This window comes from Sphingobacterium sp. BS-2, from assembly GCF_046161205.1.
In the GTDB taxonomy this organism is placed as follows: domain Bacteria; phylum Bacteroidota; class Bacteroidia; order Sphingobacteriales; family Sphingobacteriaceae; genus Sphingobacterium; species Sphingobacterium mizutaii.
The window spans coordinates 115,343-173,013 of sequence record NZ_JBIXGO010000021.1 but is presented as its reverse complement, the minus strand read 5'-3'; the positions used below and the strand labels follow the sequence as shown (position 1 = coordinate 173,013).

The 57,671-nt window shown below is 40.3% G+C and carries 55 protein-coding genes and 1 tRNA gene (2 of these 56 running past the window's edge); 32 read left to right on the top strand and 24 right to left on the bottom strand.

Features of this window, described 5'->3' with window-relative positions:
• The 3 genes in view from ACK2WI_RS16920 to ACK2WI_RS16910 are tightly spaced (at most 28 nt apart) and all read left to right on the top strand, a layout consistent with a single transcriptional unit that may run on beyond the window.
• Nucleotides 1-422 carry the final stretch of a DUF1501 domain-containing protein gene (locus tag ACK2WI_RS16920; RefSeq protein ID WP_409151676.1) on the top strand. It extends 1,057 nt beyond the left edge of the window, so only the last 422 of its 1,479 coding nucleotides appear in the window; its start codon lies beyond the left edge, outside the window; it ends in the stop codon at nucleotides 420-422.
• Between the two features lie 13 nt (nucleotides 423-435).
• Entirely contained in the window at nucleotides 436-2,586 is a 2,151-nt protein-coding gene (locus ACK2WI_RS16915) for a c-type cytochrome domain-containing protein (RefSeq protein ID WP_409151675.1), read from the top strand.
• Between the two features lie 28 nt (nucleotides 2,587-2,614).
• Nucleotides 2,615-3,640 (top strand): hypothetical protein, encoded by a 1,026-nt coding sequence (locus ACK2WI_RS16910; protein ID WP_409151674.1) that lies wholly within the window; start codon nucleotides 2,615-2,617, stop codon nucleotides 3,638-3,640.
• Between the two features lie 2 nt (nucleotides 3,641-3,642).
• On the opposite strand, the gene ACK2WI_RS16905 is transcribed toward ACK2WI_RS16910, so the two are convergent.
• From ACK2WI_RS16905 to ACK2WI_RS16895, 3 genes are all read right to left on the bottom strand, one after another.
• The gene (locus ACK2WI_RS16905; RefSeq protein WP_409151673.1) at nucleotides 3,643-3,945 is read right to left on the bottom strand and encodes a hypothetical protein; all 303 of its coding nucleotides are present in this window, start codon (nucleotides 3,943-3,945) and stop codon (nucleotides 3,643-3,645) included.
• Nucleotides 3,946-4,197: 252 nt separating this feature from the next.
• Nucleotides 4,198-5,466, bottom strand: coding sequence for a hypothetical protein (locus ACK2WI_RS16900; RefSeq protein ID WP_409151672.1), 1,269 nt, complete (start codon nucleotides 5,464-5,466; stop codon nucleotides 4,198-4,200).
• Nucleotides 5,467-5,484: 18 nt separating this feature from the next.
• Nucleotides 5,485-6,108 carry a Crp/Fnr family transcriptional regulator gene (locus ACK2WI_RS16895; RefSeq protein ID WP_409151671.1) on the bottom strand — a complete coding sequence of 208 codons (624 nt, stop codon included), beginning with the start codon at nucleotides 6,106-6,108 and terminating at the stop codon, nucleotides 5,485-5,487.
• Between the two features lie 269 nt (nucleotides 6,109-6,377).
• Between ACK2WI_RS16895 and ACK2WI_RS16890 the strand changes: the two genes are divergently transcribed.
• The 15 genes from ACK2WI_RS16890 (at nucleotide 6,378) to ACK2WI_RS16820 (ending at nucleotide 21,127) form a co-directional block, all read left to right on the top strand.
• The gene (locus ACK2WI_RS16890) at nucleotides 6,378-6,866 is read left to right on the top strand and encodes a c-type cytochrome (protein WP_409151670.1); all 489 of its coding nucleotides are present in this window, start codon (nucleotides 6,378-6,380) and stop codon (nucleotides 6,864-6,866) included.
• A 36-nt stretch (nucleotides 6,867-6,902) separates the two neighbouring features.
• Entirely contained in the window at nucleotides 6,903-8,891 is a 1,989-nt protein-coding gene (gene nosZ / locus ACK2WI_RS16885; protein WP_409151669.1) for a Sec-dependent nitrous-oxide reductase, read from the top strand.
• Between the two features lie 12 nt (nucleotides 8,892-8,903).
• Nucleotides 8,904-9,515, top strand: coding sequence for a hypothetical protein (locus tag ACK2WI_RS16880; protein ID WP_409151668.1), 612 nt, complete (start codon nucleotides 8,904-8,906; stop codon nucleotides 9,513-9,515).
• Nucleotides 9,502-9,951, top strand: a complete 450-nt coding sequence (locus ACK2WI_RS16875) for a nitrous oxide reductase accessory protein NosL (protein ID WP_409151667.1) — start codon at nucleotides 9,502-9,504, stop codon at nucleotides 9,949-9,951. Before ACK2WI_RS16880 ends, ACK2WI_RS16875 begins: the two co-directional genes overlap by 14 nt.
• 10 nt (nucleotides 9,952-9,961) lie before the next feature.
• On the top strand, nucleotides 9,962-11,206 hold the full coding sequence (locus tag ACK2WI_RS16870) for a nitrous oxide reductase family maturation protein NosD (protein ID WP_313367774.1): 1,245 nt from the start codon (nucleotides 9,962-9,964) through the stop codon (nucleotides 11,204-11,206).
• A gap of 2 nt (nucleotides 11,207-11,208) precedes the next feature.
• Nucleotides 11,209-11,928, top strand: coding sequence for an ABC transporter ATP-binding protein (locus tag ACK2WI_RS16865; RefSeq protein WP_409151666.1), 720 nt, complete (start codon nucleotides 11,209-11,211; stop codon nucleotides 11,926-11,928).
• Between the two features lie 7 nt (nucleotides 11,929-11,935).
• Nucleotides 11,936-12,703, top strand: coding sequence for an ABC transporter permease subunit (locus tag ACK2WI_RS16860; protein WP_313367775.1), 768 nt, complete (start codon nucleotides 11,936-11,938; stop codon nucleotides 12,701-12,703).
• 86 nt (nucleotides 12,704-12,789) lie between these two features.
• Complete coding sequence (locus ACK2WI_RS16855) at nucleotides 12,790-13,605, top strand: DUF2249 domain-containing protein (RefSeq protein WP_409151665.1); 816 nt, start codon at nucleotides 12,790-12,792, stop codon at nucleotides 13,603-13,605.
• 10 nt (nucleotides 13,606-13,615) lie between these two features.
• Entirely contained in the window at nucleotides 13,616-14,887 is a 1,272-nt protein-coding gene (locus tag ACK2WI_RS16850) for a hypothetical protein (protein WP_409151664.1), read from the top strand.
• Between the two features lie 58 nt (nucleotides 14,888-14,945).
• Nucleotides 14,946-15,206 carry a metal-sulfur cluster assembly factor gene (locus ACK2WI_RS16845; protein ID WP_409151663.1) on the top strand — a complete coding sequence of 87 codons (261 nt, stop codon included), beginning with the start codon at nucleotides 14,946-14,948 and terminating at the stop codon, nucleotides 15,204-15,206.
• 18 nt (nucleotides 15,207-15,224) lie between these two features.
• Nucleotides 15,225-16,010 carry a FixH family protein gene (locus ACK2WI_RS16840; RefSeq protein WP_409151662.1) on the top strand — a complete coding sequence of 262 codons (786 nt, stop codon included), beginning with the start codon at nucleotides 15,225-15,227 and terminating at the stop codon, nucleotides 16,008-16,010.
• A 48-nt stretch (nucleotides 16,011-16,058) separates the two neighbouring features.
• Complete coding sequence (locus tag ACK2WI_RS16835; protein WP_409151661.1) at nucleotides 16,059-18,077, top strand: TonB-dependent receptor; 2,019 nt, start codon at nucleotides 16,059-16,061, stop codon at nucleotides 18,075-18,077.
• A gap of 108 nt (nucleotides 18,078-18,185) precedes the next feature.
• A complete protein-coding gene (locus ACK2WI_RS16830; RefSeq protein ID WP_409151660.1) occupies nucleotides 18,186-20,303 on the top strand; it encodes a ribonucleoside triphosphate reductase in 2,118 nt (705 codons plus the stop codon).
• Entirely contained in the window at nucleotides 20,284-20,469 is a 186-nt protein-coding gene (gene nrdD / locus ACK2WI_RS16825; protein WP_095067913.1) for an anaerobic ribonucleoside-triphosphate reductase, read from the top strand. Before ACK2WI_RS16830 ends, nrdD begins: the two co-directional genes overlap by 20 nt.
• The gene (locus tag ACK2WI_RS16820; protein WP_409151659.1) at nucleotides 20,450-21,127 is read left to right on the top strand and encodes an anaerobic ribonucleoside-triphosphate reductase activating protein; all 678 of its coding nucleotides are present in this window, start codon (nucleotides 20,450-20,452) and stop codon (nucleotides 21,125-21,127) included. The genes nrdD and ACK2WI_RS16820 overlap by 20 nt, the downstream gene beginning before the upstream one ends.
• Nucleotides 21,128-21,189: 62 nt before the next feature.
• Here ACK2WI_RS16820 and ACK2WI_RS16815 read toward each other — a convergent pair whose 3' ends face one another.
• The 8 genes from ACK2WI_RS16815 to ACK2WI_RS16780 all read right to left on the bottom strand — a co-directional run bounded on the left by ACK2WI_RS16815 (nucleotide 21,190) and on the right by ACK2WI_RS16780 (nucleotide 28,893).
• Nucleotides 21,190-21,951: a DUF4374 domain-containing protein gene (locus ACK2WI_RS16815; RefSeq protein WP_409151658.1), complete on the bottom strand. Its 762-nt coding sequence runs from the start codon at nucleotides 21,949-21,951 to the stop codon at nucleotides 21,190-21,192.
• Entirely contained in the window at nucleotides 21,941-22,846 is a 906-nt protein-coding gene (locus ACK2WI_RS16810) for a hypothetical protein (protein WP_409151657.1), read from the bottom strand. The genes ACK2WI_RS16815 and ACK2WI_RS16810 overlap by 11 nt, the downstream gene beginning before the upstream one ends.
• 19 nt (nucleotides 22,847-22,865) lie before the next feature.
• Entirely contained in the window at nucleotides 22,866-23,561 is a 696-nt protein-coding gene (locus ACK2WI_RS16805) for a hypothetical protein (protein WP_409151656.1), read from the bottom strand.
• 91 nt (nucleotides 23,562-23,652) lie between these two features.
• Complete coding sequence (locus tag ACK2WI_RS16800; protein ID WP_409151655.1) at nucleotides 23,653-24,762, bottom strand: helix-turn-helix domain-containing protein; 1,110 nt, start codon at nucleotides 24,760-24,762, stop codon at nucleotides 23,653-23,655.
• Nucleotides 24,763-24,818: 56 nt separating this feature from the next.
• Complete coding sequence (locus ACK2WI_RS16795) at nucleotides 24,819-26,705, bottom strand: serine hydrolase domain-containing protein (protein ID WP_409151654.1); 1,887 nt, start codon at nucleotides 26,703-26,705, stop codon at nucleotides 24,819-24,821.
• A gap of 126 nt (nucleotides 26,706-26,831) precedes the next feature.
• Nucleotides 26,832-27,167, bottom strand: coding sequence for a hypothetical protein (locus ACK2WI_RS16790; RefSeq protein ID WP_409151653.1), 336 nt, complete (start codon nucleotides 27,165-27,167; stop codon nucleotides 26,832-26,834).
• Between the two features lie 185 nt (nucleotides 27,168-27,352).
• Nucleotides 27,353-28,573 (bottom strand): site-specific integrase, encoded by a 1,221-nt coding sequence (locus ACK2WI_RS16785; RefSeq protein WP_409151652.1) that lies wholly within the window; start codon nucleotides 28,571-28,573, stop codon nucleotides 27,353-27,355.
• A 245-nt stretch (nucleotides 28,574-28,818) separates the two neighbouring features.
• Nucleotides 28,819-28,893 (bottom strand) — tRNA-Glu (locus tag ACK2WI_RS16780).
• A 114-nt stretch (nucleotides 28,894-29,007) separates the two neighbouring features.
• Between ACK2WI_RS16780 and ACK2WI_RS16775 the strand changes: the two genes are divergently transcribed.
• Entirely contained in the window at nucleotides 29,008-31,494 is a 2,487-nt protein-coding gene (locus ACK2WI_RS16775) for a family 20 glycosylhydrolase (protein WP_409151651.1), read from the top strand.
• A gap of 117 nt (nucleotides 31,495-31,611) precedes the next feature.
• On the opposite strand, the gene ACK2WI_RS16770 is transcribed toward ACK2WI_RS16775, so the two are convergent.
• Nucleotides 31,612-32,337, bottom strand: coding sequence for a class I SAM-dependent methyltransferase (locus tag ACK2WI_RS16770; protein ID WP_409151650.1), 726 nt, complete (start codon nucleotides 32,335-32,337; stop codon nucleotides 31,612-31,614).
• Between the two features lie 88 nt (nucleotides 32,338-32,425).
• Here ACK2WI_RS16770 and ACK2WI_RS16765 point away from each other — a divergent pair, with 88 nt between their 5' ends.
• Nucleotides 32,426-33,298 carry a LysR family transcriptional regulator gene (locus tag ACK2WI_RS16765; RefSeq protein ID WP_409151649.1) on the top strand — a complete coding sequence of 291 codons (873 nt, stop codon included), beginning with the start codon at nucleotides 32,426-32,428 and terminating at the stop codon, nucleotides 33,296-33,298.
• A 50-nt stretch (nucleotides 33,299-33,348) separates the two neighbouring features.
• On the opposite strand, the gene ACK2WI_RS16760 is transcribed toward ACK2WI_RS16765, so the two are convergent.
• The 4 genes from ACK2WI_RS16760 to ACK2WI_RS16745 all read right to left on the bottom strand — a co-directional run bounded on the left by ACK2WI_RS16760 (nucleotide 33,349) and on the right by ACK2WI_RS16745 (nucleotide 37,541).
• Nucleotides 33,349-34,068, bottom strand: coding sequence for a hypothetical protein (locus ACK2WI_RS16760; RefSeq protein WP_312695885.1), 720 nt, complete (start codon nucleotides 34,066-34,068; stop codon nucleotides 33,349-33,351).
• A 143-nt stretch (nucleotides 34,069-34,211) separates the two neighbouring features.
• The gene (ribH, locus tag ACK2WI_RS16755; protein WP_409151648.1) at nucleotides 34,212-34,700 is read right to left on the bottom strand and encodes a 6,7-dimethyl-8-ribityllumazine synthase; all 489 of its coding nucleotides are present in this window, start codon (nucleotides 34,698-34,700) and stop codon (nucleotides 34,212-34,214) included.
• Nucleotides 34,701-34,855: 155 nt separating this feature from the next.
• Complete coding sequence (locus ACK2WI_RS16750; RefSeq protein ID WP_093101109.1) at nucleotides 34,856-35,533, bottom strand: tetratricopeptide repeat protein; 678 nt, start codon at nucleotides 35,531-35,533, stop codon at nucleotides 34,856-34,858.
• Nucleotides 35,534-35,615: 82 nt separating this feature from the next.
• Complete coding sequence (locus ACK2WI_RS16745; RefSeq protein ID WP_409151647.1) at nucleotides 35,616-37,541, bottom strand: polysaccharide biosynthesis protein; 1,926 nt, start codon at nucleotides 37,539-37,541, stop codon at nucleotides 35,616-35,618.
• A gap of 129 nt (nucleotides 37,542-37,670) precedes the next feature.
• Here ACK2WI_RS16745 and ACK2WI_RS16740 point away from each other — a divergent pair, with 129 nt between their 5' ends.
• Together ACK2WI_RS16740 and ACK2WI_RS16735 are read left to right on the top strand one after the other, a co-directional pair.
• Nucleotides 37,671-38,882, top strand: a complete 1,212-nt coding sequence (locus tag ACK2WI_RS16740; RefSeq protein WP_313367506.1) for an alanine dehydrogenase — start codon at nucleotides 37,671-37,673, stop codon at nucleotides 38,880-38,882.
• Between the two features lie 3 nt (nucleotides 38,883-38,885).
• Entirely contained in the window at nucleotides 38,886-39,752 is an 867-nt protein-coding gene (locus ACK2WI_RS16735) for an alpha/beta hydrolase (RefSeq protein WP_409151646.1), read from the top strand.
• 9 nt (nucleotides 39,753-39,761) lie between these two features.
• Here ACK2WI_RS16735 and ACK2WI_RS16730 read toward each other — a convergent pair whose 3' ends face one another.
• From ACK2WI_RS16730 to ACK2WI_RS16705, 6 genes are all read right to left on the bottom strand, one after another.
• Complete coding sequence (locus tag ACK2WI_RS16730) at nucleotides 39,762-40,808, bottom strand: ABC transporter ATP-binding protein (RefSeq protein WP_409151645.1); 1,047 nt, start codon at nucleotides 40,806-40,808, stop codon at nucleotides 39,762-39,764.
• Between the two features lie 60 nt (nucleotides 40,809-40,868).
• Complete coding sequence (locus ACK2WI_RS16725; RefSeq protein WP_409151644.1) at nucleotides 40,869-41,678, bottom strand: outer membrane beta-barrel protein; 810 nt, start codon at nucleotides 41,676-41,678, stop codon at nucleotides 40,869-40,871.
• Between the two features lies 1 nt (nucleotide 41,679).
• Nucleotides 41,680-42,441: a hypothetical protein gene (locus ACK2WI_RS16720; protein WP_409151643.1), complete on the bottom strand. Its 762-nt coding sequence runs from the start codon at nucleotides 42,439-42,441 to the stop codon at nucleotides 41,680-41,682.
• Nucleotides 42,438-42,986 carry an RNA polymerase sigma factor gene (locus tag ACK2WI_RS16715; RefSeq protein ID WP_409151642.1) on the bottom strand — a complete coding sequence of 183 codons (549 nt, stop codon included), beginning with the start codon at nucleotides 42,984-42,986 and terminating at the stop codon, nucleotides 42,438-42,440. Before ACK2WI_RS16715 ends, ACK2WI_RS16720 begins: the two co-directional genes overlap by 4 nt.
• Before the next feature lie 63 nt (nucleotides 42,987-43,049).
• Nucleotides 43,050-43,460, bottom strand: a complete 411-nt coding sequence (tsaE, locus tag ACK2WI_RS16710; RefSeq protein WP_409151641.1) for a tRNA (adenosine(37)-N6)-threonylcarbamoyltransferase complex ATPase subunit type 1 TsaE — start codon at nucleotides 43,458-43,460, stop codon at nucleotides 43,050-43,052.
• Nucleotides 43,461-43,473: 13 nt separating this feature from the next.
• Nucleotides 43,474-45,027 carry a PglZ domain-containing protein gene (locus ACK2WI_RS16705; protein WP_409151640.1) on the bottom strand — a complete coding sequence of 518 codons (1,554 nt, stop codon included), beginning with the start codon at nucleotides 45,025-45,027 and terminating at the stop codon, nucleotides 43,474-43,476.
• Nucleotides 45,028-45,682: 655 nt separating this feature from the next.
• Here ACK2WI_RS16705 and ACK2WI_RS16700 point away from each other — a divergent pair.
• The 7 genes from ACK2WI_RS16700 to ACK2WI_RS16670 all read left to right on the top strand — a co-directional run bounded on the left by ACK2WI_RS16700 (nucleotide 45,683) and on the right by ACK2WI_RS16670 (nucleotide 52,154).
• Nucleotides 45,683-46,945 (top strand): HD domain-containing protein, encoded by a 1,263-nt coding sequence (locus ACK2WI_RS16700; protein ID WP_409151639.1) that lies wholly within the window; start codon nucleotides 45,683-45,685, stop codon nucleotides 46,943-46,945.
• A gap of 20 nt (nucleotides 46,946-46,965) precedes the next feature.
• Entirely contained in the window at nucleotides 46,966-48,003 is a 1,038-nt protein-coding gene (gene lpxD / locus ACK2WI_RS16695) for a UDP-3-O-(3-hydroxymyristoyl)glucosamine N-acyltransferase (RefSeq protein ID WP_093101090.1), read from the top strand.
• A 40-nt stretch (nucleotides 48,004-48,043) separates the two neighbouring features.
• Nucleotides 48,044-49,438 (top strand): bifunctional UDP-3-O-[3-hydroxymyristoyl] N-acetylglucosamine deacetylase/3-hydroxyacyl-ACP dehydratase, encoded by a 1,395-nt coding sequence (locus ACK2WI_RS16690; protein WP_175486360.1) that lies wholly within the window; start codon nucleotides 48,044-48,046, stop codon nucleotides 49,436-49,438.
• Nucleotides 49,439-49,448: 10 nt separating this feature from the next.
• Entirely contained in the window at nucleotides 49,449-50,243 is a 795-nt protein-coding gene (lpxA, locus tag ACK2WI_RS16685) for an acyl-ACP--UDP-N-acetylglucosamine O-acyltransferase (protein WP_093101087.1), read from the top strand.
• 19 nt (nucleotides 50,244-50,262) lie between these two features.
• Nucleotides 50,263-50,883 (top strand): ATP-binding cassette domain-containing protein, encoded by a 621-nt coding sequence (locus ACK2WI_RS16680; RefSeq protein WP_409151638.1) that lies wholly within the window; start codon nucleotides 50,263-50,265, stop codon nucleotides 50,881-50,883.
• Between the two features lie 69 nt (nucleotides 50,884-50,952).
• Nucleotides 50,953-51,513: an elongation factor P gene (efp, locus tag ACK2WI_RS16675; protein ID WP_093101084.1), complete on the top strand. Its 561-nt coding sequence runs from the start codon at nucleotides 50,953-50,955 to the stop codon at nucleotides 51,511-51,513.
• Nucleotides 51,514-51,584: 71 nt separating this feature from the next.
• On the top strand, nucleotides 51,585-52,154 hold the full coding sequence (locus ACK2WI_RS16670) for a 5-formyltetrahydrofolate cyclo-ligase (protein ID WP_313367497.1): 570 nt from the start codon (nucleotides 51,585-51,587) through the stop codon (nucleotides 52,152-52,154).
• A 300-nt stretch (nucleotides 52,155-52,454) separates the two neighbouring features.
• Here ACK2WI_RS16670 and ACK2WI_RS16665 read toward each other — a convergent pair whose 3' ends face one another.
• Together ACK2WI_RS16665 and ACK2WI_RS16660 are read right to left on the bottom strand one after the other, a co-directional pair.
• A complete protein-coding gene (locus ACK2WI_RS16665) occupies nucleotides 52,455-53,750 on the bottom strand; it encodes an HAD-IB family phosphatase (RefSeq protein ID WP_093101081.1) in 1,296 nt (431 codons plus the stop codon).
• 23 nt (nucleotides 53,751-53,773) lie between these two features.
• Nucleotides 53,774-54,739: an NAD-dependent epimerase/dehydratase family protein gene (locus ACK2WI_RS16660; protein ID WP_093101079.1), complete on the bottom strand. Its 966-nt coding sequence runs from the start codon at nucleotides 54,737-54,739 to the stop codon at nucleotides 53,774-53,776.
• A gap of 111 nt (nucleotides 54,740-54,850) precedes the next feature.
• On the opposite strand from ACK2WI_RS16660, the gene ACK2WI_RS16655 reads away from it, so the two are divergent.
• From ACK2WI_RS16655 to ACK2WI_RS16645, 3 genes are all read left to right on the top strand, one after another.
• On the top strand, nucleotides 54,851-56,038 hold the full coding sequence (locus tag ACK2WI_RS16655; RefSeq protein WP_093101078.1) for a formimidoylglutamase: 1,188 nt from the start codon (nucleotides 54,851-54,853) through the stop codon (nucleotides 56,036-56,038).
• 25 nt (nucleotides 56,039-56,063) lie between these two features.
• Nucleotides 56,064-57,386 carry a DNA recombination protein RmuC gene (rmuC, locus tag ACK2WI_RS16650; RefSeq protein WP_093101124.1) on the top strand — a complete coding sequence of 441 codons (1,323 nt, stop codon included), beginning with the start codon at nucleotides 56,064-56,066 and terminating at the stop codon, nucleotides 57,384-57,386.
• Between the two features lie 151 nt (nucleotides 57,387-57,537).
• A protein-coding gene (locus ACK2WI_RS16645; protein WP_409151637.1) for a cytochrome ubiquinol oxidase subunit I crosses the window boundary here: on the top strand, nucleotides 57,538-57,671 show its 5' portion. The gene runs 1,207 nt beyond the window's last position; the window shows 134 of its 1,341 coding nt (coding positions 1-134); the start codon lies at nucleotides 57,538-57,540; its stop codon lies off the right edge, out of view.

Genomic DNA, 57,671 nt, shown 5'->3' with positions numbered 1-57,671 from the left:
GAGGTCTTCCAAATGAAATGGCTATGCAAGCCAAGGATGTGGATCAAGCTTCTGCAGCATTGGTTTCCGACCTTAAGCAAAGGGGGCTCTTAGATGAAACCCTGGTGATATGGGGCGGAGAATTTGGCCGAACTAACTATTGCCAAGGTGGATTGACCGTGGATAATTATGGTCGTGACCATCACCCACGATGCTTCAGCATTTGGATGGCAGGCGGGGGTGTCAAGCCCGGGATGGTCTATGGTGAAACGGATGAACTGGGCTACAATATTGTAAAAAACCCAGTGCATGTGCATGATTTCCATGCTACCATTTTACATACACTTGGTCTGGATCATGAAAAACTAACCTTTAAGCATTTGGGAAGAAGATATCGGTTGACCGATGTAGCGGGTAATGTAGTCAAGGATATCTTAGCATAAACGGGGAAGCTAAATGACGATCAAAAATTTGCATTTCAATATATTGATAGGCCTCAACAGCTTTATCATTTTCTTTCTGCTGTTTGAAAACAGCATACAAGTTCCAGCCTATTTGCAGGTCGTGGGTAGAATGCATCCCTTGCTGCTGCATTTTCCTATCGTACTCTTAGTAATCTGCTGGATCTTGTACTTATTCCGCAGTCGCTTGGAAAAAGAGGTTCCGGCACTTCAATCTATCCTCCATTCTTTGTTGTTTATAAGTTCCTTGCTTACTGCCATCACTGTCATTATGGGATTGCTGCTTTCAAAAGAGGGTGGTTTCGAAGGGACGACTTATGAAATCCATAAATATACTGGCGTGGGGCTATCCTTATTGACCCTTGCCTTACTGGCTTTTATCCGCTTCAATCCCAGTGCCAGATATCAAAAAGTCTTTGCCGTTGGCATGAATGTTTCCATTGTCCTTTTGCTGATGGTCGGGCATTTTGGAGCCTCCCTTACTCATGGTGAGGATTTTATTATGTCACCGATCATGGAAAAGAAATCGAAGGAATTGGATGCTGAAACAGCCATCGTATTTGAAGATGCGGTTATGCCTATCCTTCAAGCCAAGTGCGTGGGTTGCCATAACTCTAGCAAACCTAAAGGCGGACTTGTTCTATCCGATAGCAGCTCTATCTTAAAAGGAGGGGAGAATGGTAAGGTCTTTATAGCAGGGAATGCTTTAACCAGTTTAATGATCGAACGCATCCTTTTGGATATTGAACATGAACATAAAATGCCACCAAAGGGCAAACCGCAATTGAGTATCGATGAAGTCTCCCTATTACGAGCTTGGATCCAAAGCGGTGGTAAATTTGATGTTCCGCTTTCTGCCTTTGCCGTACAAGACACCCTTTTTCAAGCGGTCAAATCTGTCTATGGCTTTGCAGGAGCAGAGACCTATGAATTTGCCGCTGCCGATGAGGCTGAAGTGAAGAAATTGAACAGCCCCTACAGGATCATCACTCCTTTGGATGCCGGCTCTCCGGCATTGGATGTAAACTTTTATGGAAAGGATTTCTTTACCGATAAATCCCTTTCTGAACTTTCGCCTATAGCGGACCAGGTGGTTTCCTTAAACCTAAGTTCCATGCCGATAAAAAAGGTGGACATCCAAACGCTCAATAAATTTAAAAACCTCCGGACGCTAAACCTCAATAATAGCAAGATCACAAATGAGGATCTAGCTTTGTTGAAGGACCATGAAAATCTGAAAAGTGTTAGTCTAATCGGTACTGGAGTGTCTGTTGATGGAATAAAATCTCTGGTCCAACTGCCAAATATAAGAAAGATATTCGTGTGGAATACTGCATTGAAACCTGCAGAACTGGAGGCTATCCGGAAAGATTTTCCAACAATCAAAATAGATGCTGGATTTAAAGCCGATGATTCGCAAAAGTTGGCCCTTACGCCACCAAGAATAAATCCTAACCGAAGCTTTTTCCAAAAAGAAATCAGCCTTTCTTTAAGCCACCCCATTGTAGGAGTGCAATTGCGATATACGCTGGACGGAACTAATCCTGATTCTTCAACAGCCAAAATTTACAAAGAGCCAATCCTATTGAAGAAAGACGCGATGTTGCGGGTTAAAGCCGTAAAAGATGGTTGGTTACCAAGCAATGAAATCAATCAAACTTTCTACGCAACATCCTTTAGTCCAAACACAATCGTTTTGGAAACTAAACCCAATCAACAATATAAAGCTAGAAAAGAGCAAAGCTTCTTTGATCTGGAAAGCGGTGGAAATAATAACGCGGATGGTAAATGGCTGGGTTTTCAAGGAAATGATCTATCGACCACAATGTCCTTTGATCAAGCTATTGCCTTGGATACCCTTGCTCTCAGCATTAAACAATCCTATAATGAACATATCTACCCGCCAGAATACGTTGAAATTTGGGGTGGAACGGATTCCCTGAACCTGAAACTCCTGAACAAGGTCAAACTTGATCTGGATAAGGTGGATAAGGTGCGCTATAAACGAATGATTGCCTGTGCTATCCCAAATCAGAAAATCAGCTTCATCCGGTTGAAAACAAAACACTATCCTAAAATCCCACAAGGCTTTCCCGGAGATGGTAATCCCCCTTGGTTATTTGTGGATGAAATCATATTGAAATAACATTGTTGAAAACCTTTAAATCTACATAATGAACAGAAAAGCATTTATCCAAAAATCCTCAGTCCTAACAGGGAGCTTGTTGATCATGAAAAACTTGTTTTCCAAACCGAAAAATATAGTCTACGGACATAACCGTATGAAATACAGTCTGGATACTGCTTGGGCAACTAAACATGGTCCGAAGTTAGGCGTCAATGATTGCCATGAAATGGTTCAGGATAAGAATGGAAGGATCATCCTATTGACCAATGAAGTGAAGAATAACATCATTGTATTCAACAAGGATGGGAAGGTTTTGGAATCCTGGGGAAATGACTTCCCCGGAGGACATGGACTGACCTTACATAATGAAAATGGAACCGATTACCTTTATATCACCGATACCGATAAACATCAAGTCTATAAAACCAGCCTTACTGGAAAAGTACTATTGACTATCGATGCGCCATTAGGCATTGGGCTTTACAATAAAAAGGAAGAGTTTGTGCCAACAGAAATCGCAATTGATGATAACGGCGATATCTTTATTGCCGATGGTTATGGTGCTCAGCATATCCTTCACTATGACAGCAAAGGAAAGTTGATCAATCATTTTGGTGGTAGAGGTGAAGGGGACCAATTCCTGGATAATGCCCATGGGATTGCCTTTGACAAAAGAAAAGGAAAAAAAGGCCTTTTGATAACCGATCGAACTAGAAACTGTTTCAAACGATTTGATACCGCTGGAAAATTGCAGGAGATTATTCAATTGCCGGGGGAATGTGTGTGCAGACCGGTTATCAAAGGAAACCATATCTATGCCGCAGTTTTGCGTTCTCCAAATATGGATGTCGCAGGTTCAGGTTTTGTGACTATTCTGGACAAAAACAATAAGGTGGTCAGCAATATCGGCGGAACAGAGCCGATCTATCAAAACGGAGCCTTAAAGACCATGCAGCAACAAGACAAGATATTTGTGCATCCTCATGATGTATGTGTGGATGATGATGATAATTTATATGTGGCGCAATGGGCTTCGGGAAAGGTTTTTCCGTATAAGTTGAATAGAGTGTAGTTTTAACTCTTCTTGTACATTTCCCTATACTTGATTTTTTCAGCTTCACGTTCGATTAATAGTCTGGCTAAGGTATTTCCGGGGGATCTGATTCCTGCTTCTTCTGCTAGTGCTCGTCTTGCTTTTTCTTCGGAGACATCGATTCGATAAAGGATACTGATCAGTTTATTGAAATTTGTGGAAACCAATTCATCTAAATGGTTGGCTAATTGTTCAAATTGTTCTTTCTCGGTCTTGTATTTCGAGACTTCTTCCAAGTGAAGCTTATCAGCAACCAAAAGCACAGGATAATTCTTGTTTTCCATATCTAACCTCCTTTACGAAGGTAAATTTAAATTAATTTTATCCATTTCCATTAGGTAAAATGACCATTTGTAGCTGTCAATTTTACCCTCAAACTCATTTAAATTTGATAAGGTGCTTCGGGTTTGGCTTTGCTCTTATTCGAGGCATATTCGGAAATTTCAAATTGTGTCTCGAATGAGGTCAAACTCTTATTGAGAAAAGCGACTTAATCGGAATAGCCAAAATATTATCCTTTATCGAGCTGCTTTTCTTTATTCAATTTTCTCCTGTGATTCTACTTTTGAGGAACAGAAGATCTGTTTATGGATAATCAGGCAGATGCTGATGACAATAATTATAGCAGCAATCCCGAGGATTTCGTGAGTCATTGGAAAACTATGTCGCATAAGCCCACCTATTCCTTGGATCATTAAAACAAATTCATTCAGGAATATCCCAAGCAATAAGCCATAGACAGCTTTTTCGATGCCTTTGTTCATTTTTAAAGCCTGGCTATTGAAGGCATAACCCAATAAAAATAAGGAAATGATGACCAATAAAACCAAGTGCAGATAAGCAATGACAATAGGCCTGAAACCATAGACTAATTGGCTAAGGGCTGGGATAATCGATATCGCTTGAAGGATCAATTTGATACAGACAGCCAATGCCACACAGGTCCACAGGATAAAAACTATTTTACTTAGCCGTAATGCCTCTGATTTCTTTTTAGCAGCAAAGAAATTGACAAGGAATTTAGCCCATAGAATGATCTGTACCAATACGGTGAGTAACAATAATCCATAGAGCCAGTTTGGGAATCCTTTCCACCATAATACCGAGAGAAAATAAGCTGGGACAACGGTTGAAATATATACCCAAGAGAACCTTGGGCAAATGATGCTCTGTCCATAGTTTTTGAAAATCCAATGGTTCAATAAGCCAAAACAACCAAAGAAGAACCAGCCATTGTACTGGAAATGCAGGTAGAAATAGACCGATGCCAATTGTTTCAATGGATCTAGTTGATGGGTAACTTTCAGGTAAACTAAGGCAAATGTTCCTATCGAAGAGAGCACATTATATATAACAGCGGCTTTGATCAGGATTGATATGGCTTTTGGTATAGCGGATTTATTCAAGTCTTTCCAGATGACCACTGCAAACCAATAGGATACCAATACCACACAGGTAGAGAAGCTGATGGATAGAAAAGCATAACCCGTTATGGTAAATGAAATCAGCATGCCTAAGGAAGCCAAAAAATTGGCGAACAGGATATTTCTATACGTTTTGGGAAGGCTCTTTTCTATGTTGTTTCCAGTAACGATCAGGATCAAGAAAATCATGATGGCCTGTGAGACCCAACCTGAAAAGGCAAAGTGTGAATGCGCATGCATCAGGTTTTTTTGATCCAGAAAGGGTAGAGGGAAAAGGAATTTAAGGCGCATCAATAGACCGTAAATACCCACGATCAGAAAACTGAACATGGTTAACAGAGTCCAATCCTTAGCAGAATTATATTTGAGAGTAGCTGTCATTCCTTTTTTCTAAGCTAATTAGCCTTCAACCTTTCCGGTGCAATAACTCGGGATGAAGACTTTTCCTTTGACAATGGTCAATTTATCTTCCTTTTCTAGGTTCTTCATCGCACGGATTATCGTCTCCACTCTTAATCCGGTCATATTCGCCAGTTGCTGTCGGGTCAACATTAAGCGATGGCATTCCCCACAGATCAATTTGTTTTCATCGTTTAATTTGTTGAGCAGATGGAAGAGGAGTTCCTCAGGCGAATAGCTGCAGATCATTTTGGTCATGAAGAGCTTGAACCGAAGTTCCCTTGCGATTCGCTGGGTCACCAAGAGCATGAAGCTATGGTAATTTTTTAAGATTTCCATAAATGCGCTCGAAGATAGCTTTAGCATGGTACATGGTTTATCTGCGATGGCAGAAGCTACATGGAAACCGTTATCAAGTATGGCAACCTCCCCAAATCCCTCGCCAGCACAAACGACCTTGTGCAGTACTTCTTTTCCATCGGGAAGGAAGTTGCATATCCTGACACGGCCACTGATCACTTGATAATAGAAATTCGAAGGACTATTCTCATGGAATATCACTTCAGCGCTTTCCACTTTTTTAACGGTTGCGCCTTTTTCAATAAGTAACTCGGATGGGATCATATCCTTGTTTTTTTATGTCTTTCTATTTATGACAAATCTATCTAGAAAGACGTTTTTCATAGTTGATGGTAGTCACTCAAAATAGTGATTAGAATCAAAATTAGACTTAATTCTCTAAGTGTCAAGGGGATGTGGTGCTAATTACCATGAGTCAATACTGTTAATCAATAATTTATGATTAGCCTCATAAAATTAGCCTCGAGCTTGCCGGTACCTTTGTAATAAACATAATACACAATCATTGATTGAATTCAAAAATCTAAGAAACTATGAAAAAATTAACCGTACTCGTTTTGATGGCCATGTTCATATACGCCTGTTCATCAAGCAATAGTGAGCAAAAATCAGAACGTTCTTTCCCAGAGGAAACTCCAGCTGGATCTACCGAAGCTGGAACTGATGTGAGCTCCTATGATCCTAACCGCGGAGAAGGAAAATTTACAACAGTTGACCTAGGTGCCAAGCTGGATGTAGCGATGGCAGAAGCAGGAAAGACCATTGTAGATCTAAAATGTGCATCATGCCACAAAATGACCGATGAGAAATTGGTAGGACCAGGATGGAAAGGCGTTTCAGAACGTAGAAAACCGGAATGGATCATGAACTTTATTACCAACCCAGATGCGATGTTGGATAAAGACCCTGAGTTGCAAGCGCAATTGGAATTATGTTTAGTGCGTATGCCTAACCAAAATTTAACTGATGACGACGCCCGCAAAATCTTGGAATTTATGCGTCAAAATGATGGTGTGAAATAATTCGAAAGCAAGTTATTATATCTAAATCATACTATAATGGAATTTAAAAAATATTTTCTATCAGGGATTGCTGTGGCCACGCTGCTCACTTCATTCCAGGCTTGTAAGCCCAAAGGGGCGGGCGAAGCGGTCAGTGGTAATGCCGCAGAAAAGACCTATGTCGCTCCAGGAAAATACGATGAGTTTTACAACTTCGTATCAGGAGGTTTCAGTGGACAGATGTCTGTATACGGACTTCCTTCAGGACGTCTGTTAAGGGTAATCCCAGTATTCTCCGTGGATCCTGAAAAAGGATGGGGATTCAGTGAAGAAACTAAACCTATGCTTGAAACTTCTCATGGTAATGTGCCTTGGGATGATTTGCACCACGTTCAATTATCAAAAACCGATGGTAACTATGATGGTCGTTGGGTATTTGCCAATGCTAACAATACACCACGTATTGCTCGTATTGACTTGACTACTTTTCGTACCGCAGAGATCCTTGAATTGCCGAACAGTGGTGGTAACCACTCTTCACCTTATATCACAGAAAATACAGAGTATGTGGTAGCAGGAACACGTTTTTCTGTTCCACTAGATGGTGAAGGTGGCGATGTGCCAATCAATACCTTCAAGCAGAATTTCCGTGGTTCATTGAGCTTTGTCAGTGTAGATAAAGAGAGTGGAAACATGGAATTATCCTTCCAAATTGAAACACCGGGTGTCAACTACGATTTAAGTCGTGCTGGTAAAGGTGTGTCGCATGGTTGGTTCTTCTTCTCCACCTACAATACTGAACAAGCTAATACCTTGTTAGAGGTAAATGCGTCTAAAAATGACAAAGACTTTGTGTTGGCGGTAAACTGGAAAAAAGCAGAGGAATATTTAAAAGCTGGTAAAGGTAAAAAAGTTACCGGTCTGAAATATGCACACAACAAGTATGATGAAAAATCACATACTTCATCTACTGAATTCAAAACCGAAACCATCGTTTTGAAAGCAGAGGAATTAGAAGGATTATGTTATTACATCCCTTGTCCTAAATCACCACACGGAGTAGACGTTGACCCAACAGGTGAATATATCGTAGGTTCAGGTAAACTTGCTGCATTAATCCCTGTATTCTCATTCGATAAAATCCAAAAAGCGATTGCTGGAAAACAATTCGAAGGTGAATTCGGTGGTATTCCAATCATTAAATATGAAGCAGCATTACATGGCGAGGTTGAAAAACCAGGTTTAGGTCCATTGCACACTGAATTTGATGAAAAAGGAAATGCGATCACTTCATTCTTCGTATCATCAGAATTGGTGAGATGGAATGTGAAAACTTTAAAAGTTATTGACCGTGTTCCTACATATTACTCAACAGGTCACTTGATGATCCCTGGTGGTGATACCAAAAATCCTTATGGAAAATATGTGGTTGCTTATAACAAGATTACAAAAGACCGTTTCCTTCCTACAGGACCTGAATTGTCACAAAGTGCGCAGATCTTTGATATTTCTGGAGATAAGATGCAGTTGATCTTAGACTTCCCTACCATCGGTGAGCCGCACTATGCGCAAGCGATCAAGGCAGATAAGGTAGTCGACAAAAGTGTGAAGATCTTTAAAATCGAGGAGAATACGCATCCACATGCTACTAAAGGAGAGAGTGAAGCTCGTGTAGAACGTAAGGGTAACCAGATCCATGTTTACCTAACATCTATCCGTTCCCACTTTGCACCTGACAATATCGAAGGGGTTCAATTAGGTGACGAGGTTTATTTCCACGTAACCAATATTGAGCAAGACTGGGATATGCCACATGGATTTGCGGTAAAAGGCGCTAAAAATGGTGAGCTTTTGGTAATGCCAGGAGAAACCCAAACCTTAAAATGGATACCAGACCGCGTTGGTGTGTTCCCATTCTATTGTACAGACTTCTGTAGTGCGTTGCACCAAGAAATGCAAGGGTATATCCGTATATCTAAAAAAGGAAATAATGTTCCTCTAACCTACAGTGTTGGCACAAACATACCTCCAGAGAGTACTAACTAAAACTACATAAAGATGAAAACTACAAACAACATGTCAGTATTGCACCGGATCTTATTGGTACTGTGTGGGCTGGCTTTAGTAGCAGTCATCTTCCTTCCGATTTGGCGCATTGAGCTGGATGCAGCTCAATACCCAGAAGGGTTGGAACTGCAGATATTCAGCCATAAATTGTCTGGACAAGTGGATATCATCAACGGGTTGAACCACTATATCGGCATGAAAACCCTACATAAGGAGGATTTCAAGGAATTCACAGTCCTACCTTATATCATTGGATTCTTTGCCTTGGCATTTACCGTTGTCGGTCTGGCCAACAAGAGAAAGTGGGTCTATTACTTATTCGGAGCATTCTTGCTATTTGGCATTGTTGCCATGGTAGACTTCTATGTTTGGGAGTATAACTATGGGCATAACCTAGATCCGAATGCACCAATCAAAGTACCCGGTATGTCCTATACCCCTCCATTGATTGGCTATAAAAAGCTGTTGAATTTCGGAGCTTATTCCGTTCCCGATATAGGTGGTTGGATTTTTATCCTTTGCGGAATTATTTTGGCCTTTTGTGTCATTCAAGAATGGCGCAAAACGAAAACTTCTAAAAAACTTAAAAATGAACAGAACTAAGATATTTCTTATCTGCTTGAGCAGTATCCTACTGATCATGGTGGGATTGCAAGCATGTCAAGGCAATAGTGAACCTAAGCCAATAAAATACGGGTCTGATCAATGTGCTTATTGCAAGATGACCATTAGTGATGCTCGATTTGGCACACAGTTGCAGACTAAAAAAGGACGTGTTTACAATTTCGACGATGTGCAATGTATGATTTCCTTTGTGAAGGAAAGTAATGTCAAGGAACAAGAGGTTTCAGCCTATTATTTACCTGATTATGTAAGCAATAAGTTGTTGCCTGCTGAACAGATGTTGTATTTGAAAAGCGAAGAGCTGAAAAGCCCTATGCGCGGAAATATTGCAGCTTTTGAGAAGACGGAAGATTTAGAAAAGACAAAAGCTGAATTAGGAGGCACAACCCTTAGTTGGGATGACCTTTGGAAATAAAACCTGCATCATGGGAAAATCAGTTTGGAAGATATTTAGTGCGTTGATTTGTTTATTTATGGTAGTTGGCATGTCTCATGCCACTACCATTAAAGTAGGCAAAAATCAGGCGGTGAAATCCATTAAACAAGGAATTGCCCTGGCAAAAAACGCAGATACGGTCCTGGTGCTTCCAGGAACCTATAAGGAAGGGAATATTATCATCAATAAACCTATCAGCCTAATAGGTGAGGGCATGCCGATATTGGATGGTGAGAAAAAACATGAACCAATCTCCGTCAAATCCGCCCATGTTACTATCCAGGGGTTCAAGATAAAGGGCTCTGGACATTCCTCTATCAATGATGTGGCTGGAATAAAGATTTACAATACCCACCATGTCAAGGTGTTGGATAATGTCTTGGATGATAATTTCTTTGGTGTCTATTCCCAAAATTCCAAACATCTCGAAATTATAGGCAATCAGATCAAGGCTTATGGTACTGCCGAACAATTGATCGGAAACGGTATCCATGGTTGGAAATCGGATAGTCTACTCATTGAAAACAATGAGATCATTGGCCATCGGGATGGCGTTTACCTCGAGTTTGTAACCCATACCCATGTCAATAAAAACCACTCGGAAGGCAACCTGAGATATGGCCTGCATTTCATGTTCTCCCATGACAACAGTTATATAGAGAACATCTTTCGGGCAAATGGCGCCGGAGTGGCTGTAATGTACACCAAGAATGTGCATATGGAGAACAATAAATTTGAAGAAAACTGGGGAGATTCCGCTTACGGTCTGCTCTTAAAAGATATATCGGACAGTAAAATAATCAATAATACTTTTGATCGAAATACCACTGGAATTTTTATGGAAGGGTCCAATCGGATCCATATCGAGAACAACCTTTTTCAAGGAAATGGTTGGAGCGTAAAAATCCAAGCCAGTTGTATGGACAATGACTTCAAGAACAATAATTTCTTGCAGAACACATTTGACGTGGCGACTAATGGAACCTTGACCCTCAACAACTTTGAAAACAATTATTGGGATAAATATGAAGGCTATGACCTGGATAAAGACGGAATCGGGGATATCCCCTTCCGCCCAGTAAGTTTGTTTTCCATGTTGGTCGAGCGATATCCATCTGCCATGTTGCTTTTTAGAAGTTTTATGGTGACGCTGTTTGATCGTACAGAAAAACTGTTGCCTAGTTTGACCCCAGAAGGGTTGAAAGATGAAAAACCACGTATGAAATCAGTTTAATTATGATCGAAATCCAACATATTTTCAAAGACTTTGGCAAGTTTAAGGTACTGAAAGATATTAACCTTTCCTTGAATGGGGGAGAATGTGTCGCCTTGATAGGTCCAAACGGAAGTGGAAAGACCACGCTAATCAAAACTGTTTTGGGCATGGTAGTTCCCAGTTCAGGGATTATCAAATTTGACGGCGAAAATATTCAAAATAAATATTCTTACAGAAAAGAGATCGGCTATATGCCACAGATTGGCCAATATCCGGAGAATATGAGCATAGGACAGGTTTTAGATATGATGAAAGATATTCGGAAGATGCCCGAGGATCAGTTAGACCTGGATCTGTACCATGCATTCAACCTACCGGCCCTATTGGATAAGCGTATGGGGACCTTGTCTGGCGGAACTCGGCAAAAAGTTAGTGCCTGCTTGGCCTTTCTTTTTAATCCAAAGGCTTTGATCCTGGATGAACCAACGGCGGGCTTGGATCCCCTTTCTTCGGAAATATTGAAAAACAAGATCCAGAAGGTGATGAATGAAAATAAATTGATCATTATCAGTTCTCATGTACTCAGTGACTTAGATGATCTTGTTTCGCAAATCATTTATCTGCAAGAAGGAAAATTGATGTTCCATAAATCGCTTCAACAATTAAAGATAGATACCGGTACAGATAAACTGTCAAAGGCCATAGCCCAAGTCATGTCTGTTCCAAATCAAACTAAATAGGCTTTCCATGAATAAAATTATACGCTACGTTTTTGTTGATTTACTGAGAAATAAAACTATTATTTTCTATACACTTTTGCTATTTGCGTTATCGGTAAGTGTCTTCAGCATGGAAGATAATTATGAAAAAGGATTGGTGAGTTTGTTGAACATTGTACTTTTTGTAGTTCCTCTGGTAAGTATCGTATTTTCAAGCATATACCTCTATAATAGTGCTGAATTTATTTGTTTATTAGTGAGTCAGCCCCTTAAAAGGGGCAATATATGGCTAAGCATATTTGCAGGTCTGGCAGGGACCCTATGTCTCTCTTTTTTCATAGGCGTAGGCATCCCCACACTCTTATATGCATTTAGCAGTTCTGGGTTAATATTGGTTGGTTGCGGTTTATTGCTTTCTGTGATCTTTGTGTCAATAGCCTTATGGACCTCCGTATTAATCCGGGACAAATCTAAAGGCATCGGACTTGCAATCCTATTGTGGTTGTATTTCGGATTGCTGTTCGATGCCTTAGTTTTATTTATGTTGTTCCAGTTTTCCGATTATCCAATCGAGAACTTTATGGTCGGATTGTCCATGTTCAACCCCATCGATGTCTGTCGGATCTTGATCCTCTTGCAACTCGACCTTTCCGCCATGATGGGCTATACTGGAGCAATTTTTAGAGACTTCTTTGGAAATGCCCTCGGCATGAGCATTACAATTGCTGTCCTGTTTTTGTGGGCTATCATACCCCTATGGCTGTCGGTCAGGTATTTTAAGAAGAAGGATCTATAAGAAAACGTACGGCAATTGGTACTATGCCAAGTAAATGACAGGTCTGATTGACGATTTTATTCATTGTCATAAAATTCATTTTTGCCATGATAATTAATCAATTCACAAAAATCTCAGAGCTTATCAAAGCTAATGAGTTGTGCATTGATGCCATTGCATCAATAGCGAAACCCTTACGGAAAATCAAAATCCCATTATTGCGTAAGGTCCTGACTCCACGTGTCAATATCATGGAAGCTGCAAAAATTGCAAACTGTTCTGTAGATGACTTTAGACGTGTTCTTGAGCCATTAGGATTTACATGGGAAGAGGCCACCGAAACAAAGACTTCTCAAGAAAAGAAGGAACAAAATAAACCGGGTTGGTTGATTGAATGTGAACAGATTGTTCCATTGGATGTCAGGCCAATTCTAGATGCTGACCGGGATCCCTTAAAAGAAATCATGATAGCCTATAAAGCACTTCCTGAAAAAGCAGTGCTAGAAATCATCAATAGCTTTTTGCCATTTCCACTGATTAGCCGCTTGGAAGATAAAGGTGCTTTCAGTTATACCGATGAGATTTCTAAAACGGAATTCCATACTTATTTCTATAAGTCAATGGGAGAAAAGGCGGTAACCAAGATAGAGTCCATGATCTCTTTTGTATCCTTTGATGTGATCGAAAAGATATTGAATACCAAGAGTTTCGATATGGTAGAGTTGGATGTTAGGAGTTTGCCTATGCCACAACCTATGGAGCGAATCTTGGAGACCTTGGGACAATTAAAGGCCAATGAAGGCCTTTTTGTCCAACACAAGAAAGTGCCGCTTTATCTTTTGGAAGAATTGGGCAATTTACCATATCGGGTATTTGTCAGTGAGATTGCTGAGGGAGATGTAAGAATATTGATCCATCCATAAAAATAGCGACATGACTTTAAGTTCGACCGATAATGCCACCAAAGGATATGTAGTCGTGCCATTTTTTGCCACGGCAGCTGTCTTTTTCCTTGTATTTAGCATCTTGTTAGTATTGACGGGAAGCCAAATCCTGGGGCATTATTTTCAGCCTAGAGTTCTTGCTATAGTCCATACCCTGGCATTAGGATGGGGAACCATGATCATTTTTGGTGCAGCTTATCAACTGGTGCCAGTCATATTCGAACACAGCTTGTTCTCTCCAAAACTGGCCTTTTTCAGTTATTTCATATTGACCATTGGCAGTTGCCTATTGATTTATTGCTTTTGGAATTTCCGGACTGATTGGATGATGATTTTAGCAGGGTCTCTGGTCTGCATAGCTTCTTATATATATTTTCTGATCATTTGGATGACCAGCAAGAAGCACGAAAAATCATTTGAGTCCAATCTGTTTTTTATGTTTTCCGCTTTTTGGCTATGTTTTACCACTACGGTCGGTTTATTATTGGCCATCAACTTGGAACATCATTATATTTCAAAGAACCATTTGGATATCTTGAAACTGCATGCCCATGCCGGCTTAGCTGGATGGTTCCTGCAGCTGATTTTGGGTGCCGGCGCAAAGATGATCCCTATGTTCGTGATGGGGAAATCGGCCAAAAGAAAAGCGTTGTTTATTTCCGTTACCCTGATCAATACCGGTTTATTGATGTTTTTGATCCATGGTTACCGAAATCAGATTGACTACAAACTGCTGATATGTGCCACCTTGATTCTTGCTGGTGTCATTAGCTGGGGGGTATATATACAGGACTGTTTAAAGAATAGGTTGCGCAAGAAGATCGAGATTCCGATCAAACATAGCTTATTGTCGATAGGAAGCCTTTTTACGGCTTTTGCAACTCTGCCACTGGTGCTGAATCAGGAGTCTGGGAATTGGGTTACACTCTATATGGTTTGGATTTTCTTGGGTTGGATCACGGGAATAATCTTAGGGATGACCTTTAAGACCCTCCCATTTATTATCTGGAATATACAATATAAAAACTTGAACGGAAGGGCAAATGTGCCCATGCCGAAAGACCTTTATAGCCATAAATTATTAAAGGTTCAATACCTCTTATTTCTTGGGAGTTTGTCCATTACGGTGATTGCCGTAGTGTTCAAACTCAAATGGTTGATCAACCTAAGTACCGTCCTGTGGGTATTGCTTTCGGTTTCGTATTTATTGAATGTACTGAAGGTTTTGACACATAAGAGAAAGGAGGAATATGGAAGTTGATTTTACCGCTCCGTTTGCTTCGGAGCAACTCAAAGCAATACATTCGCTGATGCTGGTTATGGATCCAGAACTTGGTATTAATGTCATTGATATGGGCCTGGTCTATGTATTAGACTTTACTGAGAGCAATAAGCTCCAGGTTCAAATGACCTTGACGACTCCCTACTGTCCGATGGCGGGTTCCATAACGCAGGCTGTGCAAAAAAGTATGGAAAGTACCTTTCCTGATCGCGAAATCATATTGGAATTGGTCTGGCAACCTGAATGGTCGCCGGATCTGATGACCGAGTCGGGGCGGGAACAATTGAATAAACAATAAAACTAAATTAATACTACTATGAAAAATGTAATCTATGTGATCTGTTGGAGCTTATTTGCCCTGACAATGGCTTCTTGCCAAAAGGATGATAATCTGGAGAATCCTTTGGAAGATAAAAAGATCATTGCTGAAAAAACAATTAACGCCTCTACGCAAGTCCAGCTCTTGGCTGATAAGGATTTAGTGGTAGGCTATCAAAATGTATACGTCAGGGTTTTGAAAGATGGAAAAACAAATCCTTCGGATAAGATAGAATTTTCTCCTGTTATGGACATGGTGACCATGAAACACGGTGCACCTACTGGTAAATTTGCTTTCAACTCTAGCGTTGATGCCTTTCAAGGGTTTGTGGTTTTTACCATGCCTACGGCCAATGATGGTACTTGGGCAATTGACCTAAAAATAAATAATGAAACCCTAAACATTCCGGTAGTGATCAAACCTGCTGCCACTGGAAATGTTCCTGTAAAGTCCTTCACGGCTACAGATAATAAACGCTATATCATGGCATTGGTACAACCTTCTTCCCCAAAGATTGGAATCAATGATTTAGAGGTCATGGTTTTCTGGAGAGAAAATATGTTCTCTTTCCCTGTTGTGGATGGATTGACATTGGATTTTCATCCGGAAATGACTTCGATGAACCATGGTTCAAGCAATAATGTCAGCCCTCAAGGTTCGGGAGCTGGAATTTATAATGGAAAAGTGAATTTCAGTATGTCGGGAGATTGGAGACTTTTCTTCAATGTCAAAAAGGGTGAAACAGAACTTGCGAAGGATGTCTTTCTAGATGTACTGTTTTAGTGAATAAGAATCAATAATTTTTTAGGACTCGGTAAAATTTCAAGGCTTATGAAAAGGATTTCTTTTATTTTAAGTTTTTGCTTCCTTGTGGCTGGACAGTATGTCCAAGCGCAACATCATCACCATGATACATTGAAGAATGTTGCTATTGAGGAAGTGGTAGTAAGTACTCAGGTTTCTGTAAATAAGCAACTTGAAAATGAACAACGAGCTTCTAAACAAGCGAATATTGACCAGATCTTGGATAGGATTGCTGGCGTTCAGATGGTCCGTAGGGGCAATTATGCTTGGGAACCTACTATCCGCAGCCTAAATGCTGCGCAGATCAATCTGACGATAGATGGGATGGCTATTTTTGGAGCCTGTACAGATCGTATGGACCCGATTAGTTCCTATATTGAACCCAGTAATCTGCAGCAGATCAATGTGAATATTGGTCCTTCATTCAATAGTTATGCTGGAGGAATGGCTGGTGGAATGAACTTCAAGCTTGCCAATCCGGAACTTTCGAAAGTCCCTCAGTTGAATGGAATGCTGGGTACAGGTTATGAATCTAATTCACAGGCGGTTCAAACCTTAGCATCCCTGCAATATAGTACGGAAAAATTCGCATTCCTAGTGAATGGGATCTTTAGAAAAGCACAGAACTATAAAGCAGCGGAAAGGGCAATCGTTCCTAATTCCCAGTTCCAAAAATGGAATGGATCCATTGCTGCGACTTATAAATTAAATTCCAAGAATCAACTACTAGCCCAATATCTTGCCGATTATGGTCAGGATATTGGGTATCCTGCATTGACCATGGATGTTGCCTTTGCCAATGCAAATATTGTTTCCTTGACGCATGTCTATAAAGGCAGTAATGAGGGTATGAATGAAATCCGTTCGAAGGTTTATTTCAACCATATAGACCATGCGATGGATGATAGCAAAAGGCCGGCGGAGACTGTTCCTATGCACATGGATATGCCTGGCCTATCATGGACGGCTGGCTTTTATTCTGAAACAGGCTATCAGTTTGCTAAGCATCATTTGCAAGCAAGGTTGAATGGATACCTCAATAGGTTGACCGCTAATATGACCATGTATCCAAAAGACGGAAATCCTATGTTTATGTATACCCTGCCGGATGCGCAACGCGATCTGCTGAGTTTGGATATTTCGGACCGTTATTACCTGAGTGAAAAATGGATGATGGATTTTATGGGAACCTATAGTTTTGCCAATTCAAGTATCTATAGCCAGCAAGGTGAGGAACAGCTATCGAGCTTAACGGATGCCTCTCTTGGACGATCCAATCACCTTGGAAACATCAATCTGACCGGCCATTACCATCCTTCCGCCAATCTACATTGGATGGCAAAGTTAGGTTATGCCAATCGTAGCGCCAGTCTGCAGGAGTATTATGGTTTCTATCTTTTCAATAGGTTGGATAACTATGATTACCTGGGAAACGTGGATTTGAAAACCGAAAAATCATTACAAGCAAGTTTTGGTTTGAGCTATCAGTTACCTTGGCTCAGACTTGAGGCGAATCTCTATAATTATTATTTCAGGGATTATATTGCTGGAAGAATCAATCCTGATTTCCATGTGATGACCATTGGAGCAACTGGAGTGAAACAGAACCAAAATTTGGATCATGCTAATTTAATGGGCGCTGAAATGGCCATGAAGATCAAGTTCTTGAAGAATCTGGAATGGTTAAGTACCGTAGCTTATTCGGAAGGAAAGGATGATGGAGGCAATTACTTGCCATTGATTTCGCCATTTACCAATAATAATACTTTCCTGTTTAACCATCAGGGTTATGTGGCCCAGTTTGAAGTAAGTTATTTTGCCAAACAAAATAAGGTTAGTTCAGCAATCTATGGAGATAGCAGGACGCCAGCTGCCACTCTGTTCAATGTAGGGGTCAGGAAAGCATTCCAATTAAAACAACAAAAACTAACTGCCAATTTGAGAGTGGAAAATATCTTCGATAGATATTATTTTCGCCATCAAGATATCATGAAGATTGCCAGACCGGGACGAAATTTGATCGCCCAGATCAACCTTTCTTTCTAATTTTTTGCGCATAATTGGGCTTTATGTTCCACCTCATAAAATATTGAGGCTTTTGTTGTTAGCTTTAAATAATTCTTGAAATCTATCTCTTAATCTAAAACCATGCCTATGAAAAACGTGATCAAACGTGATGGTTCTCTTGAACCCTTTCATTCCTATAAAATAGAAGATGCCATAAAAAAAGCATTCGAAAGTGTGTCTGTTCCTTATGATGAGCAAATCATAGAAACCGTCTTGGAGGAACAAAAAAATGCAGACCTCTTTGATGTGGAAGACATTCAGGACGTCATTGAAAGAAAGCTCTATGTAGCTGGATATTTCCAGGTGATGCGCTCGTTTATGCTGTTCCGTCATACGCGGAAATTGCAGCGTGAGCATATCGATCGTTTTGTAGCTTCCAGTACTTATGTGGATAGCAGCCATGCTGTGGAAGAATACATTTACCAAAACGATTGGCGTATTCAGGCGAATGCCAATAATTCATTTTCCAATGCTGGTTTGGTTAACAATACGGCGGGAAAAATCATAGCGAATTATTGGTTGGATAAAGTTTACAATAGGATTGAAGGTCATGCACATCGTAATGCGGATATCCATATCCATGACTTGGACTGTTTAACCGGTTACTGTGCTGGTTGGAGTTTAAGGGTGTTATTGGATGAAGGCTTTAATGGTGTAAGAGGTCGCGTGGACAGTAATCCACCTTCGCATTTCAGGGAGTCCTTGGGTCAAATGGCCAATTTCTTGGGAATCCTGCAAAGTGAATGGGCCGGTGCTCAAGCCTTCAGCTCATTTGATACCTATCTCGCACCTTATGTTTTTAAGGATTGCTTAAGCCAGATTGAAGTCAAGAAAGCTATCCGTAGCTTCGTATATAACCTTAATGTTCCTGCTCGTTGGGGGCAGTCCCCATTTACCAATATTACCCTCGATTGGAATGTCCCGCAAGACTTGAGGTACCAAATCCCAACTAAGGCAGGAAAGCATCTGTTCAGAGGAGTTAATAATGAGGTCTTGAAAACCCTTGCCCAAGAGCGAGGGGTCGATAATTTGGAAGATTTGACCTATAAGCATTTCCAACCGGAAATGAATATGATCAATCGGGCTTATTATGAGGTCATGACTGAAGGTGATGCCAATGGACAGCCTTTTACTTTCCCGATCCCTACCGTGAACATCACGGAGGATTTTGATTGGAATGGTGAAAATGTGGATGTCCTATTCGAGAACACCGCCAAGATCGGTTCTTCCTACTTCCAGAACTTTATCGGAAGCCAATATTTTATTGATGAAAATGGTGATCGGCAGGAAAATCCTGATGCCTATAAGCCCAATGCGGTAAGGAGTATGTGCTGCCGTCTGCAGCTTGACCTGAGGGAATTGCTGAAGCGTGGAAACGGTCTTTTTGGTAGTGCCGAGATGACCGGCAGTATTGGGGTCGTGACCATTAATATGGCCCGTTTGGGTTATATATACCAAGGAAATCGGGAAGGTTTGTTTGCACGATTGGATGAGCTGATGGAAATCGGTCGTTCTACGCTGGAGAAGAAAAGAAAGTTCATTCAGGAGATGTACGACAATGGTTTGTACCCTTATACCAAAAGATACCTTTCCCATTTCAGGAATCACTTTTCGACCATTGGGGTCAATGGCATGAATGAAATGATCCGCAATTATACCGCAAATCAGGAAAATATTGTTTCGGACTGGGGGATTGAATTTGCCAGTGAGATCTTGGACTATATCCGCGAGCGATTGAAGAAATTCCAAGAAGATACGGGTAATCTGTATAATCTTGAAGCTACACCTGCAGAAGGAACTACCTATCGATTTGCCAAGGAGGACAAAAAACGCTTTCCAGATATTTTGCAAGCCGGCCAAGATCAGCAGATCTATTATACCAATAGTTCGCAGATTCCGGTTAACCATACGGATGATCCATTTGAGGCGCTATTGCTGCAGGATCAACTGCAATGTAAGTATACCGGTGGTACAGTACTGCACCTCTATATGCGGGAAAAGATCAGCACACCAGAGGCTTGTAAGCAATTTGTAAGGACTGTATTGAGCAATTTCAGGTTGCCTTATATCACGGTAACTCCTGTATTTAGTATCTGTCCGGTACATGGATATTTGAATGGGGAGCATGAATATTGCCCAAAATGTGATGATGAAATCGTGAATCAATATAATTTAAATAGTGAATATGGAAACCATGAAGAATGAGAGATTGCTATTGTTGCAGCAACATCAGCAAGAACGTAGTAAATGTTTGGTCTATACTCGAGTGATGGGGTATCATAGGCCAGTAGAAAGTTTCAATATCGGTAAACAAGGAGAGCATAAACAGCGGACCCTGTTCCAAGAAGGATATGGCAAATGCTCTATATGATATAACTCCTTTTACCTTATTGGATTACCCTAATAAAGCAGCCTGCATTCTTTGGTTTGTGGGCTGCAATATGCGTTGCCAATACTGTTATAATCCGGATATCGTATTCGGCAAGGGTAAGATCGGTATGGAACAAGCCGAGGCTTTTTTGAAGTCTCGGAAAGGCTTATTGCAAGCTGTCGTCTTTAGTGGTGGGGAATGTACCATGCATCCCGATATGATGCCCTTGGTCAAGATTGCCAAATCTTTGGGGTATCTCATTAAAGTCGATACCAATGGCGCTAGACCAAAAATAATCAAAACACTGATCGAAGAAAATCTTCTGGATTATGTAGCTCTTGATTTTAAGGGCTTGGGTCAGCGTTTTCAAGAAATATCGGTGACGGGTTCTTTTGAAGCTTTTGAAGAGACCCTGGATTTGTTGTTGAATGCTGAAATTCAATTTGAGGTCAGGACAACGGCCCATTCCCAATTGTTGTCTAAAGGGGATCTTGAGGAAATGCTGAGGTTCTTGGAAGCGAAGGGGTATGAGAACAATTACTATGTGCAAAAGGCATTAAATAATGTTAAGATGATTGCTGAGCTGGATGATTCGAATTATAGGGAGGAGGATTTGAGGTTTGGTTCAGGGAAGGTGGGAGTGGTTGTGAGGGGATAGAAAAAAAAATACCAGACCAGGAATTACTCCTGACCTGGTCTTCTGATTACCAAAAACAAATACTATTTCTTTTCTACGAAAGTTGCTGCTTCTATGCCATTAGCATCCTTAACAACTAATCCTTTTTTAGCATTACCTGTTTGAGGATCGACAGTATAGAATTGTGGGAATTTATCCAAGGCTGTAAGCCCAATAAAGGCTTTGCCTTCATATACATATGGCCAGCTAATGCCTTCAGGGATGTCATTTTTAGCTGGAATACCTTTTAACCAAGTGAATTTTTTCTGTTTCATGTGGACTACCGCATATTGTGAGGAAGCATCCATGCCTGGTTGTTTTCCGGCTTCATATTTCTTGTTGTAGAATTCGATCAAGAAGATATCGTCGACTAAAGGCCATACTTTACTGAATCTATAACCATCTGATGCGGCCTCTAGATCCCAGAAGTAACTTTTGTCAAAACTTGTTGCACCTTTTTTGATCATCAAAGCACCTGCTTTTTTAGTTCCGAAGTTATTTCCTGAGAATACACAGATATCGCCGTTGGAAGCAACTCCAATTTGCGAGTATCTGGCAGAACGGTAAAACCCACCCGAAATAGATAGGCGAGAATCGGTATAAACCGCTTCGGTTTTTAATGTTTTTGCATTGATTTTGGCAACTGCAACATCATCGATGCCAGTATCTTCGTGGAAGTGCAGGCTGGTATAGAATGAATCGTCTTTTCCGTCTGCCAAGCCTATTAATGCTGCGTTTTTGCCTTCGAAACCTTTAAATTGATTGACTTTGAAAGTTTGGAATTGACAAACAAGTTCATTGGTCAAGCCAATGAACGATATTGAGCAGAAACTGTGTATTTTGGTGAGCAGAAGGATGATTCATTCCTCTTTTTTCACTTTTGATGCCATGGAGTTGTGCCGAAAAAGGAGCACCATCCCCGAATATCACAATCCTCCCTTTCCCAAAGCGGAGATAAGCTCCGTTTGCAAACCCTTTGCCCGACAATCGGGGAATATTGTCTGGAATAGGCCTTTTAATCTGATCCGCATCATTAGGTAGATAAATTTCATATTCTTCGTTCAACAGAGAAATAATATATGCGGTCGTTGGGACTATAAATCCCGTTCCACCCCAGCACATGATACTGTCTATTTCCTTACCTGGTACCGTAGTTATTTCGTTGGATAACAGTGTTCCTCTATCCTTTGAAAATATTTCCGGACGTCCATTCTTAGGTAACGCAAAACCGTTCACGATATGAATGCCAAATGCCGCACCAAGAGTTTGCACTGACCCTCCACATGGCATGTGGTCTGTGACTAGAAATAGGCTTCCGCCATCAGATACCCATTGACGGAGAGTTTCTATCTCCTGATCGGTAAAGGCTGAATATGTGGGTAATTTCCAGTTTTCCGGATTATATAAGGCATTTATGCTGATATAGATTTTCACCTCCTTTAATTGATCGTAGGATATTTTTTCTTTAGCACTTAGGAGACGATATCCGTCAGCTTGCAGGAGATCTGAAAATGGGGCGTAAGCTCCTCTCAAAGTAACTGGATTGTTATGTGCCTCGTCAAATAGGAGTAGCGGTCCATCACCTATCCGGTGCCGCGGATCGGTGATGGGATAATGGAACTGTTCATCTGCTATCTGTTGTGCACTAAGCTGAGCTGTACCCACCAGCAGTAGGAACAAACTGGCAATAAATCTGTTCATATTATTTTTTTGAATAGGATTATTGGTCAGTTTTTATCCAAACATCATTTTCGAAACACTGCATCTGCTCTATCTTTCCATTGGCAACAGAAAATGTCAATGGAAAGGTACCATCATCATTGAGGAAGAAAAATTCCGAGCGTGGAGTAAATGAAATTGTTCTGTTATCCCACAATTGTGTAAGCGTTAAGCCTGTTGAGGAGGGATCTATTTGAATCTTAAAGTTGTTGTCATTTACCTTTAGGTAAGTTCCGGCAAGCTGTTTCAGTTGAGATGTGGTTAAACTCGCAATTTTATTGGGGTCAAATGGCACGCGCTCACAGATAATTCTACCCAGGATCTTGGTTTGGCTAAAATCTCCTGAGCTATTTTTTAAGAACTCGATAGTATATCCTTCATTTTTGGATTCAAAATGTGTATCATCTTTACGGACCAGCCGATATCTTTTTTTCTGATCCCACAGCTGTGTGGCATACAGGTTATTATCTTGCTCTTCAAAAGCAATGAAAGCCACTTTATTGGGTAGCTGGTAGTAGCCCTGAAATGATTTTAGCGGAACCAGCTGTTGTTGCTGGGGGGCATCTTTAGGGGCGGTCTGTGCGAATGTATCGATCGAAGAAAAAAGGCAACATGCTCCCACCAGAAGACCATATGTTGCTGTGCAAAATTGGCGGATCGCTTTCGAGCTCCCGCTTGGTTTGATGTATTGTATCATAATTCTTTTTGTTGATATAATGCAAGAGTAGGTCTTTTTGATCGGCTAACAGTCCGAATGGATGCAATCGAACAAACTTCATTGTGCACCGTTAATTTGATTGTTTCCTATAGACTTTCATATATTCTGTTGGCGTGATACCGGTTATTTTTTTAAAGCTGCTATAAAAAGTTGTTCTTGAATTAAAGCCTGCCCTTATTGCGATTCCAAACATATCAATTTGTTTGGCCTCTTCGGATAATAAAAGTTTTTTCGCTCTCTCCGTCCGAAGCTCGTTGATAAACTGGTAAAAATTTTTTTCCAATCCATTGTTTATGATATAGGAAAGATCATGCGGATTGATTCCGATATGGTCCGCAAGGGATGATAGTGTTAATCCAGGATCGAGATATAGCTTTTCAGCTGTTGTTTTCTGCAATAATTTTTCTTTTAATGTGTCTACCTGTTGTGCTGTCAGCCGCTCTTCGGCTTTGACCTTTTTATGCTCCGTTTCGTTGATTAGGTTTTCTGTAGACTCAATTGTGTAAATTGACCGTTGTGTTAGCGTTGCGTACCCAAGCGCCACTGAGCCTATAAAATATAGAATTTGAGCCACTGAGCTAAAAACTAAATTTACCATAGCCAGCAGACGGGCAACAATCATAAATAATAGTGCGATCAATAGATATTTCAGCCAGGCCATGTTTATCTTTTCTGTATAGGAAGATAGCTGGCGAATGTTTTTCTGGTGTATTTTGAAAAGGATATAGCAGGCGACCCAGTAAAAGATACATTGTGCGAAGAAGAAATATTTGATAGCCAAGATGATCCACTGCGGTAACGGTAGCGGATGGATGTACATATTGAAAAGTCCGGGTATTAAATAGATGATGGAGAAAAAAAGGAAAGCGAGGAACGGAACAAAATGTAGTCCCCAATACCGGATTGTTTCTGTTGGTTTGACCATGTAATGAACGGCCAAGTAGAAGCAGGGAAGGGTAGCCCATCGTGGGAGTTCCAGCATATGGATCAATCTCTCGCTCTCCACATGAAAACCTTCGAGAAAAAGCTGGGTAAATAAGCATGCCATCAAATAATACCATGTTCCTAACCACCGGTCTGCTTGGGAAGAAGTGTGGTTGACACCCAAAAAGATTAAGGTGCCGAGCAGCAGAAATGCACCAGCTGAAAAAGCATGAAAGGTAAAGAGTATATTAATCATGGACCGTAGCAAGTTATCTTTGTAATGTGAATTTAAACATAATTGATCAAATGGAGCTACATCATCCATATAGGTACTCCGATCCAACCATTTATGGTTAGAAGGGCGACGAGATAGCATAAAAAGAAATTATTGAAGGCTAAAAACAGACGAAGCCATAAAGAGCTCAGTCGAGACCAACGGAAATAAAGCAGCAAGCTGCTGAGGGCAATCAAAACAGCAAATAGGAGCATACCCAGAAAAATGGAGAAACTTGTTCCATTAAAAGAGGTAAATAATTCTTTATGGCTGGCATCTGTTTGTCCCATAAGTCGATAAGCGACTAGAAAAAAGCATGTTCCTGCTATTGGAAATAGAGGAATAGCGAGGTCTATCAGTTTCATTTTTCGAAAGAGCGTCAGGAATATGCCGATAAGACTATAAACCGTATAAATGAAAATAGCCATAAGTCCAAGATAGACAGGTAACTTTTGGATCAAAACAGAAGCCCGAGGTACCTTGCGATAGAAACTATTGCCATAACCTTGAAAGAAGGGCTGGCCTTTGGGATCTTTGGCTAATACAAAAGCGGGGAGAATATCATCTTTTAGCCGGAAGATGCCATTGCCCACATGGACAAGAGAATCGAGCTGTCCGTTTTCTTTTTTTACGACGAGTCTATCCTTGCTGACCGCGGTTAACTCAATACCGCCAAAGATACGTCTGTAAAATTCCCAGCGTTCATTTCTGGGATTCATAAATTGATAGTATCCGAGTAGTGGTTTAATTTTTTGTTCATCTATCGGTAGACTGACTGCTTTTGGAGCAGAAATGTCCTTTGTCAAAAATTCTTCAATAGCCTGTGAGATTGGCCAGAGATTGACAACACTATTCGCTGCTATTGCATAGGCTATACCAGCTTCACGATTAAAGAATAACCAGGAGACAAAGCCTTCCCCTTTACCATTGTGACCCCGTAAGCTGACCTTTTTATTATTCGGGAATAGATCATTGCCCAGGGCATATCCCGTTTGTAATCCAGCTTGGCTTGCTAAGGTACTGTGAATGGTCTCCATTTCCTTCAGGCCGGCATTATCCAATAACCTGCTGTCGGCACTACCATTGAGCAGGTAAAGCATGAATTTTGCCATGTCATCAGCATTGGATACCAACGCGCTTCCGGCCCCATTTCCGCTCGGACGATAGAATGGCATTGGCCTGTATTCTCCCTTTTGAAAGTCATAACCTGTGGCAAAGCTGGGTCTATGAGTTCCATCAAGATCAAATAAGCTGTTTTGCATGTTCAATGGTAAAAAAATCTGTTCTTTTAAATACCTATCCCAAGGCATGCCCGAAACTTTTTCAATTATATAGCCGAGTACATTATAGCCCGGATTTGAATAGGACATCATGGTTCCCGGCCGCCAGCGTACCTTGAGCGAATTGCTTACAGCTTTGATGGCCTCGATACCAGCAAGTGCATTTTTTTTTCTTGTATCTACCATGCTGTTGAGTTGAACATCGTCAAAGCCCGCGGTATGTTCGAGCAAGTGAACTACCCGTACCGGATCTGTAGCTTCCCAATGATTGTCAAAAGGTATTTCAGGCGCTATATCACGAATACGGTCATTGAGCTTTAGCTTCCCACTAGCAACTAATTGTTGTATACCCATTGCCACGAAAAATTTGGTGACGGAAGCAAAGTGAAATTGTGTCTGATTTTCTACTGGAAGACGTTGTTTCAGATGTGCATACCCCAGTCCACCAGAATATAGTATACTGTCTTTTTTTACAATAGCAACCAGTAGACCAGGAATATGTTCCTGCTGAATGACAGTGTCTAAACGGTTGTACAATTGATTGATATTGCTATTGGATATTGTGGCTGTGCTTACCTGTGCTGACGCGGTAAAATAACTTGCCACAATGAGCATTGCGAGATAGAAAGTTTTTGAGTTGATCATAAGTTCATTCTTTTATGCAAATTAGCAATGATCTCTACTTGGCCTGTCCGTGTCCATCCAAACGGATAAATCTGTTTCTTTTTGTGGGAATCCAGATTAACAAGTCTGCGAATCCTTTGGTCCCTATTATTTTTTTCTCAAGCTATTGATGAATTCACCTCTTTTTAATTCAATATCAGAACATATAGTTTTAATATAATCAAAGACGACCTTTTTATTATCCACCACATAGGCTCTAAGTTCAGCTGAACTTATGGAATTGAACAGTTTGTAATATTGCAGAGCTGTGCCTATTTTCAACCGCCCTCCTTCCAGTATTTTGCACAATATTTTGGCCCGCTGTTCGTAACCGAGCTTTTCATCCCAAATGGCATCGTTCAAAAAACCAAGCTTGTACAGGTAATACATCCTCAACTTGTTGTTTTTTATGGATTCGGTCGCACCTTCGTTGTCGCTGTCCACAAACTTTGAGAGTCGTTCCCAGAGATCACTTTTGTCTTTTTTGACTGATTGGAGCACTTCCCAATCTTCTTCTCTCTTCCTCTTTAGTTCGCTGACCTCCGCTCTGGAACCTGAATAAGGGTAGATAGTAAATAATCCCAGGATGATTTCTTCCTTGGGACTACTTTTAAAATGATATAATCTTCTTATTTTGATCCATATAATTTAATCTCTAAATTTTCCATATCCATTCTGATTCTATTGTCCAATAGTTTGGCATAATGCTGTGTAGTACGAATATCAAGATGACCGAGCATTTTTGAAACGGTTTCAATTGGTACTCCATTTGAAAGAGTAACCATAGTTGCAAATGTATGTCTAGCAATATGAAAGGTCAGTTCTTTCGTTATTCCACATAAATCTGCTATTTCCTTTAAATAGCTATTCATCTTTTGATTACTCAATATGGGTAACATTAGGCCAATTGATTGACAGGGCGGATAATCTCGGTAGGATTCAAGGATTTCAAGAGCCTTTGGAAGAATCGGGATAGAAGAAAGTGTGTTTGTTTTTTGTCTTCTGATCTTAATCCAAAATTTATTATCAATACCAACCTCAATATTATCTCTACTCAATTTTGTAACATCAGCATAGGAAAGTCCGGTATAGCAGCAGAACACAAAAATATCCCTGACTTGATGAAGTCTTGGAATATCAAGCTTTTTATTTTCGATTCTTGTCAGTTCCGCTTTATTTAGATAGGATTTTTCCTTAGGCTTTGCATTTGTCTTATAAAACTTGAAAGGATTGCCCGAGATCCATCCATGTGCTAGACATAAATTAATAATTTTTCTTAAATGCTTGATGTATTTTGCTGCTGAAATATCCGAACAGGCTTTTTCCGCCCGAAGATAGTGTTCATAGCCTACGATAAAAGAATGGTCAATTCTGCGGAGTTCAATATCTGCAATTGTATATTCCTTTGTTATATAATTTTCTAAATGCGAATAAGTCGTCCTATAACCCTTTAGTGTGTTTTCCCGAAATCCATTGCCCAGCAATGATTCCATTTTAAGGTTATGATCTTTTAGAACCGATAATAATGTCTTTTGATTTTCTGACTTACCTGTAAGTTTAGCCTTTAACAATTCAGTTGTTGGGGTTTTTCCCATTTTCAGGATTTCAAGATGGATGGCTGCAACTTTCAGATTCAACATCTCTAGATAGCTGTTTAAAGTCTTGACCTCCTCGGTATTTCCTTTTGATCGATTTGCTTTGGAATTCCATCGATTGGGGTCACAGTTCTTTCCTGTAGAGATTTCACAGACCGATCCATTGATCGTAATTCTCATGTAAATGGGCTTAGCTCCACTGACATAATTCTTTGGTTTCTTCAAGTAGAAGAGCAAGGAATAATTTGTACTCATTATTTAACATTTAAAAGTGTAACAAAATTAGCCTTGCAGCGAAAACATATCAAGATGTTTATTTATAAAACATGTTGTAAATCAGTGAATTGAATACGTTTCAGTGAGTACTTCGATCAAATTTAATGACTCACCGAATGACTCGCTAAAAGTTTGCGAATTTCTGAACATTTTGATCTGCCATAAAAACAAAAAAGCTTGCAAATGTTCAATTTGCAAGCTTTTGTATGTTTTGATCTTCGATCTGGTAGCCCGTAGGGGAATCGAACCCCTGTTTCAAGAATGAAAATCTTGCGTCCTAACCCCTAGACGAACGGGCCGTTTTGTTTTCCGGTGTGCAAATATAGAATTTACTTTTATTAACACAAAATATTTTTCATAAAAATTGCTGATTCCCTTTTAAGGTGCTATTTTTAAGCTGTAAACTACATCATATGAAACTAATTAAAACCCTAAGTCTCTGCGGAGTTCTTCTGTTGGCAGGTCAAGCACATGCCCAAAAGAATAATCTGGAAGTAAAATGGGATTTCAATGAAAATTATAACACCAAAGATAACCTTGCCCTGAAGATCATTGTGAAAAACAATGAAGCTCAGAATTTGGACCTTAAAGGATACAACCTTTGGTTCAATTCCATGTATCCCATTGAGGAGAAAAGTACGGATGGTTATTCAATACACAACCGCAATGGGAATTTATATTCCATCGATTTCACAGATCAGTCCCTTATCAAAGGGAAAGATTCCTTGGTGATAGATTATAAATCGCCCTATCCGATCACCCACACATCCTTGACTCCAAATGGATTCTACCTTCAAAACCGAAATAATCCAAAGGAAATCATCAATATCGGGCATCCGCAGGTAATTCCATTACATCTCAGTTCAGAAGAACAGAACAAATTTCTAAATGAACTCTTTGAAAAGAATGCATCTCGGATCTCTTCGGGTGAGCAATTAATACTTCCTACCCCTGCCCATATCAAAGTAGGGAAGGGGAATTATAAGTTCAATGCAGATATCAGCTACTATGTGCATGAGCATTTCAACTTTGCCCTAAAGCCTTTCCAAGAGCTAGCTCAGCAATTGAGCCAATTCAATTTTGTCAATGGCGATGAAGCCAATGCCAATATCAGGATACTCTATAAAAAAGGAATGGCTAATGAGGAGTACAACCTAAAGATCGACAACAAAGGCATTACCATTGAAGCAAGCGAAGCTGCTGGTGCATTCTATGCCTTGCAGTCCATCAAGTCCCTGCTTACAGCGGATCAACTGAAAGGGAAAGCAGATGTAAGCCTTCCGTATTTAGAAGTCAATGATAAGCCAAGGTTTGAATATCGCGGTTTCATGATGGATATAGCCCGTAATTTTAAAGGCGTCGAAACCATCAAAAAATATATCGATGTTTTGGCGCAATTAAAGGTAAACAAACTCCATCTGCACTTCATTGACGATGAGGGCTGGCGTTTAGAAATCCCTTCCTTACCAGAATTGACAGAAATTGGTTCTCAACGTTCTCCTTTCTATCAGGATGGAGCGAGCATTCAACCTGCCTATGGTTCAGGAACGAATGTGACTGAAGGGCATTTCTTGACCAAAGCTCAATTTCAAGACCTCTTGAAATATGCTTCGGCAAACTATATCAACATTATTCCTGAAATCGAAACCCCTGGCCATGCCCGTGCTGCCATTAAATCGATGGAAGCGAGGTATAACAGGTTGATGAAGGCCGGCAAAACCCAAGAAGCGGAGGAATTCTTACTTTATGAAGCCGAGGACAAATCAGAATACAGCTCAGCTCAATACTGGGATGATAATGTCATGAACCCGGCATTGCCTTCCGTTTACCGCTTTTTAGACGTTGTGTTGGATGATATCAAGAAGATGTATGACGAGGTAGGCTTAAAGTTAGATGTGGTTTCCTTGGGCGGAGACGAGGTCCCTGCAGGTTCTTGGGAGAAATCTCCGGCGATTCAAGCATTGATGCAAAAAGAAGGTTTCAAATCGGTTTATGAAGTTTGGCCTTATTATGTAAAGAAGATCAATGAAATCTGTGCCTCCAAGGGTTTGACCATGGCCGGATGGGAAGAATTCGGAATGGTCAATAAAGGGTCTGGAATGGTAGTCAACGATGAATTGGCGCATCTCAACATGCATCTCGATGTATGGAATAATGTAATCGGCGGAGGTCATGAAGACTTGGTCTATAAATTGGCCAATGCAGGATACAAGACCATCTTCATCAGTGCTGCAAACCTCTATCTGGATATGGTTTGGGATCGCGACTTCAGGGAACCCGGATTAAAATGGGCCGCTATTTCCGATCTTTATCATTCCTTCTCGCTATTACCCGAAAACTTTTTCTCCAATATGGCCATTACAGAGCCGGGCAAGAAATTGGAACCTAAATACCTGGCATCCAAAGCTCGTTTGACCGAAAAAGGAAAATCTAATCTATTAGGCATTAAAGCCGCTCTTTGGGCAGAAACCGTATTGACCCCAGAACGTATGGACTATATGTTGTTCCCAAGGTTATATGCCTTGTCTGAGCGTGCTTGGGCGCCTAAGAGAGCATGGGAGGAAGATTCAAAGTTTGATAAAAAAGCCTTTGCTCAAAGCTATTCCGAATTTGTCAATAAAGTAGGTAAAAAGGAACTTCCAAAACTTGAACTGATTGCCGATGGTTTCTATTACAGATTGCCGTCTGTAGGCGTTATCCAAAAAGGAAACAAACTACAAGCAAATATAGAATACCCTGGCTTTACTATCTTTTATACCACCGATGGTACAGAACCCAAAGTGGGATCGCAAAGATTCCCTAAAGAAGGTATTAACATCAAAAAAGGAGATAAAGTCAATTTAGCCGTGGTAGACGATAAAGGTAGGGTTGGAAGGGTATCAACCTACATAGCCCAATAAAACACCTCCCAATAAGCAGAACATCCAAGGCTATGATTCCCATAACCTTGGATGTTCCCTTTTCTTATAAAAAAAGCCTTTCCACTGTCTCACATCTCAAATCTCACATCTCACATCTCAATTCTCCTCCTCCTTAAACCCCAAAAAAGAAGCAAAGCATAAATGCTTATGCAATACATCCACTTTTTTGAAGCCTACTTTCTCCAATAAATGCAGTTGATAAAGCAAGGGTCTAGGCGAATCCTCTTTTTCTATATAACTAAATACATGTTCTTGATAGTCTTTGTCCTTCAATCCCACTAAAAACTCGCCATAGCGATCAGTAAACATGAACTTTTGGATTTCAGGACTATTTTGCTCCACCATATCAAAGATCCAGATGCTTCCACCTTCATTTAGCAATCCATATAGTTTCTTGAAGGCGTTTTCCCAATCCTGATCATCCCGTAAATGATGCAATACCATAGTGGCGATGATCACATCATATTTCCCTTCAGGTAAATCCACAGACCTAAAATCTCCCTTAAATACTTGAACATCGCCTTCCGTAAATTCTTGAACCCTTTGTCTTGCTCTATCCAACATCGGTTGACTTAAGTCTACTAAATCCACATTCACCTTGTTGTTGCTTTTCATTAAGGTCTTGATGGCGTAGTTGCCCGCACCACAGCCGATGTCCAATATATTTTTCAGATTCGGATAGATATCCCGGATCCCGTCAGTAATCAATTCCATGTTCAATACCGCATCGATGGTATTTGCCTGACTGGTTTCCAGATTGGCAAAGCGCTCCACGTCGGCATCAAAGCGCTGTTCTATTTCTTCTAATGTTGATTTTTCCATAATCTATTTTTTCTATATCCAAATTTATCGGATTCAGTTATACCTAAAAAATACTATTTTTATCATGGTATAATACTTATTAGGTATCATGGAACTACGACATCTACTCTATTTCAAGACCCTTGCAGAGGAACTCCATTTTGGCAATGCAGCCAAAAAGCTCTTTATTTCACAGCCACCGCTGAGCAGACAGATCAAGGAACTCGAGAATGAACTGCAGGTCGATCTCTTTCACAGGAACAATAAAAAGGTTGAACTTACCGAAGCAGGGCAATATTTCTATTCCCAAATCAATGAACTGATCGATCACTTGGAACAAGTTAAAAATACGACCCGATTGATCCATGAACAGGTCTCAGGCGAACTGCGTTTAGGCTATATCAGTTCGACACCAAAAGGACTTATTGCAAGAATCTTAGAAGACCTGAAACATAGTTTTCCAAATCTGCAGGTCAATCTTATAGAAGCATCCAGCCAATCTCAAATAAAAGCTTTGGAAAATGGAAGATTAGATCTTGCCATTATTCGAAGCAGCATCCCCAATCCAATTATTGTCAAGAAGCTGCTTTTCAAAGATGAATTATGTTTAGTAGGGCATAAGGATAGTTTCGGTCAACAATCCATGGATCAAATCAGTAAAATGGATTATATCTCTTTCAATCAAGACTATGCGCCAGAATATTCAAGGCTTAGCGAAGAGTTTTGCAATACAATAGGTTTTGAACCCAAAATAAAACATCAATGCAATAATATGAATGCTATCCTTGAACTGGTGAGATTGAAAGTAGGCTATGCCATTGCGCCATTAAGTATGGTGAAGGATATCTCAGATTTCTCAGTAATTAGTTCATCCAGTTTGAAGAAGAAGTTGGATAGTAACGTGTATTTAGCCTTTCATCAAGATAATTCCAGAACTGGTTTGATCCAGATCATGGAAAGGATCATGAAAATCCAAAAATAAAGGCCATTCAACATATTGAATGGCCTTTTTATTTCTTGAGAAATTTATCCTTAGAATGCTTTAAACTTCTCTGGTTCCATTTCGGTAAAGGAAGCTACCTTTTGATAGGTAATGCTATCCGAAGATCCCTTAAAGGTTGTCGGCAGGATCAGACCATTTCCGATATCCTTATAGCCATTTACCAAATAGCTCTTGTTATCAATATCCAAGCGTTTCACCAAACCAGACTCCTCGCTTACATAGAAACTACCCGAATTACCTAAGAAATTCGAAAAGTCCAACTTCTGTAGCTTCTCTGCATTGATAATCTTGCTACTGGTCTGCGAACTGATATTGGAAGCCATAATGGTGATCGGTAAGGAAAGCACCTTCAAGTCAATATTGTACTGCGCGATCAAATCAGGCAGCAATTCTTTATAGGTTTGCAGGGCCATTTCAGCTCCATTTTCATCATAAACATGATTTAATTTTTGGTTCTGAACATTTAACAGAGCCACTACGTTCTCATTGTTCAAGGTACCTTCAAAACGAACATTCCCTGTTTGTTTATCCAATAAGAATTTTCTGTTTCCGCTGATTGAAGGGTATTTGCTATTCCCAGATACGGTAAACATGATATATTTTGTGGTTTCCCATTTGTTTTTACCACCTACTGCATTCCAGATTTTATCTACAATGCCATTGGACTGCGCCAAGAGGATTGCTGGAGAAATAGTGATGGCAGCAAATATTAAATAGATATAGAAAACTATATTCTTCTTTTGTTTCATAATACTGAATTATTGTGATAATATGAGAGGAATTCACTACGTGCATAAAGCTGCAACCCCAGAATCAAATTGGGAATGATTGAGTTGCTTTGTCCGTATGTGTATTTTGTTTCATAACCTCCTAGATATCAAAAACAATACCATTAATGGTTTTTATGGATTAGGCCCATTTGGATTGCCGTTATGGCAGCTTCTTCACCTTTATTTCCGTGCTTGCCACCAGCTCTATCCAAAGCCTGTTCTTGGTTGTCTGTAGTTAATACGCCAAAAATTACCGGTTTATTATATTTGATCCCCACTTGTGCAATACCATTTGCTACGGCATCACAAATAAAGTCAAAATGTCTCGTTTCACCTTGGATAACACAACCTAGTGTAATTACCGCGTCCAATTCTTTATTTCGCAAAGCAATGTCACTTCCTGAAATCAATTCATAGCTTCCAGGTACCTCAATTAGCTCAATATTCTCTTCCTTCGCGCCATTCTCTAATAACCCTTTGTATGCGCCATTCAATAAAGCTCCAGTGATTTGAGCATTCCATTGAGATACAACAATTGCAAATTTTAGACGCTCAGCATTGCCCACCTGTAAATGGGAAAAATCAGATAGATTTTTTAAAGTACTCGACATAGATATAAATTAAAATAAAAAGGCTACCATAGGTAGCCCTCAAAGTTAATTAAAATATTTTTGGTATTCGGCCAATGCTTATTGACCTCCTAGTATTAATTCCTTTACTTAATAGTACTCCAGTCTAAATACTAAATACTTAGTACTTAATACTATTACTGTTGTTTTGCTTGAACGCGAGCGATAAAGCTATCTACTGTTGTAGATTCTGCGCTTTCAGGATACTCATCTCTGATTTTTTGATAAGAAGCCTCAGCGTTTTTGTAATCCTGTAGTTCCTCGTATACCAAACCTAATTTCTTTAAGAATATTGGAGTTGTATATGCATTTGCACTTTTTTCAGCTGCTTTTTTGTAATAGTTGGCAGCCTTGTCATAGATTTTCTCTTCTGAATAAGCATCACCTAAAAGACCGATCACCAATGGATCCAATACTTGACTACCAGTCTCCGTATATTGCTCTAGGTATTTGATCGCTTCTTTAAAGTTCTTCTGACGTAAGTATAGACCACCTAAGTATGCATTCGCTACGTTTGCAGATTTAGTGTTAGAATATTCGTCAGCAATTTCTTTGAAACCTGGGAATGAACCGTCGCCATCGATTGCCTTTTTCTGAAGCGAATCAATAGTAGCGTAATATTCCGCTTGGTACATTTGGTTAGCAGCTTTCTCTGCTCTTGGTGCTAAATATAATTTTTGGTATCCAAAATATAGAAGGATCAATACGACGATACCTGCTACAATAAAGATGATACTCTTTTCATTTTCTTGGAAAAATGATTTCTTCGGCCCTGATTTTACCGCTGAAGAACCGTTTTGTTTATTTTGTGACATTCTTAGTTTTAATAGATTACGGAACGCAAAAATACACTTTTAAAGAATACTTGCAATAATTTAGGAAAAATATTTAAAGGCATTATGGGTTCACATTGACCATTGTTTCCTTATCCAATTGTTCATAAATGGAATTCTGGCTTTTGAATTCGGGAACCATGACTTTCATTTGCCTTACAATATTTAGGTTGTTGTTGCTGTCCAGTTGTTTGGAAAGCATGTGTATTTCATTTTTTACTAACTCAAAGTCGTTCTCACGGACCTTTGCAATCATGATTTTTTCATGATGGGTAGGCATCGTGTTTTCAAGATCGTTCAATAGCTCCTCATAGAGCTTTTCACCTGGCCTTAACCCCGTGAATTTAATGTCTATATCCTTGAAAGGGGTTAAGCCGGATAAACGGATCATCTTTTTGGCCAAATCGACAATCTTTACCGATTTTCCCATGTCAAAAACAAAGATCTCACCGCCATTACCCATATTTCCTGCTTCAATTACCAATTGACAAGCCTCAGGAATGGTCATGAAATACCTGGTGATATCAGGATGGGTCACCGTTACTGGTCCACCTTTCTCTATTTGGTCCTTGAATCTTGGAATCACTGAACCGTTCGATCCCAGAACATTTCCAAAACGTGTCGTGATAAACCTAGTCCCTTTAATGCCATTCACCGTGGTCAGGAAGTTGTTCAGGGATTGGACATATTTTTCAGCAATCCTTTTGGTGGCACCCATCACATTCGTTGGGTTAACCGCCTTGTCTGTTGAAACAAAAACAAATTTCTGGACATCAAACTCTACTGCCAGATTGGACAATAAGTAGGTTCCAAAAACATTCGTTTTCACACCTTCACTGGGATGGTTTTCCATCATAGGAACATGTTTATAGGCCGCAGCATGATAAACGTAATGCGGTTTGAAAGTCTCGAAGAGCAAACGCATACGTTCTTCGCTTCGGATATCAGCAATATAGGTATGGTAAATTTGGTTCTTGAACTGATCTTGAAGGTCCAATTGCAGATTGTGCAAAGGAGATTCCGCCTGATCACAAAGAATGATCATCTGCGGTTCATACTTTCCCAACTGCTTTGAGATTTCACTTCCTATAGATCCCGCTGCACCAGTAACCAATACACGCTTACCACGTAATTGATCCATCAGCTTCTCGTTGGAAATCTGGATCGGAGCGCGCTCTAGCAGGTCCTCGATTTTGATCTGTTTGATCTGCGCCGGAGATAAATCACCATTGATAATCTTATTTACCGGAGGTAGGGTCAATACCGTAATATTATGCTCTAATGCTTGATCGATGATATTGTTCTTGATGTCAATATCAATATTGGAAGAAGCAATGATCAATTCATCCACACCGAATTTATCAACCGCCCTAGTAAAATCCTTCGATCCATAGATCTTCAGTCCATCAATGGACTTGCCAATTTTTTCATCATTATCGTCTATATAGGCTACAATGGTCTTTTCAGAACGAAAGTCATGTTCAAAGGTTCTCTTCACAGCTATCCCTAAATCACCGGCACCATATACGATGGCATTCTTTCGGCCATTCCTAGTGGATTTGGTGTATTGAAAGAAGATCTTGATACAGGTACGATAGGTTGTAAGGCCTGTAAATGCAAACAAAGCATAGATGATAATCAGGTTTGTGGGGATTTTGATATGTATTTGTAACGCAATGAAGATCAACTTCGCCAAAAACATGATGATCGACGTGAAGACAATCGTCGATAGAATTCGGATAGAATCTACCGCCGATGTATACCTTACGATACCACTATATAACTTAAATACCAAGAAGGAAATGGCAGTTAAAGTCATGCAAAATAAGAACTCAATTGAGAAATCAGTTTTTGAGAAAGAATCGACGTTGAAGTTGTTGTATAGGGTAAATGCAAGTAGAAAGGCACAAGCTGAAACGGCTATGTCAAACATAAAAATAATCCATCTCGGAACTATCTTGATGTGATTCAACGGCTTAATTATTTTCATCGTAACGGGTTAGTTTGTAAACTTAAGATTATTAAAGTTTATTATTTTAATTTTAACCAAATATAATCGTTTAAGCTTTATTTGTTGAAATATTATTGCGTATTTTTAACTTGCATTATATTTACGTAAATGATAAATGTATCTAAATTAGCTCAAGAAGGAGTACTACAACCTAAGGAAGCTTTGCTTTCGAAAGACAGAAAAAAAGGCAGTTTAACTATCGGTATCCCTAAAGAAAATACCTTCCAAGAAAATAGAATTGCACTGACGCCACTCTCTGTTGGGTTGTTGGTAGAAAATGGTCATGAAATCATTATTGAAACTGGAGCGGGTGATGCCTCCAATTTCCAAGACCATCATTATAGCGAGCAAGGAGCCCGTATCGTATACGATAAAAAAGAAGTCTATAAAGCAGACTTAATCATTAAGATTTCCAGTCCTACCTTGAAAGAGGTGGAACTGATGAAGAACAGGCAGGTTTTGTTCAGTTCCCAACAACCTTCCTTGATGAAGATTGAAGTCCTGAAAGCCTTAATGAAAAAACAGATCACCGCGCTTTCCTTCGAATATTTACAAGATGAGGGTGGACATCTATCTGTTGTCCGTGCCATGAGTGAAATCGTCGGAGCGACTTCCGTATTGATCGCCGCTGAATACCTTTCCAATGTTTTTGATGGCAAGGGCTTGATGTTAGGAGGGGTTACTGGTGTTCCGCCAACAGAAATGGTCATTATTGGAGCTGGTACCGTTGGGGAGTTTGCTGCAAGGACTGCCATTGCACTTGGTGCACAGGTCAAGGTCTTTGACAGCTCGGTATATAGGTTGAGACGTCTACAGAGCAATGTAGGCAGCCGCGTCTTCACTTCCGTAGTCCAACCGATTGTCCTCAATAAAGCTGTTCGAACCTGTGATGTGGTGATTGGAGCAGTAAGAGCAAAGAACGGTCGCACACCATGTTTGATTTCTGAGGACACCGTTTCCAAGATGAAACCTAATTCTGTTCTGATAGACGTAAGTATTGATCAAGGTGGGGTATTTGAAACCTCTGAAGTGACCAATCATGATAAACCTACCTTCAGGAAATATGATGTCATCCACTATTGTGTTCCCAATATTGCATCTAGAGTTGCTAGGACCGCCACTTATGCCCTGACCAATATCTTCACTCCGATCTTGATCGAGATTGGCGAGGCAGGAGGAATGAACAATATGATCTGGGCTAATCAAGGCATACGAAGTGCCATCTATTTATATCACGGAAATCTAACTAACAAAGACATGAGCGAGAAGTTCCAGTTGCCTTGCAAGGACCTGAACCTGATCGTCATGGCGAACTTATAAACGATGAGAAAATACCTAATCCTTTTTATTTTAAGCATGATTGCATGGCATACCAAAGCCCAAGATACTGGGCAAATGAGATATTTGTATGGAAACGAGGAAATTCCAAAGTCTAAATTAATAGTTGATTCCCTCGACGAATTGGATAAACCTAAATTATACGTCCATAAAGCCAATCAAGAAAAAGAGGATCTGGTATTCTTGGTAATTCCAGGTGGTGGATATGCCGGTGTGGCCATCAACCACGAAGGTCATGATGTAGCAAAAAGGCTAAACGACTTGGGCTACTCTGCCTATGTGCTTTTTTATAGGCTTCCAAAAGTGGAAACTATGGAAGACAAACGTTTTGGACCACTTCAAGACGCCCAATATGCCATGGCACAGATCAGAGCGGAAAACCCGAATAAAAAGGTAGTAGTCATTGGCTTCTCCGCAGGAGGACATTTAGCAGCTACACTTTCCAACCTTTATGACCGACCCCAAACGGAATTTCTTGAACAAGCAAACTTGAAACCTGATTTCTCGGTGCTGTGTTACCCCGTTATCTCCATGGATTCTACCATCACCCATCAAGGTTCCAAAAACAACCTGATAGGTCCTCATTTTATGGCTGAAGATGTTGAACTGTTCTCCCTGGAAAAACAAGTGGATAAAAACAACCAACCTACTTTCCTGATGAGTGCCAAGGATGATAAGGTCGTGCCTATTGAAAATAGTTACAGGTACCAAGATTCTTTAGGACTTTATAATATTCCAAATCCGATCTTTACCTACGAAGAAGGAGGGCATGGATTCGGATTGGTCAATAAAACCGATAATAGAGATTGGTTTGCAGCCATGATGGAATGGTTGCAGAACGTAAATCGATAAAAGATATTTCTATTGAAATTGATGATAGGAAGATACGAGGATATTGATTCTCGTATTTTTTTTGATTTCAACTTTTGGATATTGAACCATGTGCAAGGTTAATTCGTCATTTCCGAGAATAACCTCATTATAGAAGCCTCTGAATTTAATATCCTTGATCCAGAACTTTCCGTCCGCATTGATTTCATAGCTGACGTTTTCCTGCAGGATAGAAATTAAGGAGCGGGTTTCTATATCCAAGATTTTGGCAGCGACGGGGGTCAATACATTGCTCTTCGCCAATAATCTAGCTGTATAGGGTGTGTTTGGCGTAGCATATAAAACCGATGGATTCCCGTAATCGGCTATTTCTCCTGCTTTCATCACCAATAGAAAGTCTGCCATGGCCAATACTTCCGCTGGATCATGAGAAACCAAAATAACAGTCAAGCCTGTGTTTTTGACAATATTTTGGATATCCTGTTGCAATTCATCCCTAAAGGCAGCATCTACTTGGTTGAAGGGCTCATCCATTAATAATACCTCTGGATCATTGATCAATGCTCTGGAAATAGCGACACGTTGCTTTTCGCCTCCACTTAAATCGGCAACCCTTTTTTGTGCCAAATGATCGATGCGCAATTGTTCCAGGACTTCCTGTGTTCTCCTAGCTTTCAGCTCCAGGTTGGTGTTGGAGAGTTGGGAGGCCACATTATCCCATACCTTGGCATAAAGATTTAAATCATCAAAGCCTTGGGAGACTAATTTCATGGCATCATGTCCCGGGATCAATTTGTCTTTTCGGGTGGGAACCAGCCAACCTCTATATCTAATCTCTCCCGTATGGGGCTCCAATAGGCCGTAAATCAACTTCAGCAAGGTGCTTTTGCCACTTCCGGATTCGCCGATGATCGCCGTAATCTTGCCTTCCTCAATACCAAAATTTACCTGATTTACCGCAGTCACGATAAGGTTGCCTTCAAAAACTGCAGACACATTCTCCCCATGGATTAAGGGAAGGTTAGGTTTTTGAACATCAGAAAAAATATATTGACAAGAGTTAGATTGTTGCGCCATAAAAAATGTCGGATCTTTTGAACCCGACACAAAAATACAGTTTACGAATCGTTTTTACTATTAAAAACCTAGAGTCAATCCAAAAGCAATGTTTTTAACACCCTCTTGGGCTGGGCTCTTTTCAAAAAGATTATTCATATAATACTTGGCAAATAAGCCAAAATCGTCATAGCCAATGCGGATAAATGGACCATATTGAAATGTCTGCAAGTTATAGGTATCCTTGAACTTCTGCTTTCCATTGTCATCGCTCTTCAAGCGTTGTGTTCCTTTCAATAATATGCCTGTCATTGCTCCAAAAGCAAGTTTTACCCTTTTTCCATTGTTCAGTTGTCTACTTCTCAATTCAAATGAAAGCGGAAGGCGCAAGTAAGTGGAAGTAAAAACATTTTTCGAATAGTTTGCATCATCATCCAAAGGCTCATAGGTCAATGGCGTTACATTTTCCAACAGCAGGACATTTTGTTTCAGGCGCCAATAATTCCATTCAAAACCAGCAGAAAGGTAAACCTTAAAATTATCATTGAACCTTAAACCAAACTGTGCGATATCAAAGCCAAAATTAGAAGCCTTTTTATAGCTCAAGAATTGATTTTGCTCAGACAGTGTAAAACTACCGTCGTCTGAAAGTCTTGAAAATCCCCAATCTATCCTTGTAAAGGTTAAACCACCATACGCTCTAGGGTATTGGATTTCTTTGCTGTCCTTTTCCCCATTGTCCTTGTCTTCCTTGCCAAGGGTAAAAGAGAAATCATGGCTACTGCTATTGGTGCTGTCTTTCTTCTCTTTTTCGTTGTTTTCTTGAGCAGATGCAGAAAAGCTAATCAAGCCTAATGCAAGGATGAGTGTTGAAAAAAGTCTAATTTTCATATTATCTTCTGGTTTTTGCGATGCTGTTAAATAAATCTACCGTAATGGTTCCTTCCTCGTCCGAACTGAATTTTACAGCCTTATTCGAAGGGTTTAAGTTTTCGGATAGCGTGTTCAGGATATTCGTGAATATGGTTTGTTTTTTCTTAGGTTCTTTTTTTGCCTCGGCATACATGACCTCTTCATGTTCGATTATATTGACCAAGGGTTGGATAGGTGCTACTTCTACTGCAACTAAATCTGCCGGTTTCTCATCAATATCATCCATATCTATTGTGGTCACTACATTCAAAGCTGGAGTAGGCAATGTGATATTTTCTCGCTCTGGGTTTTCAACCTTTGCTAGGGCCAGGTTTTTCGCTGGCCTTCTTGGAGTTTGATCAAGAAGAACCTCATTATTCTGGCTTTCTGCTTTTGATGCTACTGGTGTAGGTGCTTCAGCTATCTCTTTTTCAACTGGAATTGGGGCCTGTGCAATTGGTTTAGCTATGACTTCTTCCATCGGATCCTCTTGTTGCGCTAGGGTTGGAGTGCTTTCAACCGATGTGTTCTCCTGGAACAGGAACATTTTGATAGAAAATCCTAATGCTAAGACCAGGCAGGCTGCAATCATCCAAACGTAAACAGTGCTTTTCTTTCTCAAAGGAACGATTTTTTCCTCATCAAGTTTGGCTTCAATGCCTTGCCAGATGGATGCTTCCGGTATTATTTCTTGATCCCGAAGACCATCTGAAAACAATTTGTCTATTTCTTGATCTTTCATATTCCTAATTCCTCCATTTTTTGAATGCGCTCTTTCAGCCAAACTCTTGCTCTTGAAAGTTGAGATTTCGAACTGCCTTCGCTGATGTCCAGCATATCCGCTATCTCCTTATGGTTGTAGCCTTCGATGGCATACAGGTTGAAAACCGTACGGTAGCCCATGGGTAGCTTTTTGATCAATGCCAATAAATCCTTGTAGTCCAAATGATTTAATGAAAAAGTACCAGCTTGTTCCAATTCCTTCCCGCTAAGTTCATCCGTTGAAAGAAAATGCACCTTGTTCTTGCGGTGACTTTCAATCGCTGTATTGACCATGACCCGGCGTATCCATCCTTCCAAAGAACCTTTGCCCTCATAGAGCTCACATTTATTGAAAACCTTAATGAAACCGTTCTGTAAAATATCAGCTGCTTCATCTTGATCCTTGGCGTACCTTAAACATAAAGCATACATTTTCGGTGAAAAGTATTGGTACAGTTCCGATTGAGCTTGTCTCTCTCTGGACTTGCACCTCTCCCATATATGTATAACTTTATTAGGCTCCAATGTGTGATCTGGTTTATTGTAAAGACGCCCTTCAGCCTAAAAGGGTTGCAACGGAAATAAAAATTATTTCAAAAAGATAGTTCTGCTCTGATCTTCAGCAACTTCTATTTTAACGATCGCAGCATCTTCCGGAATCAGATTCGGGATTTTCTCCGGCCATTCGATAAAACAATAGTCCCCGGAATAGAAATATTCCTCATAACCTAGATCATAAGCCTCTTGTTCGCTTTTCAATCGATAGAAATCAAAATGATAGATTGGACCATTCTCCGTGTGATACTCGTTGACAATAGAGAAGGTGGGACTTGATGTGCTGTCTGTTACATTTAAGTAAGCACAGATCGCTTTAATAAAAGTCGTTTTTCCGGCTCCCATAGGTGCTTGAAAAACAAATACTCTTTTTTCACCTGCGTTTTCAATGAGCCATGCTGCTGCAGCCGCTAGGCCTTCTGTGTTCGCAACTCTATATTCCATTTTTACTGCTTTATTATTTTGGACTGTAGGTGATGAATGGAATGATCATTTCTTCCAAGGATATCCCCCCATGCTGGAAGGTGCCATTGAAATAATGTACAAACTGATTATAATTGTTTGGATAGACAAAATAGGTGTCTTCCTTCGCAAAAACATAGGTGGAACTCATGTGAACACGTGGTAACTGAGCTTCCAGTGGGTTCTTGATCACAAAAACATCTTTGTCAATATAGTTTAGGTTCTTGCCCTGCTTATACCTTAAGTTCGTGTTAGTATTCCTATCTCCAATAATCTTGCTAGGTTTCTTGACACGGATAGTGCCATGGTCTGTTGTGATGATGACCCGAACATTCTTTTGGGCAAGCCATTTCAGAACATCCAATAATGGGGAGTGCTCAAACCAAGATAAGGTCAAGGAACGGTATGCCGCTTCATCATTAGCCAACTCCCTGATCATGGCCATATCCGTGCGGGCATGAGATAACATGTCCACAAAGTTATAGACCAGTACGTTCAGGTCATTATGCATATACTTGTTGATGTTTTCCAAGACATCCTTGCCTTGTTCCATCGTTATGACCTTGGTATAGCTGTGTCGGATATCTTTTCGATAGACCCTTTTAATTTGGTCCGCCAAGAATACATCCTCGTAGAGGTTCTTGCCGCCTTCATCATCATCGTTCTGCCATTCTTTTGGAAAGCGCTTTTCCATCTCCAAAGGGGTCAGACCACTAAAAATGGCATTCCTAGCATATTGAGTTGCGGTAGGTAAGATGCTGTAATAGCTATCCTCTTCCTCCACGCGGTAATAATCAGTCATCACCTCATTGATGACTTTCCATTGATCGTACCTTAAGTTGTCGATCAAAAAGAAAAAGGTAGGCTTTTCAGCTTCCATTTTTGGGAATACCTTCTTCTTAAAAAGTTGATGGGATAGGGTTGGTCCATTTTCTGGATTCTTTATCCAGCTGAGATATTCTTTTTCAATGAATTTGGAGAAGAGTAGATTGGCTTCAGATTTCTGCATGGTCAAGATCTCATGCATCCCTGCATCTTCCAACTTTTCTAAAGAGAGTTCCCAGTAAAGTAGTTTTTTATAAGCATCTACCCACTGCTGGAAATTGAGGTTATCGTTCATGCGCATCCCCAATTCGCGGAAATCTTGTTGGTAAGCCATGGAAGTCCGTTCAGAAACCAAGCGTTTGTTTTCTGTGAACTTCTTGATGGTCAATAAGATTTGTTTTGGGTTAACCGGTTTGATCAGGTAATCATCGATTTTGGCACCTATGGCATCTTCCATCAAATGCTCTTCCTCGTTCTTGGTTACCAATACGGTTGGTATCGAAGGATTGATGGCTTTCAGCTTGTCCAAGGTTTCCAGACCGGTTAATCCAGGCATATTTTCATCGAGGAAAACCAGGTCAAAGGGTTCGTTTTGAAAAGCCTCAACAGCATCAGAGCCGTTATTAACGGTTTTTACCTTATAATCTTTCTGTTCTAACAACAAGATATGTGGTTTCAAGAACTCAATCTCATCATCAGCCCAAAGTATATGTATTTTCTGCATGTATCAATCCTTAGAAAAGCTAATTTACAGCTTTTAAAGGGATTTGCTGTTGTCTTTTCGTTATTAATATTAGCGAATCGGTCTGTGAGGAAGGATGCATGCCGGGTTTTATCTGTATTTGAGAGGTTATCCTAAAGGCTTGATTTTTTGGATTATATTCTGACCTCATTCGAGACACATTCGGAATTTTCCGAATGTGTCTCGAATGAGGTCAAAGCCAGGTCCGAAGGATGTGGTCAGAAAAATCCCGAAATCCAACCAAGATTCAGGGAAATGAAGAGGATAAAGCAGGTAATTAAGGGTGAAAAAAATAGGTCTTGTGACAAAGCAAGCATTTGTAATGATAATTAATGAAAGTAGGGGTTTAATATCCTGAAATTAGGATGGTAAATCCCTTGTTAAGCTTTGATTATCTTGGAGTTGGAGGAGGAAATAGCAGGATATTTAGGGATTATTTAATCGAATTTATCCAGGAATATCCTTGTGAAATTAGGATCCTTGTAATGGAATCTAGGTATTTACTGAAAAATTGACCCTTTTTGGATTTTTTTTAACATTTATTAAGTACCATGTATGTATCTTTGCCCGTATCTTAGCCATAATATACTGTATAGTACAAGTGGGTGAGGCTAGATTTTAATCACTATTTAGGCATTTGAACAAGAAGAAAATAATAAATGATCCTGTTTACGGTTTTGTTACGATCCCGTCGGGGTTTATTTATGACCTGATTCAACATCCATACTTGCAGCGGCTGCGTTATATCAAACAAGTGAGCATGACTCATTTGGTTTATCCGGGAGCTTTGCATACTCGTTTTCAGCATGTTGTAGGCGCTATGCACTTGATGAGCTTGGCCATCGAGACCTTAAGAGGAAAGGATGTGTCGATTTCGGAAAAAGAAGAGGAAGCTGCTCTGGCTGCCATTCTTCTGCACGATGTTGGGCATGGACCTTTTTCACATTCGCTTGAGCATACCTTAGTTGAAGGTGTGTCACATGAGTTGATTTCAGCTCTATTGATGGACAAGTTGAATGAAGAGTTTTCAGGACGATTAGATTTAGCTATAACCATTTTCAACGATCAATACCACCGAAAATTCTTGCATCAATTAGTATCTAGCCAACTGGATACCGATAGAATGGACTACTTGAACCGAGATAGTTTCTTTACAGGAGTTTCTGAAGGCGTGATTTCTTTTGATAGGATTATCAAAATGCTGAACGTAAAGGATGATGAGTTGGTGGTGGAGGCGAAAGGGATCTATTCGGTAGAAAAGTTTTTGATAGCGAGGAGATTGATGTATTGGCAGGTATACTTGCACAAAACAGTCATCACTGCCGAACAGATGTTGATCAAAGCGCTGGGAAGAGCCAAAGAACTGAGCAATAAAGGAGTAAAATTGTTTGCTACTCCAGCATTGGATCATTTCCTGAACAACAAGATTGATAAAGAGACTTTTCTTTCAAACGAGTCGCATTTAGAATGGTTTACTCGTTTAGATGACACGGATATTTTATCAGCGATCAAGATTTGGGCAGACCATGACGATCAGATACTGAGTATGTTATGTTCTAAACTTCTCCGCAGAGAATTGTTCCGCACGGAATTAAGCAATACGCCGTTCTCTGAAGAATATGTGTCGGAATTGAAGGGAAGGTTGAAGGAAAGATTTGATGTGAATCAAGACGATTTAGATTATTTGTTGTATCAACAGGTTATTGGAAATAATGCTTATGATTCATCGGAGACCAAAATCTGTGTGATGATGAAAGATGGGCAATTATTGGATATAGCTGAAGCTTCAGATTTATCAAATATTGAGTCATTATCTAGAAGAGTGGAGAAATACGCAATAACCTATCCTAAGGAGATAGGCAGGGTTTCTTCCGATCAACAAATGATTATTAACAAATAAACAAATACAAGTATTACTTAATGCAATTTACCGCGGAACAAATAGCGACATTATTAAAAGGACAGGTAGAGGGTAATCCTGAGACCTTAGTAGATCAGTTGTCCAAAATTGAGGAGGCTGGTCCTAAGAGCTTGACTTTTTTGGCGAATCCGAAGTACGAACACTTTATATACGATACAGAGGCGGGGATTATAGTGATCAATGAGGATCTGACCTTGCAGAAAGCTGTGAAATCTACTCTTATCCGAGTGAAAAACGCATATACTGCTTTTACAGAATTGTTGAAGCTATATGATGAAATGAGGAATGATAGAAGTGGAATCGATGAACAAGTTTACATACATGAGTCTTCCAGCATTGGGCAGAATCCTTATATCGGGGCATTCAGCTATATTGGAAAGAATGTAGTGATCGGGAACCAAGTGAAGATCTATCCTCAGGTGTACATTGCCGATGATGTCAAGATTGGAGACAATAGCGTATTGTTACCAGGGGTAAAGGTTTATAAAGACTGCATCATTGGAAATCGGGTGATCATCCATGCTGGATCAGTGATAGGGAGCGATGGTTTTGGATTTGCTCCAAAAGAGGACGGTTCTTATGAGAAGATCCCGCAGATAGGGAATGTCATTATTGAAGATGATGTAGAGATCGGTGCAAATACGGTTATTGACCGAGCAACTTTAGGTTCTACAAGGATATTGAAAGGCGTTAAATTGGATAACTTGATCCAGATCGCGCATAATGTGGAGGTGGGATCGAATACGGTTATTGCAGCGCAGACCGGAATTTCCGGGAGTACCAAGATTGGTGAGAATGTGGTTTTAGGGGGACAGGTAGGTGTGGTTGGCCATATCAGCATTGCCAAAGGCAGTCAGGTACAGGCTCAATCTGGCATCAACCGATCGATATTGGAAGAAAATAAGAAATGGGGCGGAAGTCCGGCATTTCCATACAGCAATGAGCTGCGTTCGCAGGTGCTTTATTCCAAGCTTCCGGAGCTTGAAAAACGCATTGCGGAGTTAGAAAGGCAATTAAATCAAAAAAATAATAGCTAACTTTACAAGATAATTTTTTTGCAAAATACTAATGTTAGATATGAATGTAAAACAGAGAACCATTAAATCTGACGTCCATTTTTCGGGCGTGGGTCTTCATACCGGTAAGCAAGTGAATGTGACTTTGAAACCGGCTGCAGAAAACCACTGGTACAAATTCAAACGAGTAGATTTAGATGGTCAACCAATTGTAAGTGTGGATGTTGATAATGTGAGCAACACTGCACGGGGAACTACAATTTCTCAAAACGGAGCTTCTGTAAGTACCATCGAACATTTGATGGCAGCATTGGTAGGCTTGCAATTAGATAACGTATTGATTGAGATCGACGCTCCTGAGGTTCCGATCTTAGATGGAAGTTCGGCCATTTTCATCGAGAAAATCCAAGAAGTAGGATTTCAAGATCAAGATGCAGACCGTGATTTCTTTGAAGTAACAGATAATATTCACTATACCGATCCAGAAAACAAGGTAGAAATTGTTGCCATGCCAGTTGATGGCTATCGCATCACTTGTATGATCGATTTCAACTCTCCGGTTTTGGGAAGTCAACATGCATCGATCAGTGATCTGGATGAATTCAGCAAAGAGATTGCTGGATCTCGTACTTTTTGTTTCCTACATGAATTGGAAGCTTTGGTAAGCCAAAATTTAATTAAGGGTGGCGATTTGTCCAATGCCATCGTTATAGTAGATAAAGAAGTATCGGAAGGTGAATTGGATAAATTACAGGATCTATTCCATAAACGCGTTGAAGTGGCACAGGAGGGTATCTTGAACAATATTTCATTGCGATACCAAAATGAGCCGGCAAGACATAAGTTATTGGACATGATCGGTGATTTGGCTTTAGTAGGAAAACCTATTAAAGGCCATATTATGGCAGCGCGTCCTGGACATGCAGCCAACGTAGCATTTGCCAAACGCATTAAAGGGCAAATCAAACGTGAAAAGAATAAAAAGAATGTAAAGGTTTATGACCCGAATACACCTCCAGTTTACGATACGGTTCAAATCATGAATATTTTACCACACCGTCAGCCATTCTTGATGATCGATAAGATCTTGGAACTGTCGCAGACCCACGTGGTAGGATTGAAGAACGTAACGATGAACGAGGACCTTTTCATGGGTCATTTTCCAGGCGCACCTTTATTCCCTGGGGTATTGCAGATCGAGGCGATGGCACAAACAGGTGGTATATTGGTGTTGAATACTGTCCCAGACCCAGAAAACTGGTTGACTTTATTCTTGAAGATCGAAAATGCGAGATTCAAGAACCAAGTGGTACCAGGGGATACCGTAATTTTCACTTGTGAGTTATTGGAGCCAATCCGTAGAGGAATTGCGAGAATGAAAGGAGTTGGTATGGTAGGTGACAAGGTGGTAAGTGAAGCAGAATTAATGGCCCAAATAGTAAAGGTCAAAGGATAATTTAATAAGAATGATTCAACCATTATCATATATACATCCTGAGGCAAAGATTGCACAGAATGTGGTTATTGAACCATTCTCGACCATCCACAAGGATGTTGAGATTGGTGAGGGAACTTGGATAGGCTCGAATGTAACCATTATGAATGGTGCACGAATTGGAAAAAATTGTAGGATTTTCCCTGGAGCTGTTATTTCCGGAGAACCCCAAGATTTAAAGTTTGAAGGTGAGATCACCACGGCGGAGATTGGCGACAATACGACCATCCGTGAATGTGTGACCATCAATAGAGGAACAAAGGACAGATACCGTACGGTCATCGGTAAGAACTGTTTGATCCAAGCTTATAGTCATATCGCACATGACTGTTTTATTGGTGATAACTGCATCTTTTCGAACTCCAGTACCTTAGCTGGCCATATTACCGTAGGTGACTACGTTGTATTGGCGGGTATGGTTGCGGTACATCAGTTCTGTAAAATCGGTTCACATGCCTTTGTGACCGGTGGTACTTTGGTCAGAAAGGATGTTCCTCCGTATATCAAAGCAGCGAGGGAGCCTATTTCCTATGCGGGTATCAATTCCGTGGGATTGAGAAGAAGAGGCTACACAAACGAGCAGATCAATGAGATCCAAGGCATCTATAGGGTTCTATTTGTACAGCACAGTAACCTAGGTAAGGCATTGGATATTGTGGAAGCTGAGTTTAAGGCTACCGAACTTCGGGATGAGATCCTTGGGTTTGTGCGAGCATCAAACCGTGGAGTGGTAAAGGGATTTGGTCAAGGCAGATCTGGAATATAAACTTAAATAATACGATTATTTGAATATAATTTTACAAGATATTGGTAGGAGGTATAATAGGGAATGGATTTTTAGACAACTCGATTATACCTTTTCTTTTGGAAAGAGCTATGCTATCCTCGGGCCGAATGGTTCTGGGAAATCCACCCTCATCAAAGTGATCACAGGTGCCTTAACAGCGAGCGAAGGAGAACTGAAGTTTGAAGATGGCGGTCAGGAGCAGCAAATTGAGCAGATTTTCCAAAAGATAAGCCTCGCTGCGCCCTATGTAGAGCTGATCGAGGAGTTTTCCTTGAATGAAATGTTAGATTTTCATTTCAAGTTTAAAACCTTCCTACCGGGTTATGATATTGAACGCATCAAAGAAACCTTGGGTTTTGCGAAAAACACGTTTGAAAAAGATATCCGACACTTTTCATCGGGGATGAAACAAAGGGTAAAATTGATTTTAGCTTGTTGTTCTCAAAGTAAATTGTTATTCTTGGATGAACCTACAAGCAATTTGGATAAAGAGGGCGAACATTGGTACCTGAACTTGATCGAGCATACCAAATCAGACCGTATTCTGGTGATCGGGTCCAATCAGGAGCATGAATATAACTTCTGTGATGAGCAGTTGCAGATCATGAGTTATAAGTAGGGCAGGACTTGTCTTTCATTGGAAAGATGGAAGAGATTTTATATTTTTGCGAAAGAAATTATTAAAAATATGGCAAAAGCTTCAGACGTTAAGAGTGGAAATATACTTCGTTTCAATGGGGAATTAGTATCGGTAGAGGAATATATTCACCGTACCCCAGGAAACTTGCGTGCATTCTATCAAGCAAGAATGCGTAATGTTAAGACTGGAAAATTAGTAGAATACAGATTTAGAACAGATGAAGAGGTGGAAATTGCTCGTGTAGAGACGAATGACTACCAATATTTATATGAAGACGGGGATTTTTTCGTGGTGATGGACAATGAATCCTACGAACAATTCAATATCCCAAAAGTTTTATTTGGGGATTCAGCTCGTTTCTTAAAAGAAGGAATGAACGTAATCGTGGCATTTGAAAGTGAAGAGGCTATTATGGCCCAGACTCCTGCAAGTGTGGAATTGGAGATTACCTATACAGAACCTGCAGTGAAGGGTGATACCTCGACGAATGCATTGAAAAGTGCAACTGTAGAGACTGGCGTAGAAATCCGTGTTCCTTTGTTCATTAATCAAGGTGATAAAGTAAAAGTGGATACACGTACAGGTGATTACATGGAACGTGTAAAATAAGATCTTAGGTTTAGGTTGATTATTCGGTCTTGTTAGCTCCCATGCTTCAAGGCCGTTTTTTTTATCCAAGTATGAAAAAAGTAGAGTTAAGGGCGGCATATAAACAGAAACGGAATGAACTGACCAATGCCGAAGTGGCTGAGTTGGATCAGCAAATCTTCCGAGAGTTGTGCGCTTATGATTGGTCCAAGATTACCTACTTGCATTGTTATCTAGCAATTGCCAAATTCAAGGAATATGACACCATGAAGTTTATCCATTGGATTTGGGAGCATTATCCCCATACCCAGATCGTGATTTCAAAATCTGACTTCGAGACCCATCAGCTCAAGCATTATATCTTTGATCAGGATACTCAATTGGTTCCGAATGCTTGGGGTATTCCCGAACCGGTCGATGCGATAGAAATTGATACATTGAAGATTGAGGCTGTATTGGCGCCACTATTGGTGGTTGATGAGTTTGGGAACCGGATAGGCTATGGCAAAGGCTTCTATGATCGCTTTTTTGCAAGCTGTAATTCTTCCGTTTTAAGAACGGGGATTTCCTATTTTTCTCCCGTTGCCCTTATTGAGGATATTGGTGAGTGGGATGTTCCGATTGAATTGGTTTTTACTCCCGGAAAAACATATTGTTTTTAAGTGTTGTTAAATTTCGCTAATAGAAAAATTAGCATAATAAATACAATTTTATAATACTCGTCAGCGTTAAAAGTATATTAGATAGCTAAAATTAATTTGAGCTTAGGCTTGAATACAAAATATGGAGAGGGATAGTTCAGGCATTTTCGGTCTGTTGTTTCCTGAAAATAAAAGAAAGTTTGTCTAAAAAGCTAAATAAACAATTTTCGTTATTTACTCCCTGTAATGCTATTGTCGGCATTCGGTTTTGGCAAAACCCAAAACATTAGTTTATCCATGCTTTTTAGACAAAAACTTTCTTTACTTGTATAAAATCCTAAATTTTATGGTGTTATCGACTTGCTTCAATTGCTTGAGCATTTGTTTATCATAAGCAGCATCGATATCAGTTACCGCATAACCTATTTCCCCTCTAGTCATCAAGAATTGAGAAAAGATATTGATGTTATTTTCAGCGTATATCTTGTTGATCTGCGCCATAATACCCGGTACATTGTTATGGATATGCAATAGACGGTGAGCTCTTGTCAGCCCTGGAAGAGTTAGGTTAGGAAAATTCCTGCTTTGGTCTGTATCGCCATTATTGATGAAATCAGCCATACGGCGAGGAATAAATTCCGCATTTCTCTTTTTGTTCTTTTTATCATCAAAAACCACGATCCCTTTTTCATTACAGATGGCTTTTGAGATATGTCCTTTGACATCGCCAAGGTAACCGATGGTTTTCAATTTGTCTGCTCTGGAAAGTACCTCATCGGAAATGGTTTCTCCATGTCCCAGCAATAACATACCTACATCCTTCACATATTTCTCTTCTAGAGTCTCCTTGACACGGATAGAGAATCCATCTCTTTTTAAGATATGTGCCGCGATTTCAGGTACATCGCCTACAATAAGACATAAAATCCTGTTCTTCGGATAGGATATAGCCCTTGGTAGATCATTCACATAGAGGAATTCATCAAAACTTGGAGCAATATGGTCCGCTTTGTCGGTTACAGATTGTCTAGAGATATTTTCAGTAAATGCGTAGAACTTTTCGATCAAGCCCGATTCTTTCAGTTGGAAATCGGAATAGCCATCACCAATACCGAAGATCCTGCCGTCGATATTAAGTTGTTTTAAGAGCTTTACCTTGCCGCCTTCATCAGAAAGGGGGTTAGCTTCATCATAACCGATAATGTTTCCGTCAGCGTCGAATTTGAAGGTATTTGCGTAGATGTTTTCCTTTTTGATATGGTAAGGGCTCACGACAGGCGTGATAAATTCTTTGAATCCACCAGAAACGATCCATGCGGTTTCAGAATTTTCCCTAAAGAATTCCTTGTTTCTGCTGAAGGATTTGGAAACTTTCTTTTTCAGGTGTGCGATCAGCTTGTCCAAATGCTGACGATTGGCTTGCAATAAACTTACCCGGCCTGCCAAGCTTTCACGGAACGAGATCTTGCCTTCCATCGCCAAATTGGTGAAGCGCTCGATTTCATTGTAAATTTTTTCTTGGTCAGGATGGTTTTCTAAGGATATCCTTGCTAATTCGTCTAGGGCTTCGACTTGGGTAAAAGTGCTATCGAAGTCTATGATGTAATAATTTTTCACTGTATGTTGAGTTTAGATTGTTTTTATAAATAATAGGCTTCACAAACTTCCCTCAGGGTTTGGTCCAGAGGTTTAAATGTGTAGCCCAACCTTTCCTTAATTTTGGAATTGTCGTATTGTAATTTGCTATTGGCTGCCCGAGCAGACTCTTTGGTCAAAGCTGGTTTTTTACCGCTGAGCATAGCGCTAAGTTTTGATAGTCGCCAAGCCACCGAAAGCATCAACGAGGTTGCCTTGATATGGGGAGCTGGCTTTTTCATCAATTCAGAGATCTTGGTCAATAAGTCTTGGTTGCTGATATTTTCGGCGTTCAGGATGAACCTTTCGCCAGAAATTTCTGAATTCATCAGGAGGATCATGATCTTGGCCACATCGGTAACATCGACGATTCCGACTGAACCCAAAGGATAGATCTTGTTCCCCTTGTTGACCATGTTGAAAATGGCACGGGAACCCTTTTCTCCCCAGCCAATTCCCATGATAACGGACGGATTGACGATCACTGCGTCCAAACCTTCGGCCATGCCTCTCCAGACTTCCATTTCGCTATCGTATTTCGCTAAAGAATATTTGGAGATTTTAGGGTTGAACTCCCATTTGTCATCCTCGGTTACCGGAAGTCCTTTTTTGCTGAATCCCAATGCGGCAATCGAGCTGACATGGAGTAGCCTTTTTTGGTGTTCCAAGCAGAGGTTGACAATGTGTTTGGTACCCTCAACGTTTGTATTTATGATCTCTGCGGCATCTTCCTTTTGGTAAGAAACCTTAGCAGCACAATGATAAACTTGATCGACTTTGGGAATGATATCCTCGAGGCTGAAGTAATCGGTTATCTCAGCGTCTACCCATTGAATGAGGGATGAGGACTTTAAGTGGTCAGGGATAATGGAGGTCGGTCTTTTCAAAGCAATCACACTATGCCCCTCATCAATGAGGTACTGCAATAATGTAGACCCTAAAAAACCTGTTCCGCCAGTTACTAATATCACTTCCTAACTTATTGTTGAAAAATTATGTAGTTCAAAAGTAAGTTAATAAATGCATATTTGCTAAATACAATAGGATAAACTCAATAAAATTTGAGGAATTAGACAATCAATATGACTTTAGCTGATTTTTTATCACCCATCTCCCTAAAAGAATTAGGTCTTCCAACAGAATATTATAACTCGCAATTCGGTCATTCCATCGAAAAATATACAGATGTTTTTCCGCAATGGGATGAGGAAACGGGCTATCCGCAGATTGCTATTTTTGGGGTAGAAGAGGGGCGGTCAGCGGTCAATAATAACGGTACGCAAAAGGGGCCAGACATGGTCAGGAAGCATCTTTATGATCTTTATCAAGGAGATTATACGGTGAAGGTTGCTGACCTTGGGAATATCAAGGCAGGGGCAACGGTTAAGGATACCTACGTGGCTGTGAAATTGGTGATGGAAGAATTGATGAAAAAGGATATCCTTCCGATCCTAATTGGCGGCGGACAGGACCTGACCTATGCACAATATACCTCCTATGAGAACCTGGAACAACGTGTAGATGTTGCGGTGATCGATTCAAGGTTTGATTTGGATCAGGAGAATGCCGAGGATATGCCTTTGAATTCGCAGACCTATCTGAATCATTTGATCTTGCATCAGCCAGACTATCTGTTCAATCTAAGCAATATTGGCTTTCAAACTTACTTGGTGAGCAAGGAGTCTATCAATATGTACGATAAGTTGTTTTTCAATGCCATGCGCTTGGGAAGCTTTTCAGGTAAACTAGACCAAGCAGAACCTATTATCCGTTCGGCTGACATGGTGAGTTTTGATATTGGTGCTATCCGTGCTTCAGAGGCCTGTGGAAATGCGAATGCGGGGCCAAATGGTTTATATGGTGATGAGGCTTGTCAATTGGCTAGGTATGCAGGGATGTCGGATAAATGTAGCTCCTTTGGGATCTATGAATACAACCCGACTTTTGATCCTATGGGCCAGACCGGAATGCTGATTGCGCAGATGATCTGGTGTTTTGTCGATGGTTTCTACAGTCGGAAAAAGGATGCACCTATGTATCCAAAATCAAATTATATCATCTACAGAACGACCTTGGAGGCTGAAGACTATGAGTTGGTTTTTGTGAAGAGCAAGAAATCAGACCGCTGGTGGATGCAGGTTCCATACTTTGGCTCGAAATCTGTCAATGAGCGTTTCTATCTAGTGCCATGCCGTTATGAGGATTATCAATTGGCAGTAGGCGGTGAGATGCCGGATCTATGGTGGAAAACCCATCAAAAACTTCAATAATCGTATTTTTAAAAATCTGAATAGCGTGGAAGTCATCTACCTTGTTTCCCTAATTGTCTTGGTTGCTATCTGTGCCATTCTTGTATGGCGCAATGCTAGAGCCGTGTCTAGGGAGGAGCATAATAGGGCATTGGATGCTTCTAAGGATCTTCAGGTTGAATTTGCTAAAATTCAGGAAAGGGAAAGGATCTTGATGGCCGATCGAGATCGATTGTCTTTGGAAATGAAGGAGGAAAGCCTGGCGAGACAAAGTGTTGAACGGAGTTTGGAAGGGACCAATGCTTATCTGCAAGCCCAACAGGAAAAATTTGCGGAGCAGCGGCAGGAAATGGAAAACATGAAAGTGCAGTTCAACAATGAGTTCCAGGTCATGGCGAATAAGATTTTGGAAGAGAAGTCTTTCAAGTTTACCCAGTTGAACCAGCAGAATATCTCCTTGGTATTGGATCCATTGAAGGAGAAGATCAAAACCTTCGAGGAGAAGGTGGAGAAATCCTACCAACAGGAATCAGCAGAGCGCAATGTTTTGAAAGGTGTGGTGGAGCAGTTGATGCAACAGAGCATGCAGATCAAGGATGAAGCGAATAACTTGGCCAAGGCGTTAAAAGGAGATAATAAGAAGCAAGGGAATTGGGGTGAGGTTATTCTAGAGCGTGTACTGGAACGTTCTGGTCTGATCAAAGACCAGGAATATAAACTTCAGGCTTCAGTTCAGGAAGCGGACGGCAGAAGGTTTCAACCCGATGCCCTAATCTATTTACCCGACGAAAAGCATTTGGTCGTGGATGCCAAATTATCGCTGGTTGCCTATGAACGGGCTGTCAATGCAGATACCGAAGAGGACCGGGTAATATTTGTAAAACAGCATGTGCAATCCATTGAGAACCATGTGAGGGAGCTTTCTGCCAAGGATTACCATTCCTTGTATGGGATTCAATCGCCAGATTTTGTATTGCTGTTTATCCCAATTGAATCTTCCTTAAGTTTAGCGGTTAACTTTAAGCCCGAACTGTTCAGTGAGGCTTGGGATAGGCGCGTGGTGATCGTCAGTCCTTCTACCTTATTGGCAACTTTGAGGACCATAGCAAGCGTTTGGAAACAGGAACGGCAGAACAGGAATGTTTTGGAGATCGCTAAGGAGGCTGGATTGCTGTATGATAAATTTGTCGGTTTCCTGAACGATATGGATCAATTGCAGGGGATGATCCAGAAAGCGGCGGATAAGCATGATGAGGCCATGAAAAAACTCAGCTCAGGCTCAGGAAATGTGATCCGGAAGATCGAACAGTTAAAAACCTTAGGTGCTAAAGCCAATAAACAAATCGGGGATAAGTACCTAGAAGACTAACGTCAATGGAATCCTGTTGACGCATTCAGCTAAGAAATTTTCATCAAAAAGACTTAATTCAGGCAAATATGGTATTTTATTAAAATATGTTTGATTTGCAGTTGTAATGCCTTAATTTTAAGGAAAGTTCGACCACAAAACAGAATGTCTTATGGAAGATATGATCCTCTACAACCGTCTGCAATTCGCATTTACCATTACCTTTCACTATCTCTTTCCACAATTGACCATGGGGCTTTCGCTCATGATCGTTTATTTCAAGTGGAAATTCCTTCGTACCAATAA

Excerpts from the sequence above, each read along its gene's own strand:
- ACK2WI_RS16915 (WP_409151675.1), top strand. The coding sequence starts at position 436 with ATGACGATCAAAAATTTGCATTTCAATATATTGATAGGCCTCAACAGC.
- ACK2WI_RS16910 (WP_409151674.1), top strand. The coding sequence starts at position 2,615 with ATGAACAGAAAAGCATTTATCCAAAAATCCTCAGTCCTAACAGGGAGC.
- ACK2WI_RS16905 (WP_409151673.1), bottom strand. The coding sequence starts at position 3,945 with ATGGAAAACAAGAATTATCCTGTGCTTTTGGTTGCTGATAAGCTTCAC.
- ACK2WI_RS16900 (WP_409151672.1), bottom strand. The coding sequence starts at position 5,466 with ATGACAGCTACTCTCAAATATAATTCTGCTAAGGATTGGACTCTGTTA.
- ACK2WI_RS16895 (WP_409151671.1), bottom strand. The coding sequence starts at position 6,108 with ATGATCCCATCCGAGTTACTTATTGAAAAAGGCGCAACCGTTAAAAAA.
- ACK2WI_RS16890 (WP_409151670.1), top strand. The coding sequence starts at position 6,378 with ATGAAAAAATTAACCGTACTCGTTTTGATGGCCATGTTCATATACGCC.
- nosZ (WP_409151669.1), top strand. The coding sequence starts at position 6,903 with ATGGAATTTAAAAAATATTTTCTATCAGGGATTGCTGTGGCCACGCTG.
- ACK2WI_RS16880 (WP_409151668.1), top strand. The coding sequence starts at position 8,904 with ATGAAAACTACAAACAACATGTCAGTATTGCACCGGATCTTATTGGTA.
- ACK2WI_RS16875 (WP_409151667.1), top strand. The coding sequence starts at position 9,502 with ATGAACAGAACTAAGATATTTCTTATCTGCTTGAGCAGTATCCTACTG.
- ACK2WI_RS16870 (WP_313367774.1), top strand. The coding sequence starts at position 9,962 with ATGGGAAAATCAGTTTGGAAGATATTTAGTGCGTTGATTTGTTTATTT.
- ACK2WI_RS16865 (WP_409151666.1), top strand. The coding sequence starts at position 11,209 with ATGATCGAAATCCAACATATTTTCAAAGACTTTGGCAAGTTTAAGGTA.
- ACK2WI_RS16860 (WP_313367775.1), top strand. The coding sequence starts at position 11,936 with ATGAATAAAATTATACGCTACGTTTTTGTTGATTTACTGAGAAATAAA.
- ACK2WI_RS16855 (WP_409151665.1), top strand. The coding sequence starts at position 12,790 with ATGATAATTAATCAATTCACAAAAATCTCAGAGCTTATCAAAGCTAAT.
- ACK2WI_RS16850 (WP_409151664.1), top strand. The coding sequence starts at position 13,616 with ATGACTTTAAGTTCGACCGATAATGCCACCAAAGGATATGTAGTCGTG.
- ACK2WI_RS16845 (WP_409151663.1), top strand. The coding sequence starts at position 14,946 with ATGGATCCAGAACTTGGTATTAATGTCATTGATATGGGCCTGGTCTAT.
- ACK2WI_RS16840 (WP_409151662.1), top strand. The coding sequence starts at position 15,225 with ATGAAAAATGTAATCTATGTGATCTGTTGGAGCTTATTTGCCCTGACA.
- ACK2WI_RS16835 (WP_409151661.1), top strand. The coding sequence starts at position 16,059 with ATGAAAAGGATTTCTTTTATTTTAAGTTTTTGCTTCCTTGTGGCTGGA.
- ACK2WI_RS16830 (WP_409151660.1), top strand. The coding sequence starts at position 18,186 with ATGAAAAACGTGATCAAACGTGATGGTTCTCTTGAACCCTTTCATTCC.
- nrdD (WP_095067913.1), top strand. The coding sequence starts at position 20,284 with ATGGAAACCATGAAGAATGAGAGATTGCTATTGTTGCAGCAACATCAG.
- ACK2WI_RS16820 (WP_409151659.1), top strand. The coding sequence starts at position 20,450 with ATGGCAAATGCTCTATATGATATAACTCCTTTTACCTTATTGGATTAC.
- ACK2WI_RS16810 (WP_409151657.1), bottom strand. The coding sequence starts at position 22,846 with ATGAACAGATTTATTGCCAGTTTGTTCCTACTGCTGGTGGGTACAGCT.
- ACK2WI_RS16805 (WP_409151656.1), bottom strand. The coding sequence starts at position 23,561 with ATGATACAATACATCAAACCAAGCGGGAGCTCGAAAGCGATCCGCCAA.
- ACK2WI_RS16800 (WP_409151655.1), bottom strand. The coding sequence starts at position 24,762 with ATGATTAATATACTCTTTACCTTTCATGCTTTTTCAGCTGGTGCATTT.
- ACK2WI_RS16795 (WP_409151654.1), bottom strand. The coding sequence starts at position 26,705 with ATGATCAACTCAAAAACTTTCTATCTCGCAATGCTCATTGTGGCAAGT.
- ACK2WI_RS16785 (WP_409151652.1), bottom strand. The coding sequence starts at position 28,573 with ATGAGTACAAATTATTCCTTGCTCTTCTACTTGAAGAAACCAAAGAAT.
- ACK2WI_RS16775 (WP_409151651.1), top strand. The coding sequence starts at position 29,008 with ATGAAACTAATTAAAACCCTAAGTCTCTGCGGAGTTCTTCTGTTGGCA.
- ACK2WI_RS16770 (WP_409151650.1), bottom strand. The coding sequence starts at position 32,337 with ATGGAAAAATCAACATTAGAAGAAATAGAACAGCGCTTTGATGCCGAC.
- ACK2WI_RS16765 (WP_409151649.1), top strand. The coding sequence starts at position 32,426 with ATGGAACTACGACATCTACTCTATTTCAAGACCCTTGCAGAGGAACTC.
- ACK2WI_RS16760 (WP_312695885.1), bottom strand. The coding sequence starts at position 34,068 with ATGAAACAAAAGAAGAATATAGTTTTCTATATCTATTTAATATTTGCT.
- ribH (WP_409151648.1), bottom strand. The coding sequence starts at position 34,700 with ATGTCGAGTACTTTAAAAAATCTATCTGATTTTTCCCATTTACAGGTG.
- ACK2WI_RS16750 (WP_093101109.1), bottom strand. The coding sequence starts at position 35,533 with ATGTCACAAAATAAACAAAACGGTTCTTCAGCGGTAAAATCAGGGCCG.
- ACK2WI_RS16745 (WP_409151647.1), bottom strand. The coding sequence starts at position 37,541 with ATGAAAATAATTAAGCCGTTGAATCACATCAAGATAGTTCCGAGATGG.
- ACK2WI_RS16740 (WP_313367506.1), top strand. The coding sequence starts at position 37,671 with ATGATAAATGTATCTAAATTAGCTCAAGAAGGAGTACTACAACCTAAG.
- ACK2WI_RS16735 (WP_409151646.1), top strand. The coding sequence starts at position 38,886 with ATGAGAAAATACCTAATCCTTTTTATTTTAAGCATGATTGCATGGCAT.
- ACK2WI_RS16730 (WP_409151645.1), bottom strand. The coding sequence starts at position 40,808 with ATGGCGCAACAATCTAACTCTTGTCAATATATTTTTTCTGATGTTCAA.
- ACK2WI_RS16725 (WP_409151644.1), bottom strand. The coding sequence starts at position 41,678 with ATGAAAATTAGACTTTTTTCAACACTCATCCTTGCATTAGGCTTGATT.
- ACK2WI_RS16720 (WP_409151643.1), bottom strand. The coding sequence starts at position 42,441 with ATGAAAGATCAAGAAATAGACAAATTGTTTTCAGATGGTCTTCGGGAT.
- tsaE (WP_409151641.1), bottom strand. The coding sequence starts at position 43,460 with ATGGAATATAGAGTTGCGAACACAGAAGGCCTAGCGGCTGCAGCAGCA.
- ACK2WI_RS16705 (WP_409151640.1), bottom strand. The coding sequence starts at position 45,027 with ATGCAGAAAATACATATACTTTGGGCTGATGATGAGATTGAGTTCTTG.
- lpxD (WP_093101090.1), top strand. The coding sequence starts at position 46,966 with ATGCAATTTACCGCGGAACAAATAGCGACATTATTAAAAGGACAGGTA.
- ACK2WI_RS16690 (WP_175486360.1), top strand. The coding sequence starts at position 48,044 with ATGAATGTAAAACAGAGAACCATTAAATCTGACGTCCATTTTTCGGGC.
- lpxA (WP_093101087.1), top strand. The coding sequence starts at position 49,449 with ATGATTCAACCATTATCATATATACATCCTGAGGCAAAGATTGCACAG.
- efp (WP_093101084.1), top strand. The coding sequence starts at position 50,953 with ATGGCAAAAGCTTCAGACGTTAAGAGTGGAAATATACTTCGTTTCAAT.
- ACK2WI_RS16670 (WP_313367497.1), top strand. The coding sequence starts at position 51,585 with ATGAAAAAAGTAGAGTTAAGGGCGGCATATAAACAGAAACGGAATGAA.
- ACK2WI_RS16655 (WP_093101078.1), top strand. The coding sequence starts at position 54,851 with ATGACTTTAGCTGATTTTTTATCACCCATCTCCCTAAAAGAATTAGGT.